Below are 57,671 nucleotides of genomic sequence, written 5' to 3' on the forward strand. Positions count from 1 at the left end.
TGCACCGGCTGCATCAGCGCCCACGGCGTGACCGCGCCGGTGCGGCCGACGTTGACCTCGATCGATTCCAGCACGGTCATCTGTTCCTGCGCCGGGAACTTGTGCGCAATCGCCCAGCGCGGCGCGCGCGAGACGAAACCCATCTCGCGCTGGCCTTCGTAGTCGTCGAGCTTGTAGACCACGCCGTCGATGTCGAACGGCAGCGCGTCGCGCTTGTCGCCGACGCTCCGGTAGTAATCGAGCAGGCCATCCACGCCGTCGACCACGCGGTTCTCCGCGCTGACCGGGAAACCCCACTCGCGCAGGCGCGCCAGGGTCTGCGAATGGCTCGCCGGCAGGTCGCCGCCCTCGACCAGCCCGACCGCGTAGGCGTAGAACGCCAGCGGACGCTGCGCGGTCATGCGCGGATCCAGCTGCCGCAGCGAGCCGGCCGCGCCGTTGCGCGGATTGGCCAGCACCTTGCCGCCCTCCTTCAGCGCGCGCTCGTTGTAGGCGCGGAACGCGGCCAGCGGCATGTACACCTCGCCGCGCACTTCCAGCACCCGCGGCCAGCCCTTGCCGCGCAGGCGCATCGGAATGGCCTTGATGGTGCGCAGGTTGGCGGTGACGTCCTCGCCGGTGGCGCCGTCGCCACGCGTGGCGCCCTGCACGAACGCGCCGTCCTCGTAGCGCAGGCTGATCGCCAGGCCATCGAGCTTGGGCTCGACCGAGAACAACAGGTGCGGCCGCTTCAGCTTTTCGGCGATGCGGCGGACGAAGTCCTGCACTTCCTCGTCGCTGAAGGCATTGCCCAGCGACAGCATCGGGATCGCGTGGCGGACTTCGGCGAACCGGGCCGAGGGCGCGTTGCCGACCCGCTGGGTGGGCGAGTCCGGGGTAATCAGATCCGGGTTCGCCGCTTCCAGTTCGTCCAGTTCGCGCAGCAGCCGGTCGTACTCGGCGTCCGGGATATTGGGTTCGTCGAGGACGTGGTAGCGGTAGTTGGCATCGTCGAGCAGGCGACGCAGCTCGATGGCGCGGTCGGCGGGTGTGGGTGCGGTCATGGCGGGATTGTAGGACGGAGGGCCGCAAAGCCGGCGTGTTCTTATCCGGCGTGTTCTTATCGGGCGCGTTCTTATCAGGCGTGCTCTGATCCGGTGTGCTCTGACCCGGTGTGCTCTGATCCGGGCGATTCGGGAGATATGACCGCCGCGTTGGGGCGGCGCGGCGGAAGCAGCCTGGCGGGCGGATGCAGGACCCGGCCAGGGCGGCCCCGTCACAGGTCCCGGGCGCCCCGGCTTACCAGCGCGGCGGCTTGGTCAGCGGCGGCGCTTCGTGCTGGCGGTCGTAGGCGCGCAGCTCTTCGCGGATGTGCTGGATGCGCTGGCGGCCCAAGGTGTTGCGGCTGTCGTCCAGGACCACGCCGTTGAGCAGTTCGGCCATGCGCTCGACGTTGGGCAGCAGCTTCTCCCAGGCTTCCAGCGCGCTCACCGGCGCCGGCAGGGTCAGGAAGAAGGCGATGGCCGGGGTTTCCATCTCGCGGATGTTGGCCATGTCGAAACTGCCCGGCTGCATGATGTTGGCCATGCTGAAGATCGGACCGCGTTCGGGATGGCCTTCGATCAGCCGGTGGAACACGTTCATGTGGCCGAAGATCAGGCCGGTCTTCTCCGCCGCCACCACGATGTCCTCGCCGCGCAGCACCTGCCCGGCGCGTGCCGCCACGTACAGCGAGACGATCTTGTCGAAGTCCTGGTTGGCGCGTTTGCCCAGGTGGCTGTCGGCGGCGGTCGGGGTGCCGCCGGCCAGGCCGAGTTCGGGCTGGCTGACCTCGTCGCCGGAGTAGTCGCGATCGGTCTCGTAGGCCGTGTCGTCGGTGGCCAGGCTGGGCTCGACGCGGGCGTTGTCGCGTTCCGTCGGTTCCAGCCGCCGGCCCTGGCTGGGCTTCTTGGGGCGGCCGAAGAAGATGATCGCCGCAATCAGGATTGCGCCGGCGATCAGGATGCCGATTCGAAGCATTGCCATGTCGGACACGTCGGATTCTCCGCCAGGGTTTGATCAGGGGTTCAGGCCGCGCCGGCCAGGCGCGCGGCTTCTTCCAGGTCCACCGACACCAGTCGGCTCACACCGGGCTCGCGCATGGTAACGCCACTGAGCTGGTGCGCGGCTTCCATGGTCGCCTTGTTGTGGCTGACGAACAGGAACTGCACCTTCTCGCTCATCTCCTTCACCATGTTGGTGAAGCGGCCGACGTTGGCCTCGTCCAGCGGCGCGTCCACTTCGTCCAGCAGGCAGAATGGCGCCGGATTGAGCTGGAAGATCGCGAACACCAGCGCCACCGCGGTCATCGCCTTTTCGCCACCGGACAGCAGCGAGATGTTGGACACGCGCTTGCCGGGCGGCCGCGCCATGATCGCCACGCCGGTGTCCAGCAGATCCTCGCCGGTCAGTTCAAGGTAGGCGTGGCCGCCGCCGAACAGGCGCGGATACAGCGCCTGCACGCCGGCATTGACCCGGTCGAAGGTGTCCTTGAAGCGGCCGCGGGTTTCGCGGTCGATCTTGCGGATGGCGTCCTCCAGCGTTTCCAGCGCGGTGGTCAGGTCGACGTGCTGCGCTTCCAGGTACTCGGCGCGCTGGGAGGCCTCGCCGTACTCGTGGATGGCGGCCAGGTTGACCGGTTCCAGCCGGCGCATGCGCGAGTCGATCTGGGTGACGGCCTGCTCCCATTCGCGCGCGTCGGCCACTTCCGGCAGGGTGTTGATGACGTCCTCGACGACGAAGCCGGCGGCGACAATCCCCTGCGACAGCTGCTCGGACTTCAGCGCCAGCGCCTGCTGGTCCAGCTTGCGCTGGGAGATCCGTTCGCGCTGGGCCAGTGCCGCCTCGTCGCGCTGGTGGCGGGTCTGCTCGTACTGGCGCAGTTCGTTGTCGATGCCTTCCAGCACCGAGCGCGCCTCGGCCAGCCGGCGATCGGCGTTGACACGCTCTTCCAGCGCCGCCTGGCGCTGGGCGTCCAGTTCCTGCACCGGCGAGTCGCCCTCGCTCAGCTGCAGGGTCAGTTCCTCCAGCCGCGAATCGAGCTGGCCGCGCTGGCCGCCCATCCGATCCAGCGCCTGGCTCAGGGAGATGATCTGGGTGCGCTGCGATTCCAGGGTCAGCGCCAGCGCATGGGTGGCGTCGCGCGATGCGCGCGCCGCCTCGCGGGCCAGATCGCGCGCTTCGACCAGTTGCCGGCGCTCGGATTCCAGGCCCTGCCGGGCCGATTCCAGATCGCCCATCGCGGTGACCGCTTCCTCCAGCCGCAGGCGCGCCTCGCGGGCCTGCTCGCGGCTGCCGTCCAGGGTTTCCACCAACTGGGCGATTTCCTGGTCGATCTTGTCGATGCGGTGGCGGGTGGATTCCACCCGGCCCTGCTGGCTCTGCAACTGGCCGGCCAGTTCGGACACGCCACGATGCGCCAGGTACAGGGCACGCTGCGCGTCCTCGCGCTGCTGCTCGGCGGCCAGCAACTGGTCGCGCAGGTTGGCCAGGCGTTCTTCGAGTTCGGCCTCGCGGGTCTGCAGCGTTTCGATCTCGGCGCGCAGACCCTGGATTTCCCGCTCGCGCAGCAATGCACCCTGCTTGGCCGCGCCGGAACGCAGCACCCGCACCCAGCCGGCGCCGAGGCGCTCGCCGCTGCGGGTGATCACCGAATCGCCGTCGCCCAGCTGCGACTGCAGGCGGCGCGCTTCGGCCAGATCCTCGGCCACGTGCAGGCGCGCCAGCAGACGGCGCACCGCCGCCGGTCCCTGCACCCGCGCCGCCAGCGAGGTCGGCGCGACGTTGAAGTCGGCCTGTTCGTCGGACACCAGCGCGATGCGGCCTTCGCCGAGTTCGCCCAGGGCGTCCACCAGCGATTCCGGCGCATCCACCAGCACGCCTTCGATGAGTTGCCCGAGCGCGCCCTCGACGGCGTTTTCCCAGCCCGGCTCGACGGTCAGGCGCTCGCCCACGCGCGCCGCCGAATCCAGCCCGCGTGCCTTGAGCCAGCTCATCGCCGCGCCCTGCTCCTGGCCCAGCGCGGCATGCTGCAATGTCTCCAGCGAGGACAGCCGGCCACGGGCTTCCTGCGCGCGCTTGCGCACTTCCGACAGTTCGGTCTGCGAAGCACGCTGCTGCTCCTGCACGCCCGCCGCCGACTGCTTGCGCGACTCGACCTGCTCGGTCAGCGACTCCAGCGATTCCTTCTGGGTGTCGTGCTGGATCTGCAATTGCTCGAAGGCTTCGGCCAGCGCGTCCAGATCCAGTCCGGCGCGCTCGGCGGCCAGGTTCTCGCGGCGGCGTTCGGTTTCCAGCGCCTGGCGATCCAGATAATCGACGCGGGTGCGCTCGACCTCGCCGGCGCGCGCGGCCTCGGCCGATTCGCGCGAATGGGTTTCCCAGCGCTGCTGCCAGTCCGACAGGCGCGCTTCGGCGTCGCGCAGGGCGTCCTGCTTGAACAGGTCTTCTTCCTGCAACTGCGCCAGCCGGGGTTCGGCCTCGTCCACGCTCTCGCGCAGGACGTTGAGCTTGGTCTCGTCACCGCTGATGTGCTGGCCCAATTCCTGCAACGCGTTGTGGGCTTCGTCGCGCGCCTTCTTCAGGCGTTCGGCCAGATCACGCTGGTGCTGCATCTGCTGTTCCAGCCGGGCCAGCGTGCTGCCGACCTGGTAGACCTCGCCTTGGGCCTTGTTGAGGCTCTCGGCGGCTTCCTCGCGGCGCAGGCGATCGGTTTCGATGTTGCGCTCGGCCTCGCGCTGCTCGGCGATCAACTGCTGCAGGCGGGTTTCTTCCTGCGACAGCTTCTCGCGCAGGCCCTGCAACTGCACGTCGAGTCCGCGGAACTCCAGCGCCTTCCACTCGGCGTCCTTCACCCGGCGCTCTTCCTGCAGGGCCTGGTACTGCTCGGCCTGCCTGGCCTGGCGCTTGAGGTGTTCCAGCTGCTTGCCGATTTCCTCGCGCAGATCGTTCAGGCGATCCAGGTTTTCGCGGGTATGGCGGATGCGGGTCTCGGTTTCCTTGCGGCGTTCCTTGTACTTGGAGATGCCGGCGGCTTCCTCCAGGTAGACGCGCAGATCCTCGGGCCGGGCCTCGATGATCTGGCTGATCATGCCCTGCTCGATGATCGAGTAGCTGCGCGGCCCCAGGCCGGTGCCGAGGAACAGGTCGGTGATGTCGCGGCGGCGGCACTTGGTGCCGTTGAGGTAGTAGTTGCTCTGGCCGTCGCGGCTGACCTGGCGCTTGACCGATATTTCGTTGAACGCGGCGAATTCGCCGGCGATGGTGTGATCGCTATTGTCGAAGATCAGTTCGACGGTCGCCTGCGACACCGGCTTGCGCGCCGAGCTGCCGGAAAAGATCACGTCGGTCAGCGAGTCGCCGCGCAGACGGCTGGCGGAACTCTCGCCCATCACCCAGCGGACCGCATCGATGATGTTGGATTTGCCGCAACCGTTGGGACCGACCACGCCGGTCATGTTGGTGGGCAGGTGCAACGTGGTCGGATCGACGAAGGACTTGAAACCGGACAGCTTGATGGTCGAAAGGCGCATGCGGCGATGGTTTTCCGGGCATCGCGACCGGCCGGCCGGTGCGCTGCCAAATTGTTGGACTGGATGAGGTTGAATCGCCAAATAATTGATTTATATGACAATCCAATACTGCTCTTGCGGCATTGACCGATGAGTATAACGGGCGCCGGCCCGGCGCGGGACCGCCCGCCCCCGGCTACTCCAGGCCCAGCTCCAGCCGCGCGCCGCCCTCGTGCGCCGCCGGTCCCTTGGCGCCATCGATGAACACCCGGGTGGGATCCACCTCGCCGCCGGCCAGCAACGCATCCTGGACGGCGTTGGCGCGGGCGCGTCCCAGCGCGGCCAGTTCGTCGTCGCCGGGCCGGTACCGGGGCAGCAGCGCCTGGCGCAGCCAGGCCACCTCGGCCGTCTGGCGCGCGGCCTTGCGTGCCTTGCGATCCAGTTCCTCCTGGTCAGCCTCCTGCCCGGCCTCCACGGCCGCCTCCGGGATATCCGGCTTGTGTCCCAGTTGCTGCCGGTACAGCGCCTCCAGCAGATCCCGCTGCTCCCAGGCCTCCAGCGCCGCGACCGCGACCGGCTCGCCCTCGCGCCCGCCCAGCATCGCCGCGTCCAGCCGCTGCCCGGCAATCGCCTCGGCCTCGTCCTCCAGGGCGGTGCCGGCCGGAATGTCCAGCCGCAGCGCCGGGCGTTCCACCAACGCCTTGGCCAACGCGCCCAGGCTGGTGCGCGCGGGTTCGCCCAGTTCGCTGGAGCCGGCGGCGAAATCGACGTAGCGCGCCTGTTCCGCGCCCTTGAACAGCGAGCCGATGAAATCGAACGGCGCGGTCACCGCCTTGACCAGGATGTTCTTCAGGATCTGCCAGACGATCGGCCACACCCGGAAGCTGGGATCGTCCAGCGAGCCGTTCACTGGCAAATCCAGATCGATCACGCCCTGGCGGTTCTTCAGCAGCGAGGTCGCCAACCGGATGGGCAGCGAGACCTTTTCCTGGCTGTCGGTCGCCTCGCCCCACTCCAGCTGATCCAGCACGACATGGTGGGCCGCCTGCAATTTGCGATGGTCGATCTGGTAATGCAGTTCGGTGCTGAGCTTGCCCTTGGCGATGGCGTAGCCGGCGAAGCGTCCGGAGTACGGATTGAAGATGGGCAGATCGATGTTGCGGAAGCTCATCTTCAAATCGGTGCGCTCGTCGTAGGCGAACGGGTTGAGCGTGCCGGAGATCTCCACCGGCGAGTAGCGGTTGACCACCTGCCCGTGCAGATCCACGCGGGCCTGCGCCGAGGGCGCGGTGGACAGCCCGCGGATATGGCCGCGCAGGGCGGCGATGTCGGCGCGGAAGCCGGGATCCATGGAGGCATCGGCGAACGCCATGGTGCCGTTTTCCAATTGCAGATCGTCCAGCTTGACCGCCATCGCCGGTCCCGACGATGACGCCGGCGCCGACGTGGCGGCCGGCGCCGGGCTGGCGAACAGCCGACTGAGGTTGACGGTGCGATCCGGCTCCACCGCCACGATGGCGAACGGCTTGCGCATGACGACCCGGGCGATCTGCAGGCGATCCGGCGCCTGCGCATAGCGCAGGCCGCCGATATCCATCCGCTCCCAGGCCACCACCTGCCGCTTGCTTGCCCGCTCCAGCAGCGAGAAGCCGTCGATGCGGCCTTCGCCATTGAAGGCCAGGGCCGCGCCGCGCTTTCCGTCCCCCGGCAGGGTCAGTTCGCCGTTCGCGCCGAGGGTGCCCGAGCGCAATTCCAGGGCGGGGAAATCCGGCAGGTAGGCCAGCACGTCGCGCAGCGGCAGGCCGGTCAGATCCAGTTGCAGGCGCCCGGCCACGGTGGCGGGTACCACTTCGCCCTGCACGGCCAGCCGGGTCTTGCCGTTGACGGTGGCCGACGCCGCTATCGGCAATGGCTTGTCCAGATCCAGGCTGACCCCGCGGGTGCTGGCGGTCAGCGCCTGCAGGTGGAAGCGGCTGGCCGGCCGGACGGCGCGGTCCTGCACATCGACCTCGGCGTCCTCCAGCGCCACTTCGCCCAGATTGAACCGCCAGGCCGGGCCCGGCGTCGTGGCGGCGGGCGCGGAAGCGGCTTCCGGCATCGACGGGAACAAGCGCATCAGGCTGATCGCGCCGTTGGCCTCGCGGGTCAGCGCGGTCCGCAAGCCGCCCACCCGCAGGCGATCGGCGGCGACCTCGCGCTTGCCGAGCGAGAAACGGGCGCCGGCCAGCGCGATCTCGCCCAGGGTGGCCGCGTTCCTGGTTTCGCCGCGCACGCGCACGTCCACTCCGCTGGCCTGCGCGCGGGACAGCGCCGCTTCCAGCAACGTGCCCGTCGAGGTGCCGGCGGCGAAGCGGTAGCGGCCGGCCACATCGAAGCGGCCGCCATGCAGTTCGAACGGCAGCGCCTCGCTGAGGAAGGCGTAGGCGGTGTCGACCTGGAGATTGGCCGCGTCCAGTTCGCCGTCTGAGGCGAACGGCCGCAACGAGAGTTGCCCGCGCCAGTCGAAGCGTTCGCCCTGATCGCCAGTGGCGGCCAGATGGAATCCACCGCCCTTGCCGTTGCCCTGCGCGGTGCGGAAATCGCGCAGTTCGAACCGGATCGGCGCCAGCCGCTTGCTGGGCTGCAGGCGCCGGCTGTGATCGGCGAAATCGATTGCACCGTCGGCCACCACGAGATGCGCGATCAGCACGTCCGGCGGCGGACCGTCGTCCTTCGAAGGAGGAACCAGGTCGGCCAGGTTGAGCGAACCATCGGCGCGCACCAGCGCCTGTGCGTAGGGCCCGTCCAGGGTCACTTCGCGGAAGGTCCAGGCCCCTTTCCACAGGGAGGAGACCTGGAAATCGATGACCGCCCGGCGCAGTGCGACCAGCGGCTTCTGCCCCGCCGTCGCCGCAGGCTCTTGTATCGCCAGCGCGGTGGCCTCGGCGCGGAAGGTGAAGGGGTTGAATCGCAGTTCGCCCAGGCTCAGCGACTTGCCCAGTTCCTCGCGGACGTAGTCGGTGGCCTCGGCGCGGGCGAAGCGCGGCAGCCACCAGAAGCCCGCCAGCGCGTACAGCCCCGCCACCAGCAACGGCAGGACGATGACCCAAAGCAGTCGACGACGGATCCAGCCCAGCATGACCTGCTCCTTGGAAGGCGCCCGCCTCCGCACGGCCTTGGCCGGTCGGAGCGGAACGAATGGGGCCCGGAGGACCGCCCGATGGTCGGAACAATCACCTTAGCCTGCCCGCCGCCCGGCGCGCCAGCGCCACGCGGGCGCACGTCCGCCGATGGCCTGTTAGGATCGGGGAGTTTGTTCGCGACACCCTTTCCCCCTCACCAACTGGTCACACCGCCGTGTCTCTTTTTGCATCCGTCGAACTGGTTCCGGGCGATCCGATCCTGGGCATGACCGAGGCCTACAACGCCGATTCCCGCCCCGGCAAGGTCAATCTGGGCGTTGGCATCTACTACGACGAACAGGGCCGCATTCCCCTGCTCGATTCGGTCCGCGAGATCGAACAGGCCCTGGCGGCGGAAACCAAACCGCGCGGCTACCTCCCCATCGACGGCCTGCCGGGCTACAACCTGGCGACCCAGAAACTGCTGTTCGGCGCCGGTTCCACCGCGCTGGAGGCCGGCCGCGTGGTCACCGCCCAGACCATCGGCGGCAGTGGCGCCCTGCGCATCGGCGCCGACTTCCTGAAGCGCGCGCTGCCGCAGGCGAAGATCGCCATCAGCAACCCGAGTTGGGAAAACCATCGCGTGGTGTTCGGCACCGCCGGTTTCGAGGTCAGCGACTACCGCTACTACGACCCGGCCACCCACGGCCTGGATTTCGCCGGCATGCTGGCCGACCTGGGCGCGCTGGAGCCTGGCACCGTGGTGCTGCTGCACGCCTGCTGCCACAACCCGACCGGCGTCGACCTGACCGCCGCGCAGTGGGCGCAGGTGGTGGAACTGGTGAAGGAACGCGGCCTGCTGCCCTTCATCGACATCGCCTACCAGGGGTTCGACCAGGGCACCGACGCCGACGCCACCGCGATCCGCCTGTTCGCCGATTCCGGCATCCCGGCGTTCGTGGTCGCCAGTTCGTATTCCAAGTCGTTCTCGCTGTACGGCGAGCGCGTGGGCGCGCTGTCGATCGTCTCGGCCGACCGCGACGAGGCCAAGCGCGTGCAGTCGCACATCAAGCGCACCATCCGTTCCAACTACTCCAGTCCCGCCACCCACGGCGGCGCGCTGGTGTCCGGCGTGCTCGGCAGCGACGAACTGCGCGCGCGCTGGGAGAAGGAACTGGGCGGCATGCGCGAGCGCATCCACACCCTGCGCGCCGGGCTGGTGTCCAAGCTGGCGGCGCTGGGCGCGCCGGAGTTCGGCTTCATCCAGCAGCAGGCCGGCATGTTCTCGTACTCCGGCCTGAGCAAGGCCCAGGTCGATCGCCTGCGCGAGGAATACGCGATCTACGCCATCGGCACCGGCCGCATCTGCGTGGCCGCGCTCAACAGCCAGAACATCGACAAGGTGGCCGAAGCGGTCTATGCGGTGAGCCGCGGCTGAGTCTGGGTTCCTCCGCGGTCTGTCTGGAACCCCCGGCATTGCCGGGGGTTTTCTTTTGGGCTCCGTGCGAAAAGCAAATCCCCCGCCACCCGCTCACGCGGGTGGCCGCCCCCTTTGATCAGCCATTCGGCTGTTGGGAAGCGCTGCAAAGGGGGCATCCCACGCTCCGCCACACCCATCGCATCCCTATCATCCGCACCGAGGCCCGCCGCCTGCGACCTCGCCGTTCCTCCCCCTTTGCAAAAAGGGGGACCGAGGGGGATTTGCCTTTTGCTTTATCCGGAAGCCCTCAATGCCCAGTCCAGATACCGCGCACTCGCATCGATATCGTTCGCGCTGAATCCCGCCGCCTGCGACCTCGCCGTTCCTCCCCCTTTGCAGCGCTTCCCAACAGCCGAATGGCTGGTCAAAAGGGGAACCGAGGGGGATTTGCCTTTGCTTTTTCCGGAGCCCTCAACGCTTGTCCAGATACCCCGCGATCGCATCGATATCGTTCGCGCTGAGCCCCGCCGCCTGCGCGCGCATCGCGCCGTGGGTAAGCGTGTCGACGATGTAGGCGCGGCTGCGGCTTTCCAGCAGCGCGCGCGGGGGGATGTTGCCCTGCGGGTGATCGTGGCAGGCCGCGCAGCGTTGCTTGAACAGGGCCTCCCCATCCAGTCCCGAGTCGGCCGCCGTCGGGGCTTGCGAAACACCCGCGGCATCGGCGACGACCTTCGGCGGCACGCGTGCGGGCGCGCCGGGACCGAATGCCTGGATCCGATCCGTCCCCACCACCACCTCGCCATGGGCGAACACCGGTTCGTTGTACTTGCCCGAGGTGTGCAACTGGCCCGGCGCGCTCTTCCACAACAGATCCAGCGTGTGGCCTTCCAGCGCGTACAGGACCGGTGCGGGCGCGCCAGGGCCTGCCAGCGGCGCGGAGCGGCGGGCGTTCTCGTCGAGGACCCAGACGATCGGATCCCGCGCGCCGTCGCTGCTGATCACCGGCGACCCGGGATTGATGAAGACCAGTTCCATCTGCCGGCGCGCGATCGCCAGGTGCGCGGGCTGTCCGGGCGTGGTCACCACGCGCAGCTTGACCAGCGACGGCGGGACCGCGTCCGCCGAACCTTCGGCACGCCGGGTGTTGCCAGTCATGTAGACATGGATCGCGCCGCTATCGTCCCGGTGATACGCGGGCACCGAACGGCCGCGCGCCTGATCCATCGCCGCGTCCTGCTCCGAGTACGGGCCAAACACGCTCAGCGGTCCGCGCCCGGCGAACTGCGGTTGCCGCTGCGGCGGCAGCAACGAACCGTCGCTGGCCGCGCTTCCGCCGCAGGCCGGGCGTTGGTCCAGTTTTCCGGGCAGATGATCGCGGTCTAGCAGGTACGCGTTGCCCTGCTTGCCGCCGACCACCATCAGGCGCGTCGTCGTGGTCTGCGCGGGCTCCAGATCCGCCAGCAGGCTGGCGCCACCGGATCCCAGATCGATATCCATCTTCGCGCTGCCGCAATGATTGAACGGCGTGTAGGTGCCCCGCAGTCGCAGGCCGACATCGGCGGAGTCGGACAGTTTCAGGACCGATTGGGTCCAGTCATGCGACTGGTCGCGGTAGCCGTTGAACCCGCTGCCGGTGACCACGAACACGTCGCCTGCCGCGTCGATCGCCGGTCCCCCCGCGCCCCAGATGCCGCCGCTGCCACGATGCGGCATCGCCGCCGCGGCGAACGCGCTGGCCACCCGCGGACGCCGCGTATCGACCGCGACCAACCAGCCGGTTTCGGTCTCGCCGAAAGTCACGTACAACCGTGAACCATCCGGGCTCAGGTTGAGCGCGCCACGTTGCACGCGAAAATCGAAACGCCGTTTCGGCGGCACCGGCGACGGGCCGGCATTGGCGTTGACCGCGTTGAAGCGCGTCTCGTCCAGTCGCACCGGCCAGCCCTCGATGACCTTGCCGCTGCCGATGTCCAGCGCGTACGCCTGCCAGCGCTCCTTCGGATCGCAACTGGTGACATAGATCCGCCCCCGTGCCGTGTCGATCACCGGTGTGCTCAACACGCCGGTCGGCACCGCATCCAGCGGCGCGGGTTGCAGGTGACAGGGTGGCGCCAGCCGCGTGCGCCAGAGGATGCGCCCGGGCGCCACGTCGCCGGCCTTGCCGGCGTTGATCGCATACACGTAGCCATGATTGCTGGCGGCGAACACGACCTTGAAGGTCTGGCCGCGGTGCTGGCCTTCGCTCATGCGGACCTGTTCCAGGTACAACGGCGAGGCGTACAGGCGTGGCGCCTGGCCTTCGTAGGCATCCAGCGGCGGCGATTCCCACAGCAGGCCGAACGAGGGATCTTCCAGTTGGGCCCGCGTTGGCGCGGTTCCTTGGCGATGCCAGCCACTGCGCTGACGATCCGCATGGAAGGTGGTGACGTCACGCACCGACGCGGTGACCGCGCGGGAAGTGCCGGTGACCGCGGGCGGCGCCGGCGTGGCGGGAGCCGGCGACTGCGCGCCGTCGTCGGGAACCTCGATGCCGGCGGTCCACAGGATCGCGTTCAACAACACCCGCCGCAACATCGGCTGCTCCAGCGCGGCCAGGAAATGCGCGCCGCTGTAACCGAACGAACGGCCGCCGTCCGGGCGTTCGTAGGCCCAGCCCACGGTGACCGTTTCGGCGCGGTCCTCCACCACGTCCGCGCCATCGCGGTACTGCGCGTGCAGGGTGCTGCGCAGCACCGGCCGCACGCCGCTCGCGGCAAAGCGCAGGGTCGGATAGAACTCGTCGCGGTAGGTAAACGCATCCACCCCACGGATGATCGGGTGCGCAGCATCGGCGGGCGACACCGTTGCGGTCTCGGTGGTGCGATCGAACATGCCCACGCGTTCGGCGCCCAGCCAGGCACGCAGATCCAGCGACGCATCGTCGGCCGGCACGGTGGAGGCCTGGTGCAGTGCGACCAGCCCGACGCCCTGCCGGACCAGTTCGCCCAACTGTTCGCGATGCGCGGCATCACGCAGCGGGTGCCGGTCCAGTCCGTCGAAATACAGCACCACGGTCGAAGCGCCCCGCAACGCGGCGGGATCCGCCGGCCAGCCCCGTTCGTACACGACGATCTCCGCGCCACGCCCCTGCGGCGATTCACCCAGCATCGACGCCAGCCGCTGCACGCCCTCGGCATAGGCATGCCGCCCCGGGCCCTCGCTGCCAACCCCGCCGATCAGCACGATCCTGCGGCCCGCGCCCGGTCCGTCACAGGCGCCGGCCAGCAACACCAGCAGCGCAAGGCCGACGCGCAGCGCGGCGCGGAATCGCGCACGCGCCCATCTCCTGTCCCTCTTCCGCACTGGCCCCTCTCCCGTGACGGACGTTCGCAAACCTTGCTCACGAGGCTAGGACGGGCACGAGGCGGATGGAATCCGCTGCCGCTACGTTCTGAGGCTAGATTTTGTTGCCTGCGGCGGACAGGCAAGCGACGGCGAAGCCGGGCCAGGGCCCGCCTCGCGGGTTCACCGCAGGCGGCGACCGCTTTCCGGGTCGAAGAAATGCAGGTGCGCCGGATCCACCGCCAGGCGCAGGCCGGCACCCGCGCGCGGGAGCTGTCGTGGCGGCAACCGCGAGACCAGCGCATGGGGACCGAGGGTCATGTTCACGAACACCTCGCTGCCGACCGGCTCCACCACTTCCACCAGCGTGTCGAAACCGGCCTCGTCCGGTACGACCGGTCGCAGATGTTCCGGGCGCACGCCCATCGCCACCGTCCTGCCCAGCCAGTCCTCGCCTGCCCGCGCGTCGCCGAGCGGAATCGACAGGCCCGCGTCGAGCACCAGCCGCAGCCCTCCCGCGTGCTCCAGGCGCCCGTGCAGCACGTTCATCGCCGGGCTGCCGAGAAAGCCGGCGACGAACAGGTTGGCCGGATGCTCATACAGCGCCATCGGCGTGTCGATCTGCTGGATCTGGCCGTCCTTGAGCACCACGATGCGCTGGCCGAGGGTCATCGCCTCGACCTGATCGTGGGTCACGTAGATCATGGTCGCGCCCAACTGGCGATGCAGCCGCGCGATTTCGGTGCGCATCGAATGGCGCAGCTTGGCGTCCAGGTTCGACAGCGGTTCGTCGAGCAGGAACACCGCCGGCTCGCGCACCAGTGCCCGTCCCAGCGCGACCCGCTGGCGCTGGCCGCCGGACATCTCGCGCGGCAGCTTGTCCAGCATCTGGCCCAGGCCCAGCGTGTCGGCAGCGGCATTGACCCGTTGTTCGATCACCGCGCGCGGATGCCCGCGCAGCTTCAATCCGAAGGCCAGGTTCTCGGCCACCGTCATGTGCGGATACAACGCGTAGTTCTGGAACACCATGGCGATGTCGCGATCCTTGGGCGCGACCTCGTTGACCACCCGGTCACCGATCGACAACGTGCCACCGGAGATTTCCTCCAGCCCGGCGATCATCCGCAGCAGGGTCGACTTGCCGCAGCCGGACGGGCCGACCAACACCATCAGTTCGCCGTCGGCGACCTCGAAACTCGCCCCGTGCACGGCCACCTGGCCGTTGCCGTAGACCTTGCGGACATTGTCCAGCCGCACACTCGCCATCTGCTCTCCCGGGCGGCCTGCGCCACCGTGTTGTCGGACCTGCCGCCGGGCCCCTCCCGGTGCAGCGGCCTGCATACGAATGCACGCCGTCACTCAATGACCACCTTCCCATTTCCCAACCCGGGAAGTTGGGTTATTCTGCCATGTAATCGTTTTCACAACGCAATCACCCCCACTTTTCTCAAATTTGCCGACACCGCCGGAGGGGCCATGTCGAAGTCTTATCGTTTCCCCGAGAACTTCATCTGGGGCAGCGCCACCGCCGCCTACCAGATCGAGGGTTCCCCGTTGGCCGACGGCGCCGGTCCCAGCATCTGGCAGCGCTTCGCCCACACCCCGGGCCGCATGCTCAACAACGACACCGGCGACGTGGCCTGCGACCACTACAACCGCTGGCGCGAGGACATCGGCCTGATGAAGGAACTGGGCATGCAGGCCTACCGCTTCAGCGTGTCCTGGAGCCGGGTGATGCCCGAGGGCCGCGGCCGCATCAACCAGAAGGGCCTGGACTTCTACGAGCGGCTGGTCGACACGCTCCTGGAGAACGGCATCCAGCCCACCGCGACGCTGTTCCACTGGGATCTGCCGGCGGCGCTGGACGACCGCGGCGGCTGGCTGAACCCGGACATCGCCGACTGGTTCGCCGAATACAGCGAAGTGATGTTCAAGCGCCTGGACGGCCGCATCAAGCGCTGGGCCACGCTCAACGAACCCTGGGTGGTCACCGACGGCGGCTATCTGCACGGCGCGCTGGCGCCCGGCCACCGCAACCGCTTCGAGGCGCCGATCGCCTCGCATCACCTGCTGCGCTCGCACGGCAAGTCGGTGCAGGCCTACCGCGCCATCGGCAAGCATGAGATCGGCCTGGTGGTGAACATCGAGCCCAAGTACCCGGCCAGCGACAGCCCCGAGGACCTGGCCGCGACCCGCCGCGCCGAGGCGTACATGAACCGCCAGTACCTGGACCCGGTGTTCTTCGGCACCTATCCGGAAGAACTGCGCGAAATCTTCGGCGAGGCCTGGCCGGAATGGCCGCAGGCGGACATGGACCTGATCCGCCAGCCGCTGGACTTCATCGGCGTCAACTACTACACCCGCAACGTGTCCCGCCACGACGAGTCGAACTGGCCGCTCAAGGTCTCGCCGGTCCGGCAGACGCAGCATACGTATACGGAGACCGGCTGGGAGGTCTTCCCGCAGGGCCTGACCGATACACTCACCTGGGTCAAGGACCGCTACGGGAATCCCAAGGTGTTCATCACCGAGAACGGCGCCGCCTTCTTCGATCCGCCCAAGGCCGAGCGCGGCCGCGTGCGCGATCCGCTGCGCCTGAGCTACCTGCGCCAGCACCTGCGCGCGGTGCACGCGGCCATCGAGGCCGGCTGCGACATCGGCGGCTATTACGTCTGGTCGCTGCTGGACAACCTGGAATGGTCGCTGGGCTACTCCAAGCGCTTCGGCATCATCCACGTGGACTTCGACAGCCAGACCCGTACACCGAAGGACAGTGCACGCTATTATGCGAAGGTCGTGGCCAGCCATGGCGACGCACTGACCAACGAGGACGACTGAGGCGAATGCGGCGGACTACTTTTTGCGGCCACGACCCCTTCAAGAGTAATCACCCCGCATGAGCACCGATAACCGGGTCCTGCTCGCCGACATCGGCGGCACCAATGCACGCTTCGCGCTGGCCGACGCCAGCGCCGCCGCGCCGCTGCTGGAAGACAGCGTGCGCGGCTTCGCGGTGGCGGATTTCCCGTCGCTGGCCGATGCCGCCCAGCACTATCTGGACGAGGTCGGCGCCGAACAGTCCGGTCTGGAAATCCGCAACGGCGTGTTCGCCGTGGCCGGCCGCGTCGACGGCGACGAGGCGCGCATCACCAACCATCCGTGGGTCATTTCGCTGTCGCGCACCCGCGACGCGCTGGGCTTCGACGACCTGCGCCTGGTCAACGATTTCGCCGCCCAGGCGATGGCGCTGCCGCTGCTGGGCAGCCAGGACGTGGTCGCGATTGGTATTCCCGACTGGACGCCGGATCCGCAGCCGGTCAACCGCAACTACGCGGTGATCGGCCCCGGTACCGGACTGGGCGTGGGCGGCCTGATCATCCGCGACGGCCGCAATTTCCCGCTCGAAACCGAAGGTGGCCACGTCAGCTTCGCGCCGGGCACGCCGCAGGAAATCGAAGTCCTGCAACGCCTGTCGGCGCAGTTCGGCCGCGTCTCGATCGAGCGCCTGATCTGCGGCCCCGGCCTGGTCAACCTGCATCGCGCGCTCAGCGAGATCGCGGGCGAGGATCCGGGCAACCTGCAGCCGGCCGACGTGACCGCGCGCGCGGCCACCGGCGACGCGCGCAGCAACAACACCATCGACGTGTTCTGCGCCGTGTTCGGCGCGGTCGCCGGCGATCTGGTGCTGACCCTCGGCGCGTGGGACGGCGTGTTCCTGACCGGCGGGCTGGTGCCGAAACTGCTGACCTCGCTGCAGCATTCCGGCTTCCGCCAGCGCTTCGAACACAAGGGGCGCTTCTCCGCCAACATGGCGCGCGTGCCGACCCTGGCCATCGTCCATCCGCGTCCGGGCCTGCTCGGCGCGGCGGCGATCGCGGTGGAAGCCTACGGCGCCTCGCGCCGATAACGCCGACCGCCCGCATGGCGGGCTGGTCTGGCTTTGGTCACTTTCTTTGCCGGCGCAAAAGGTAGAAAGTTGAGGGGTTCTCCGTTGTCCGCCACGCATCGGCGGCGACGTCGGCCTGGAACCCGCGTGCAGGCCGGACACATGCTTGCCCTGCCCCGGCAAGGCGCAGTCCGGCACGCGCCGCTGCGTGGACACCGACGACGCCCTGCCCACGGCCAGCGGCGCACACTCGTCCTTTCGCAGTCCAGCCGACGCCAATGAGCCTGCATCCGCGCATCCAAGAAGTCACCGAACGCATCCGCCAACGCAGCCTGCCCTTGCGGCGCGCGTACCTGGCCGGCATCGACGCGGCCAACGCCGCCGGGCCGCACCGCAGCCGCCTGAGCTGCGGCAACCTGGCGCATGCCTTCGCCGCCTGCGGACCGACCGACAAGGATCGCCTGCGCGCCGACGCCACCCCGAACCTGGGCATCGTCAACGCCTACAACGACATGCTGTCGGCGCACCAGCCGTTCGAGACCTATCCGGAATTGATCCGTGACGTCGCGCGTTCGCTCGGCGCCACCGCGCAGGTCGCCGGCGGCGTGCCGGCGATGTGCGACGGCGTCACCCAGGGCCGCCCCGGCATGGAGCTGTCGCTGTTCTCGCGCGACGTGATCGCCCAGGCCACCGCGATATCGCTGAGCCACGACATGTTCGACGCCGCGCTGTACCTGGGCGTGTGCGACAAGATCGTGCCGGGCCTGCTGATCGGCGCGCTCGCGTTCGGCCATCTGCCGGCGGTGTTCGTGCCGGCCGGGCCGATGACGCCGGGCATTCCCAACAAGAAGAAGGCCGAGGTGCGCGAACGTTACGCCGCCGGCGAGGCCAGTCGCGAGGAACTGCTGGAAGCCGAGTCGGCCAGCTACCACGCGCCGGGCACCTGCACCTTCTACGGCACCGCCAATTCCAACCAGGTGCTGCTGGAAGCGATGGGCATGCAGTTGCCCGGCACCTCGTTCGTCAATCCGGACCAGCCGCTGCGCGACGTGCTGACCCGCGCCGCCGCCGAGCACGCCCTGCGCATCACCGCGCTCGGCGACGACTATCGTCCGATCGGCCACCTGATCGACGAACGCGCCATCGTCAACGCGATGGCCGCGCTGATGGCCACCGGCGGCTCCACCAACCACACCATCCACTGGGTCGCGGTGGCGCGCGCGGCCGGCATCGTCCTCACCTGGGACGACATCGATCTGATCTCGCGCACCGTGCCGTTGCTTGCCCGCGTGTATCCCAACGGCGAGGCCGACGTGAACCGCTTCGCCGCCGCCGGCGGCACCCAGTTCGTGTTCCGCGAATTGCTCGACGCCGGGATGATGCACGACCTGCCCACCATCGTCCCCGGCGGCATGCGCGCTTTCTGCGAGGAACCGCGCCTGCAGGACGGCCGGCTGGCCTACGCGCCCGGCATCGCCGAAAGCGCCGACCCCGAAGTGGTGCGCCCGGTCGCCAACGCCTTCGAATCGCAGGGCGGCCTGCGCCTGCTGCGCGGCAACCTCGGCCGTTCGCTGATCAAGACCTCGGCGGTCAAGCCCGAGTACCGCTTCATCGAAGCGCCGGCGGTGGTGGTCGATGATCCGCGCGCGCTCAACAAGCTGCACGCCGCCGGCGTGCTGCCGCACGACTTCGTCGCGGTGGTGCGCTACCAGGGACCGCGCGCCAATGGCATGCCGGAACTGCACTCGCTGGCGCCGCTGCTGGGCCTGCTGCAGAACCAGGGCCGGCGCGTGGCGCTGGTCACCGACGGCCGCCTGTCCGGCGCCTCCGGCAAGATTCCCGCCGCCATCCACCTGACCCCGGAAGCCGCCCGCGGCGGCCCGTTGGCAAAGCTGCGCGAAGGCGATCTCGTCCGCCTCGACGCCGAAGCCGGCGTGCTGGAGGCACTGGTGCCGGCGGAGGAATGGAACGCACGCGAACTGGCGCCGAACACCTCGCCCGCCGCGCTGGACATCGGCCGCAACCTGTTCGCGGTCAGCCGCGACGTGGTGACGCCGGCCGACCAGGGCGCGCTGTCGATTTCCTGCGGGCCGCCGTACCACAACGGCACCTGGGAATACGATTCGGAATACGAACTCGGCGACGTCGAGCACGCCGCCGAAGCCCCGCACGAAGCCAAGGACGCCTGAGCGTCACTCCGCATTCCCGCGACAACGCCTCCACCCGAATACGCCATGACCATCGAAGCCCGCCAACAGAAAGCCGAACAACTCCTCCGCGCCGCCAGCATCCTGCCGGTCGTCACCGTGCACACGCTGGACGAGGCACGCCGGGTTTCCGAGGCACTGCTGGCCGGCGGTCTGCCGGCCATCGAACTGACCCTGCGCACGCCGGTGGCGATGGAAGCGCTGGCGATGCTCAAGCGCGAACTGCCGGACATCGTGATCGGCGCCGGCACGGTGCTGACCGTCGAGCAGATGCAGCGCTCCATCGACGCGGGCGCGGACTTCCTGGTCACGCCGGGCACCACGACCGAGATGGCCGACGCGCTGGCCGATGCGGACGTACCGGTGGTACCGGGCGCGGCCACGCCGACCGAACTGCTGTCACTGATGGCACGCGGCTTCCGGGTATGCAAGCTGTTCCCCGCCTCCGCCGTCGGCGGCCTGGCAATGCTCAAGGGCCTGGCCGGCCCGCTGTCGGAACTGAAGCTGTGCCCCACCGGCGGCATCGGCGAGGACACCGCCGCCGACTACCTGTCGCAACCGAACGTGGTCTGCATCGGCGGCTCCTGGATGGTGCCCAAGAACTGGCTGGAAGCCGGCGAATGGGACAAGGTCCGCGAAAGCTCGGCCAAGGCCGCCGCCATCGTCCGCCGCGTGCGCGGCTGATTCCCCGCTTCCCTTTCCCTGTGGGAGCGACGTAAGTCGCGACCGGAACCTCGAATGCCAGGGGATCGTCAGCACGCCCCTCGGAACGGCAGTCGCGACTTACGTCGCTCCCACACACATCAGTCCTACAACGGCTCCTCTCCCCGATACAGCCGAAGGCCGAATCGCGCGCGCCACCAGCCACGCGCGAGCAGCAGGTGCCAGCCGACCAGCAGCAGGCCCAATTGCCACTCCAGCGCGTTCTCGATGCGGTCGCGCAATGCATCGTCGGCGACCAGCGCACCGGCCACGACATTGCCCACGCCCAGACCGAGCATGGCCAGGCACAGCACGGCCATCGCCTTCAGCGTCGCTGGCGGCATTAGACGCAGCACCCTCGCCCGCCGCATCAGCAGCAATTGGGCGAGGAACCCGAAACCGAAATACACGGTCACGCCGTAGCGCCGCAGGAATCCGTAGACCTCGCCTTCGGTGCCGAGGAAGGTCGCGTAGATCGCCAGCGCGGACGCGGAAAACAGTCCCAGCGCCAGCATCCACCGCCTGGCTGCCTTGCCTCCATCATCCCGCAACCAATGTCCGGCCACCCACCAGGTCGCGCCATGCAGGACCGCGCACGGAATCACCAACAGGCGGAACAGGTGATTGCCGAGCCCGTGCCGCGCCGCCCGGCTGATCGACGTGCATCCCTCCCAGTAAGGCACGCAGGCCGGCACATGTCCGGCCTGGATCGACAGCCACAACGCCAGATGCGTGGCCACCAGCAACAGCAGCGCCGCCGCCAGCGGCAGCGGCCAGAGCGGGATGAAACCGCGTTCGCCCATCGACATGCCGATACTCTACCTCCCCGTCCCCCTTGTAGGAGCGACGTCAGTCGCGACCGTCTTGCTTCAGGCCGGAAAGAAGCAGGCCAGACATCCCGAATCGCGACTTACGTCGCTCCCACAGTCGAAACGATCGCCCACTTGCCTTTGTGGGAGCGACGTAAGTCGCGATGCCTTCCGAACCAGGCAGCCATCCGACATGACGGACATCCCGGTCGCGACTGACGTCGCTCCTACACCGGATTGCGGGCAATGAATCCGTCAGCCCTTCACGCTGCCCAGCAGCAGGCCCTGGATGTAATAGCGCTGCAGCAGCAGGAACAGCAGCAGCACCGGCAGCACGGTGATGACCGCGCCGGCCATCATCATTTCCACGTCCATGATGTGTTCGCGCGAGAGCGAAGCCAGCGCCACCGGCAAGGTGTAATGTGCCTGGTCGGTCAGCACGATCAGCGGCCACATGAAGTCGTTCCAGGCCGCCATGAAGGTGAAGATGGCCAGCGTCACCAGCACCGGCTTGAGCATCGGCAGCACGACCTGGAAAAAAATCCGCAATTCGCTGGCGCCATCGATGCGCGCGGCTTCCAGCAGTTCGTCCGGGATGCTGCGCGCATACTGTCGCACCAGGAAGATGCCAAATACCGTCGCCAGCGCCGGCACGATCACGCCACCGAAACTGTTGACCAACCCCAACTGCTTCATCAGCAGGAACAGCGGAAGCATCGCCACCTGCGCCGGAATCACCAGCGCGGCCAGCAGCAGTTGGAAAATCCGGTCACGGCCGGTGAAGCGCAGCTTGGCGAACGCATAGCCGGCCATGGTGTTGACCAGCAGCGAGCCCACCGTGATGGCGCCCGACACCAGCAGGCTGTTGGCGAAGTTGTGCGCCATGCCGGTGCGCGCGAACAGTTCGTGGTAGTTCGCCAGGGTCGCCCCCGAGGGCAGCAACGGCGGCGGGAACCGGCTGGCTTCGCCGGCCGGCATGAACGAGACCGACACCATCCACAGCAGCGGCGCCAGGCTGATCAGCGCCAGCGCCAGCAGCGCGCCGTTGACCAACCAGCCTTGCCAGCGGGACGCGCCGACCTCGCGCGCAACGGCATGACGACTCATACCAGATCCTTCCTGCGCCCCAGGCGCAGCATCACGGTGGTCACCGCCAGGATGATCAGGAACAACAGGAAGGCCACCGCCGAGGCGCGGCCCAGCCGCCACCACTTGAAGCCTTCCTCGAACATGAAGTACAGGACGCTCACCGTGCTCTGCAGCGGATCGCCGCGGGTCATCACGTAGGGTTCGGCGAACAGTTGGAAGTAGCCGGACACCGTGATCACGCCGACCACCAGCAACACCGGTCCCAGCATCGGCAGGGTGATGTGCAGGAACTGTCGCCACTTGGAGGCGCCGTCGATGCGCGCGGCCTCATAGAGATCCTGCGGGATCGCCTGCAGGCCGGCCAGGAAGATGACCATGTTGTAGCCGAAGTTCTTCCACACCGCGAACAACATGATGGTCGGCATCGCCCAGCGCGGATCGCCCAGCCAGTCGATCGGTGCGATGCCCAAGTGGCCAAGCGCCCAGTTCACCAGCCCGTAGCTGGTGTGGAACAGGTAACGCCAGATCACCGCGACCGCCACCAGCGTGGTCACCACCGGCGCGAACAGCGCGGTGCGGAACAACGCCTTGAAGCGCGCGACCGGCGCGTTGAGCAGCATCGCCGCGCCCAGCGAAACCGCGATCGACAACGGCACGCCGACAACCACGAAGTACGTCGTGTTCCACAGCGACTTCCAGAACATCGGCGAGCGCAGCAGCTCCCAGTAATTGCCCAGGCCGACGAAACGCAGGTTGTCGGCATCGGCCAGCGCGTACAGATCGAAATCGGTCAGGCTCAGCAGCAGCGCCGAGAACACCGGCAGGCCGAAGAACACCGCCAACACGATGAGGGCCGGCCCGGCGAACACCCAGCCGGCCACCGAAGTCCGCCGCATCATGGCTGCGTTCCTTGCGTGGCGGGATGGTCGCGCTCGTACATCCAGCGGCGCTTCTCCAGGATGGCATCCACGCGCGCGTCCAGGTCCTCCACCGCCCGCTCCTGGCTCTGCCCGCCGCGCACCACCTGTTCGGTCACCACCCGCATTTCCTGGGCGATGCGTTCCCACTCCAGCACCTTCGGCGTGGGTTCGACCCGCTCCAGTTGATCCCGGAACGCGCGCGCGTATTCGTCATTGGCGAGCGCCGGATGCGCCCAGGTGCTGCGTCGCGGCGGCAGATCGCCGATCAGCGCGTGGAAACGCTGCTGGATCTCCGGCCGCGACAGGAATTCGATCAGTTTCCACGCCGCCGCCTTGCGCTCGGAACTGCGGAAGATCACCAGGCTGGTGCCACCGGCAATGCCCGCGCCAAGGCCGTCCGGACCGGGCAGCGGCATCGTGCCCCACTGATCGCGCAGATGGGCGGGCTGGCGCTTCTTGAATTCGCGGATGTTCCAGGGACCGGACAGGTAGAAGGCATAGAAGCCATTGAAGAATTCGTCCCAGACGTTGGAAATCTGGGTCTCGGACATCTTCGGCGCCCAGCCCTGCTCGAACATGTTGGCGTAGAAACCCAGCGCACGGCGGAAACCGGGACTGCGGAAATTGCCGCGGTTGTCGTGATCGCGCAATAACGGGTCCGGCATCTGCAAGGCCAGCGAAACCTGCTGCTCGAATTCGTTGACTGGCATCAGGATGGCGTAACGATCCGGGCCGGCGTTGCGCTTGATTGCCGCCATCGCCCGTTCCCATTCGGCCCAGGTGATCGGCGGCTTGTCGAAACCGGCTTGGCGCAACAGATCCTTGCGGTAGTACAGCAAGCGGGTGTCCACGTACCACGGCACGCCCAGCAATTGCCGCTCGACCACGGCGGTGTCCCAGATGCCGGGAAAGTAGTCGGCCTGCTCCACCACCTTCGAGCCGTCGACGTAGGCTTGCAGCGGCTCCAGCGTGCCCAGCGCGGCGAACTCCGGCAGCCAGGTATTGCCCAGCTGGCACAAATCCGGCAAGCCGTCGGCGGCGAATGCGGTCAGCAATTTTTCGTGCGCGGCCGTCCACGGGATGTTCTGCACCTCCACGTCGATGCCGGGGTTCTCGCGTTCGAACTCGGTCACCAGTTCGGCGACCACTTCGGCCTCGCGGCCCATCGCCCAGAAGGTCACTTTCTCGCGGCTGTCCTCGCGCGCGCAGCCGGCGGACAGCAGGACGCCCGCCAGCGCCAGCAGGAAAAGACAGCAGCGCACCAGGCAGCCCCCACCACCCGAGGGATGCCTGATGCCTGCCGGAGAGAACCTTGCCATGCGGACAGCTTACTTATTGCGGGGTCTGGTTGCGCGCCGGCGCCTCGGATTGCTGCTCGGCGGCCTGCGCCGCCCGCGATTCGGCCGTACCCAGGGCACGCGCGGCGGCGGCCTCCGGGTCGGCGTTGGCCGGCACCTGGATGGGCGCGCCCTCGGGCGTCATCCAGCCCCCTTCGAATCCGGCGCGCTCCAGTCCCTTGCGGATGTACGGATTCTTCTTCATCACTTCCCAGACGAAACCGTTCCGGTAGTTGGCGATCATGGTCAGGATCGGTCCCTGGTCGATGCCGATGTAGTCGCTGGCCACCCATCCCTGTCCCGGCACGATGCGCCCGGCCTTCAGCGGGATGTCGAAGTCGAAGCTGGGATTGAACGCATCCAGGAAGCCATAGCTGGAATACAGGTGCTCGCCGTAACGCTTGTGCATCTGCTCGGTCGCCGGGATCACGATCTCGGGAGCGAACGGCAGCGAGGCGATCGCCGCGGTCGGCGCGATGGTGCCGTCGTCGAAGTTCTCGCGGAAACCGACGCCGCGCGCGGAATAGTGGCGGAACTGGCGCTGTTCGCCGCGGTACTCCTGCAGGGTCTGCTGCGGACCATCGCTGGCGGTCAGGCCCCACACGTTCTCGCCATAGTCGCGCCACTTCATCGGGTTTTCCATGGCGTAGCTGCGCTGGGCGTAGGTGGCGCGGCGGCTGTTCTCGAAATAGTCGATGCCGCGCTCGCGCATGTAGGCGTCCTGGATACCACGGAAATCGATCCAGACGTGGCTGTACTGGTGGCCGAAATGCGGACCGAAGGTCAGGTATTCCTGTCCCTGGTAGACGCCCCACGACTCGCCGTAGGTACGTGTCCACACTTCCCAAGCTTCCGGACCAACCGGATGGGTCGGCGAACCCAGCGCCAGCACGTACAGCATCATGGCCTCGTTGTAGCCCTTCCAGTCGTGCGGGATCGTCCCGCTCTCGGGGAACCAGCCCATCGACACCAGCGGCTTGTTCTTCTGCAGCCAGGTCCAGTCCACCCGCTTGTACAGCGCGTCGGCCAAATCGCGGATTTCCTTCTCGCGCGGATCATCGCGGTCGTAATACGACTGCGCGAACAGCACGCCCATCATCAGCAGCGTGGTGTCCACGCTCGACAGCTCCACCCAACTGGCGTAGCGATGGCCGGTCTGCATGTCCAGGAAGTGATAGTAGAAGCCCTTGTAGCCACCCTTGCCTTCCGGCTGCGGTCCCTGCGGCAGCTCGCGGAAGAACTTCAGCGTGGTCAGGGTGCGATCCACCGCCTGGGTGCGGCTGACCCAGCCGTTCTCGATGCCGATCGGATACGCGGTCAAGGCGAAGCCGACCGAGGCGATGCTCGCGAACGGGCGCGACGGAAAACGATCCGGCGTCAGCCCGTTGAGTTCATTGGTGGTGTCCCAGAAGAACTGGAACGTGCGCCGCTCGATGTCGCGGAACAGCGGCGGCAGCTCCGGTTTCTCCGGTTTCTTCACCGCCGCCGGCGCCGGTTTCGCGGCCGTCGCCTTGGGCGCTTCGGCCGGCGCGGGTGCGCGGTTGCAGGCCGCCAGCAGGACCACCAGCAGCCCGGCCAGCCACGTCCAGTTCCGGTTTTCCCTGGCCCCGGTGTGGCCCATTTTGCCCGTAAACGTTTTCATTTCGAATCGGTGCTTGCCCTTCAGGATGCCGCATTCGCGGCTCAGTCGTGGGAATGGGAAAACCGGCGCATCAGAACGACACCGGTTCGGCCTTGCAATGGCGGTCGATGAACCGCTGGTGTTCCGGCATGGCATCGACGCAGGCACTGATCGTGCCGGCCACGCTTTCCATCAGCCGCTTGAGATCCGCGTCCGGGACGCGGTCCACCAAGGGGTGCCATCCGCGCGGTTCGATGCCTTGCCCGATCATCACCTGCACCCAGCTGATCTCGGCGAACATCTCGCTGGCGTTGCGGAAGAACCGCCCGCTGTCGCGGAACAGGTCCAGATTGGCGGTCAGGCTTTCCGGTATCGACATGTCGCGACACTGGCGCCAGAACGGCGAATCGTCGCGCTCGGTGGCGTTGTAATGGAGCACCAGGAAGTCGCGGATGCGCTCGAACTCGAACGCCAGCTGGTCGTTGTAGCGCTGCGCCAGCACTTCGTTGAAACCTTCGCGCGGGAACAGCTCCAGCAGTTTGGAAATGCCGGACTGGATCAGGTGGATGCTGGTCGACTCCAGCGGCTCCATGAAACCGCTGGCCAGGCCAAGCGCGACCACGTTGCGGTTCCAGCATTTCTTGCGGCGGCCGGTGGTGAAACGCAGCGGGCGCGGGTCCGCAAGTACCCGTCCGTCCAGGTTGGCCAGCAACGTGGCTGCCGCCTCGTCGTCGCTGATGTGCGCGCTGGAGTAGACGTAACCGTTGCCGGTGCGGTGCTGCAACGGGATGCGCCATTGCCAGCCGGCGCTGCGCGCGGTCGAACGGGTGAACGGCGTCGGCGGTCCCACCTTCTCGCACGGCACCGCGAGCGCGCGATCGCAGGGCAGCCAATGAGTGTAATCAATGTAGCCGGTATGCAGCGCTTCCTCGATCAACAGGCCACGAAAACCGGAGCAGTCGATGAACAGATCGCCGGCCACTTCCTCGCCCGAACGCAGGCGCAGCGAACGGACGTGTCCGTTCCCGGGATCCAGGATGACCTGATCGACAATGCCTTCGACCCGCTTCACGCCGAGGCGCTCGGAATAGGCGCGCAGGTATTTCGCGTAGAGACCGGCGTCGAAGTGATAGGCGTACGCGATGTTGGCCAGCGGCGAATCCGCCGGCACGTCGCTGGCGCCGGTCATGAACCGGCCACGTCGCGCGGCCAGGCTGTTGAGCGTATAGGCATCCAGCGACTGGGCCATGCCGGCCTTGCGTGCCTTGAACCAGTACTGCTGGAACGGCAGCAGACCGTAGGGATGGCCGATTTCCTGGCCGAAGCCATGGATATAGGTGTGGCCGTTCCGGTACCAGTCGACGAACTCGATGCCGAGCTTGAACGTTCCCTGGGTACTGCGGACGAAGTCGGCCTCGTCGATGCGCAGCAACTGGTTGAACGCCTTGATGTGCGGGACGGTCGCCTCGCCCACCCCGACGATGCCGATCTGTTCGGATTCCACCAGGGTGATGGCGTAATCCGGTCCCAGCACGCGGCCGAACGCGGCGGCGGCCATCCAGCCGGCGGTACCGCCGCCGACAATCACGATGTTGCGCAGGGACTGTGGATTCATGTTGCGGGTTCGTGGAAATGGGAGGAGCCTGCGTGTCCCGCCGCTCCCATTTCCCGGGAGCGGCGGGCTAACGCGGGAAGACCATTGCAAGGCGTTGCCGCGACACCCGGAGAGAGGATGCCGCGGCGCGGCCGTCAGAACTTGTATCCGATTTCGACGTTCACCGTGCGCGGGAAGTAGTAGACATTGCCGCGCTTGGCGATCGAGATATCGGGATCGTAGTTTCCGTTGCTGCCGAAGCTGTTATACGAGTAATCCATGTAGTTCTTGAAGTTGAATGCATTCAGCAGGTTTGCCCGGATGGTCAGCTTGGTGTCGCCCGGCATCGCGAACTCCTTGGTCGCCTGGAAGTCCACCGTGCGGTAGCTGAAGATCTTGCCGCCAATCAGGAACTTGCCATTGGCCGGCGGAGTGAAACCCACCAGTTGGCAGTTCGAGCCGTCCCACGCCGTGTAGCCGAAGCAGGCGATGGTGTTGCGCGGGGTCGGCGTCTCCAGGACGATCTTGGCGCCGAAGGTAATACCCCACGGACCGTCCAACGAACCCGCTGCGGTGAAGCGATGCTTGGGCGCGTTGCCCGACTTGACGAATGGCACGTAGCCCAGCCGGGATTTGTCGAAGTAGGCAAACGGATCTTCCGCATTGGTGCTGTTCTGACGACCCTGCGTGTGGGTATAACCGAAGTTCACGCCCCAGCCCGAGGCCTTGGTGTATGGCTTCTCCAGCGACAGCAGGATCTGGGTGTTGTTGCTCTCCACCCCGTTGTCACCGACGATCGTGCCGCCATAGCCCGGCACGGTGCCGCCCCACGGTGCGCCACCGTTGCTGAAGAACGAACCGTCCGGATGGCGGTTGGCCAGGGTGAAGCCGAACGCATCGCGCGACATGATGCGCTGGATGGTCACGTCCGACAGCCACTCGCCAATCTGGTTGGTGATGCCCAGGCTGAACTGATCGGAGTACGGGGTCTTCAGCTTGTTGTTGAGCATGAAGACTTCCGCGCCGCCGCGGCCGGCGATGGCCTCGCCGAGCACGTCGATGCCGCCCAGATAAGCGGGATCCCACGGCAGGCAGCGTCCCGTACTGGCGGGTTCGCGCACGCACTGGCCGGTGAGCGGGTCCTGGAACTCGAAGCGCACCAGCGACACCGCAGACTTGGTCTTCTCCAGCGCCAGATCCTTGAACAGGTTGCGGTCGTAGGAACGGCCCGCGCCGCCGTGGATCACGTGGCGCTCGTCGCCGAAGATGTCATAGGAGAAGCCGAAGCGCGGCGCCCAGGCGTCCTTGAAACCCTTGCGGTTGTGGCCGTTGCTGATGTAGTCGGCCGGATTCAGCGCATCCTTGCCACCCTTCAGCCAGCGATTGATCCACGGTTCCCCCGGATTGTCCGGATCGGGGCCGTACAGCGCCGCCAGGTAGGCCGGCGAGGTCACGTGATCGGTGTAGGCCGGCACATCTTCGTAATCCCAGCGGATGCCCAGGTTCAACATCAGGTGTTCGTTCACCTGCCAGTCGTCCTGGATGTAGAAGCCGTACTGCTTGGCATCGGTCTTGACCAGCGCCGACTGGCCCGGCTCGTCAAACGGCGCCAGGAACTCCACCCGGTACGGGATATCCGACACCACGCCGGTGACGGGGTCGAAGGCGTAGGTGAATTGCGGGTTGTATGGCTGGCCGTCGCTGGACGTCAGATCGATGGACTTGAAGCTGACGCCCATCTTGATCGTGTGATCGCCATTCCACTGGAAGCTGTTGAAGGTCAAATCATCCTGGATCGACCAGCCCTTCTGGATGGCACTCTTGACACTGAAGCCGTCGGCAGGCCCCAGATTGATCAACGCACGCTCTGCCGGCTCCGGTTGGCCGGTATCCTGCAGCCAGGCGATCTTGCGGCCGTTGCCGAAGCCGAACGGATTCGGGTTGTTCTCGGTCCGCTCGGTGGTGACGATCAACTCGTTGAAGAAGCGATCACCGCTGTGCTGCCAGCGCAAGTTGGAACGCTTGTCCTTGTTGATGCGTTGCTGCCCATGCTCCGGCGTGTCCTGGCCACCGATGTTGCCGGCTTGGGTTTCGTCACGGTACTGGGCGCTCAGTTCCAGCCGATCGCGCTCGTTGAGATCCCAACTCAACTTAGCGAAGTACAGGTCCTCGTCCAGCGGAACATAGGCGGCACCGAATTGGGACCGCAGATCCGCGGGTAGAAGATCGCCGACATTTCCGGATTCGGCCGATGGCTGGACCGTCTGCGCGTAGATATTCTCCTTGTTCTCGTAGGCGAAGAAGAAGTGCATGCGATCCTTCAGGATCGGCCCGCCTACCGCCAGGCCCCACTCCTTGATCTGCGACTTACCCTTGTCCTTGTTCCACTCGTTGGGCAGCTTTTGGCGCATGCCCTCATCGGTGTAGTGATAGAACAGCTCGCCTTCGAACTCGTTGGTGCCAGAACGGGTTGCCGCGGTGATCGCCGCGCCGCTGATCTGGCCGTACTCGGCCTTGTAGTTGGAGGTGATGACCTTGTATTCGCCGATCGCCAACTGCGGGAACGGGTTGCCTGCGCTCTGCTGCTGGCCGGCGATGCCGCCGCGCTCCACATAGCTCTTCTGGCTGACGCCGTCGATGTACAGGTTGGTCGAGCTGGTGTTGGTCACGCCGCTGCGCAGTTCGGCCGTACCCTGGTTGTTGATCTTGAACTGCATGCCCGGAATGGTGTCGGCGAACTCCAGGAAGTTGCGGGTCGCCTGCGGCAGCGTTTCGATCTGGCGTTGGGAAATGGTGTTGCCGACTTCCGAGGTGCGCACGTCGCGCAGCAGCGGCGCGGAGACCGTCACCGTATCCAGGTTGGTGGCATCGCCGGACGGCGCCGCCACCGGCGCGCCCGTATCCAGGTTCAGGGTCGAGCTGGCCGCCACCGCCAGGGTCACGGTCTGGGAAGCGCCCCCTGCCTGCACGGTGTAGGTGCCCGGCGGCAGCCCGACCAGCGTATAGGTGCCACTGGCCGTGGTCTGGGTGCGGCGAACCGCGCCCGTGGCGACATTGGTGGCGACGACTTCGGTGTTCGCCGCCGCACCGGCCACCTGGCCGCGCAGGGTGGCACCGGTGGACTGGGCGAATGCGGGCGTGCTCATCACCAGGCAGCTCGCCAGCGCGCACGCCAGGAGCGTGCGATTGGGTCGGGAAGCGCTTCGATTGCGATGTGTCATGTCATGTTTCCAGATGTGTGGACGTGTTTCACGGCGTGTTGTTTTGGAACAGTGTCAGGTGTTGCGTATGCGTACTCGTCTAGCCGTCAACCGCTGCCCCGGACGCGAAGCCGGAACCGCGGTTCGCCTCCGTCACCGTGCGGTGGTGTGCACTACACGACGGACAGCGCTGTCATTCAGAAGTCTCGGGTTTGCGGCATCGGTGTGGGTGGGCCTCGTTTGAAATCGTTTACATGTCAGGGCAAATTTTTTTTGCTGACCGGCGGCCGGCATCCCCAGGATGCCGGCACCTGGGTTCTCGCCTTACCAGTCCAGTCCGAACGACAGCTTGAAGGTGCGCGTCGGCCACAGGATTTCGTCGCCATTGCGCTTTCCGAACTTCGGATTGCGTGGCTCCCCTGCCGCACCCCGCCAACCCTCGAACTGGTTCCAATTGCGCCAGTTGAATACGTTCAGCAGGTCCGCGCGAATCTTGAAACGCAAATCCGTTCCGGTATTCCAGCGCTTTTCCAGCGCCATATCGAACTGCTTGTAACCGATCGTGCCTTCCGGCTCGAAGGGATCGTAGAAACAGAAATCGGCCGAAGGTGCATCATTGCAATTGGTGGCGTCGCGCGGCGTCGGCGTTGCCAGCACCAGCTTGCCGCTGAGCATGGTGTCCCAACCCAGGTCGTAGATGCCAGACAGGACCAGGCGATGCTTGGGCACGCCGGTGGACATGTAGTAGCGGCTGGTCAGGCGCGGCCCGTCACCATAGAAGGTCTCGCCGTTCGAGGCATTGGTGCGGTTTTCCTTGGCGTCGCTGTAGGTGTAGGCCAGATTGAAACCCCATCCCGACTCTGCGGTATAGGGCTTATCGAGCGATATCAGCAGCGAGTTCAGTTTGTACTCGATGCCGTTGTCGCCCAGGATCAGCGAGCCGTATCCCGGTATTCCGACCGTCCATGGCTGACCTCCCCAGGTCGCGCCTGGATTGCGGAAGAAGGAACCATCCTCCCAGCGGTTGCCCAGCCGGAAATAGATGCCGTCCTTGCTGACGATGTGCGACAGGGTCACGGAGGAATTCCACTCGTGGCCCCACAACTGGAACAGGTTGCGCATGCCCAGGCTGTACTGATCCGAGTACGGCGTCTTCAGATCATTGTTCAGCAGATTGACCTCTCCTCCCTGCCTCGGATTGGCGGCAAGGTAGGCGGCGATTCCAGCTGGCGTCAGCATTGCAGGATCGAAAGGAATGCAGGTCGCCGAAGGATCGCAGGAGTGCAGCGGCGTCGGGAAGTTGACCTCGTATGACGTGAAGGCGCCCGCGTAATACTCACGCGCCATCAAATCGAACAGATTGCGATCATAGGCGCGTCCGGCGCCACCGAAGATCACATGCCGCTGATCGCCGAAGAGGTCATAGGAGAAGCCGATTCGGGGTTGCCAGGCGTCCTTGAAATCCTTGCGTTTCCCGTTGGGAATGAAATCGTTGACGTTGAAATCCGTATTCTGGATGTTCGCCCAGTTCTGCAGCGCAGCGATCAGATCGTCGGAGATCGCATAGTCGGTATAGCTGGGATTTTTTTCGTAGTCCCAGCGCAGGCCGATGTTGAGGGTCAGCTTGTCGTTGACCTCCCAATCGTCCTGAATATAGATGCCAAATTGCTTGTTCTTGGACTCGACGAACGGCGCCCGACCAGCCAGCGGCGCGGTGAACTCGACGCGATAGGGTTGGGTCAGGCTTTCGTTGACGTCGAAGTAGTACTGCGGATAGGGCGGGTTCTGCTGGAATGCGTTGAGCTCGACGTCCTTGTACTTCACGCCCATTTTCAGGGTGTGGCCTTCGAAGCCGAAATAGGTCAGATCATCCTGGAATCCGAAACCCTTTTGGCCCTTGTCCTGGAACGTGGCTCCGCCTCCAAGGTTGAGTACGCCCAGCCGCGGATTGCCGGTCGGATTGTTGGGATCCACGATCGTGTAGCGGAAGCCCGGCCCCGCGGTCACCGGACTGGGGTTGTACGCGGCTTCCTCGAAGGTGATGTGGGCGTCATTGAGCCAGTTGGTCGAGCTGAACTGGTAGCGCAGGTCGCCACGCTTCTCGTCGTTGACGAAGTTGGTCGAGAACGAGGGCGCGCTGATGTCGCTGCCCGGGCTGATGGAGTCTTCCTTGCGGTAGCGCAAGGTCAATTCGAACAGGTGCGCGTCACTGGGCTGGAAGCTCAGCTTGCCGAAGTACAGATCCTGGTTAAAGGGAACACTGTATCCGCCGTATATCGAGGCAAGCTCCGGAGGCAGCACGCTGGGATCGAACACGGCCGGCGGCGTCACGTTGCGCGGGACGATGAACTCCTTGGCCTCGTAGGACAGGAAGAAGTGCAGCATGTCCTTGATGATCGGCCCACCAAAGGTCACGCCGTACTGTTCGGTAACCTCCGGCGATTTGTAGCCGCGCTTTTCTTCCACCACGTTTGGCTTGCGCCAGCTGTCCGAGGTACGGTCCCAGAAGAAGCTCCCGGAGAACTCGTTGGTACCCGACTTGGTGACTGCAGTGACCGCGGCACTGCTGATCTGGTCGTACTCGGCCTTGTAGTTGGACGTGATGACCTTGTACTCGCCAATCGCCGACTGGGGAAACGGATTGCCGCGGCTGTCGTCTTGGCTGGTGATGCCGCCCGGGGTGACGTAGTTCTTCTGGCCGACGCCATCGATGAAGACATTGATGTTGCTCGAGCCCTGCGCACCACTGCGCAATTGGCTTTCCGAACCATTCGGGCTGCTGATGAACTGCATGCCGGGAACGGTATCGGCGAAGGCGAGGAAATTGCGCGAATTCTGCGGCAGCGCCTCGATCTGCTTGCTGCTCACGTAGGTCGCGATTTCCGAGGTCTTGGTTTCGACGATCACCGGCGGCGCGGTCACGCTCACCGTGTCCAGCGTCGTCGCCTCGCCCGCGATTGGCGGAGTCGCGGCGGCGGTCGCCAGGTTGAGAGTGGCGGTCTGGCCCACCGCCAGAGTCAGGTTGCGGCTGGTGCTCTGCCCGCCGGAAACCACGTCGATGCGATAGCTGCCCGGCGGCAGGCCTGCAATGTTGTAGTTGCCGTTGGATGCCTTCACCGAGCGGGTAAGGCCGGTGCCCAGGTTGGTCACGGTGACCGTGGACTCGGCTTGGACCGACCCGCGCAAGGTGGCGCTGGTCGATTGCGCGAACACCACCGGTGCGCTCATCGCCAGGCCACTGGCGAGCGCGCAGGACAGGATCCTGCGGGCGAAACGGCGGTTGCGAGTTTCCGGGTGCCTCATGACTCTCCCTCCCAAGGCAGTGGACTTGCAGTCAGTTGACTCGATTGCTTCTGAAATCGATTACAAAATCGGCTTAAAAAAAACCGGGCTATGGCTGCGCCTGGGGCCTCCCGTCCTGGGTACGTCCTCCACTCGATTCCCGGACAATCAGGTCCGGCACCAGGGTCTGCGCTTCATTCGACATGCTGTTCTCCGCATCGATGCCATCCAGCAGGCGGGTCATCGCGTGACCGCCCAGTTCGGCAATGCTGACCCGCATCGTCGTCAAGGGCGGGTGAACGAAGCGCGCGAGCGGAATGTCGTCGAAGCCGGCCAATGCGATTTCACCGGGCACGTTCACGCCCGCTTCGTTCAATGCGTACAGGCATCCCAGCGCCATCATGTCGTTGGCGGCGAACACCGCATCCGGGCGCTGTTTCGAAGAAACGATCTGCTTGCCGGCTTCGTAACCGGTCGCTTCGCTGAAGTCGCCAGGCAGTTCCCACGCCTCGCCCTTGCCGGCGATCGCATCGCGATAGCCACGCAGGCGTTCGCGCGCGTCGAAGTTGTCGTCGGGCCCGCCGATGAAGGCGATGCGGCGATGTCCGGCCTGCAACAGATGCTCGGTCATCGCGCGGGCGCCGCCGTAGTTGTCGATGCTCAGCACCGGATACGGCGCGCCGTCGAGTTGGGTGTTGATCAGCACCACCGGCAGCGCCGATGGCAGGTTGTCGGTGAGGAAGCCGGGTCGATCCGCATACGGCGACAGCACCAGCAGGCCGTCGACGCGGCCACGCATCGCGCGCAGCGCCTCGCCCTGCTCTTCCGGATGGCCGTGGTAGCTGGACACCAGCAGATGCTGGCGGCGTGCGCGGGCGACCTGGTCGATGCCGCGGATCAATTCGGAGAAGAATTCGCCGTACAGGTCCGGCAGGACCACGCCGATGGTCTGGGTACGGCGGCTGCTGAGGCTGCGGGCGGCGGCATGCGGCTGGTAACGCAGGCGGTCGGCGGTTTCCACGACGTGGCGACGCACCGTCTCGGCCACGTTGTCGTGTCCGTTCAGCGCGCGCGACACCGTGGCGACGGATACCTTCGCCTCGCGTGCCACATCTTTGATGGTGACGGCCGTTCGCGCCATTGCACCGCCCCTCCGCGGTCATGACTGCAATTGAAGTGGACTGTAAACGTTTTCAAAACGAGATGTAAAGCCCAGGTTAGATACTCATGACAGCGCAGTCATTTCAACTACTTAACGGCTTCTTTCCATTCTTTTTTTGCTGCGCCGCAATAGAAATGCGCTGACATGACGCGTTCCTGACCTCCCCGGGACAGTGCCCGGACAAATCGGGACTTGGATTGGCCGGGATGCCTTTCCCAGCTTGGACATCATCATCCCGGCAAACGCCAGGGTCCGTGCCGCTGGTCGCGCTGGCCGGCCAGTCCCTGCCCCAGGACTGGATGGATTCCAGTGTCCGCCGGAATCACGGTAAACCTCCCCGAGGCCTTGCCAGAAAGGCGGCACGGCGGGACATGACGGGGCGGGCCAAAGCCCATCCCTGCCATAAAAAACGCGCGCAGCCGATGGGCAGCGCGCGTCTCCGGTAACGCGGAAATGGCGGCGAGCTTTAGCTCACTTCGCGGTCACCTCGAACTTCGCTTCCAGCGTGTCCACCGAATTGCCGCCGGCGAACACGGTGAAACTGCCGGGTTCCACCACCCGCTTCATCGCCGCGTCGTACATCGCCAGATCCTCGAAGCCCAGCTTGAAGGTCAGCGTCTTCGACTGTCCCGGCGCCAGCTCGACGCGCTCGAAACCGCGCAGCAGCTTGACCGGACGGGTCACCGAGGCGACATCGTCGCGCACGTACAGTTGTACCACCTCGGCACCAGCGCGCTTGCCGGTGTTGGTCACGGTCACGCTGACTTCCTGGCTGCCGTCGGCGGCGATGCGTGGATGCTTCACCGCCAGGCCGCCGTACTGGAACGTCGTATAGCTCAAGCCATGGCCGAAGGCGTACAGCGGGGTCCACGGCACGTCGATGTACTTGGAGGTGTAGCGCTCGGTCTCGCTCGGCGGGCGGCCGGTGTTCTTGTGCGCGTAGTAGATCGGCACCTGGCCGACGGTGCGCGGGAAGGTCACCGGCAGCTTGCCGGCCGGATTGAAGTCGCCGAACACCACGTCGGCGATGGCGTTGCCGCCCTCCACGCCCGGGAACCACGCTTCCAGGATCGCCGGCACGCGTTCGCGCAGCGGACCGATCGACAGCGGACGACCGTTGAGCAGCACCGCCGCGGTCGGCTTGCCGACCTTGGCCACCGCATCGGCCAGCGCCTGCTGGGCACCCGGCAGATCCAGCGAGGTGCGGTTGCGCGCTTCGGCGCTCATGTCCGGGTGCTCGCCCAGGAACAGCAGCACCGCGTCGGCCTGTTGGGCCGCCTTCACCGCCTCGGCAATGCCGGTGGTCTCGCCGCCTTCCAGCGTGGTGCCTTCGACGTACACGACTTGGGTGCCCGACCCCACCGCCGCGCGGATGCCCGCCAGCGGTGTGATCGCGTCCTCGTCGCGGCCGGCGCCGGCCCAGTTGCCCAGCATCGCCCGGCGCAGGTCCGCCAGCGGGCCGATGACCGCCAGCGTCTTCACCTTCTGCTTGTCCAGCGGCAACACGCCGCCGGTGTTGTCCAGCAGTACCATCGACTTGCGCGCCATCTCGCGCGCGGCCTTGCGGCTGTCGGCGGTCAGGGTGCGCGCCTTCTCGCGCTCGACATCGCAGTAGCGGTACGGATCCTCGAACAGGCCCATCCGGTACTTGGCGCGCAGCACCCGGCGCACCGACTCGTCCACGGTGGCGATCGGCAGCTTGCCGGCCTTCACCGCCGCCGGCAGATCCTTCACGTAGATGCGGCTGACCATGTCGATGTCCACGCCCGCGCGCAGGCCCAGCACGCCCGCGTCGGTGCGATTCCCGGCCACGCCGTGCTTGATCAGTTCCTCGACGCCGGTGTAATCGCTGACCAGCAGACCGTCCCAGCCCCATTCCTTGCGCAGGACGTCGTTGATCAGATCGCCGTTGGCATGCATCGGCACGCCGCCGACTTCGTTGAACGAAGCCATCACCGACTCCGCGCCCGCGTCCACCGCGGCCTTGAACGGCGGCAGGTACACCTCACGCAGGGTGCGTTCGGAGATGTCGGCGATGTTGTAGTCGCGGCCACCCTCGGCCGCGCCGTAGGCGACGAAATGCTTGGCGGTCGCCAGCAGGGTGTCGCCATTGCCCAGTTGCTTGCCCTGGAAGCCGCGCACGCGCGCCGCCGCCAGCACCGAGCCCAGGTAGGGATCCTCGCCCGCGCCCTCGACGATGCGGCCCCAGCGCGGATCCCGCGCCACGTCCACCATCGGTGCGTAGGTCCAGTGGATGCCGTAACCGGCGGCCTCCCAGGCGGCCACGCGCGCGGCATTCTCGACTTCGACCGGATCGAAGCTGGCCGATTCGCCCAGCGGCACCGGGAAGATGGTGCGGTAACCGTGGATGACGTCGTAGCCGAACATCAGCGGGATGCCCAGGCGCGATTCCTCGACCGCGATGCGCTGCAGGCGGCAGGTCAGCTCGGCGCCCTGGGTACCCAGGAAGGTACCGATCTCGCCGTTGCGGATCTGGTCCTCGCCGCCGGCCATCGCCTGCGGGCCGGTGTCGTTGCCCAGTCCGGGCGGCTGGTTGAGCTGGCCCAGCTTCTCCTCCACGGTCATCTTCGCCAGCAGGGCCTCGACGAAGGCCGCCTCGCCGGCGGGAGCCTGCGGGGTGCGGGCACCGACGGCCGGGGCGATCAGCGCCGTGGCGATCGCCGCCGCCAGCCACCCGTGGCGGCGCGCGCGCGGTCGGGCGCCAGCGGACTGGCCGGCGCGGGTACGACTGTTCATGTGTTTCCACCTCCCATGGACAAGGGGCGGAATGTAAACGTTTTCAGCCTACCCTGCAAAACCGCCCGCCGGCTCCGGATCGGGGAACCGGCGATGGATGCTTCGCGAGGCTCAGCGGGCTTCGCCGGGGGCCGAGGCGTGGATGGACAGGGCGTGGATGTCGGTGGTCATCATCTCCCCCAGCGCGGCGTAGATCGCCCGGTGGCGGGCCAGCGGCGCGCGTCCGGCGAAGGCGGCGCTGACGATGGTGACATCGAAGTGCCCCCGCCCGTCGCGGGCGCCGGCATGGCCGACGTGGCGATGGCTGTCGTCCGCCACCTCCAGCCGCTCGGGCTGGAACGCCTGTTCCAGCGCCTGGCGGATGCGCTCGACCCGCTCGGCGGTCACGGCAGCACCTTGCGGAACGGGCGCACGTCGACCCGCGCGTACACCCCGGCTTCCATATAAGGATCGGCCTGCGCCCAGGCCTGGGCCGCGGCCAGCGACTCGAACTCGGCGATGACGATGCTGCCGCTGAAACCGGCCTCGCCCGGATCCTCGGCGTCGATGGCCGGGCACGGGCCGGCGAGCAGCAGGCGGCCCTCGTCGCGCAGCGCGGTCAGCCGGGCCAGGTGGGCGGGACGGGCGGCCATGCGCCGGGGCAGCGCGCCTTCGGTGTCATGGCCTTCTATGGCATACCACATGGGTTCACTCGCTCGGGTCGGGAATGAACGGATTGTACGGGCCACCCGCCCGGTGGTGCTGGACAGCGCCGGGCGCAGCGCTTACTCTTGCCTCCACTGCACGGCCGGAAGCAGCGGCCCGTCAGGGGATTTCCCAGGCACTGCGCCGGACCGGCCGGCCAGCCGCCCAACGACGATCGATTCGCTGCCACCACCCGCCCGCGCCGACGACCTCCTCGCTGTCGGCCGCCGCCTCTTTCGCGGCGAGCTCCTCTACGGCGTGATGACATGTTTGCTGTACGGAAGCGTTCGCCCGCAAGCCCCTGGTCGGCAATGAAGACCATGGCGTCCCTGCGGCGGCGCGTGCAATCGAAGGCATTGTGACCCGCACTACGGCTGTTTCTTGATGAGCTCCGAACTCGCGCAAGACGCGACCCCGACAAGCCAGTCCACGCACCCGCAGCAGCAGGAAATGCCGCTGGCCGTCGTGCATGGGCAGCCGGTGCTGCAGATTCCCCAGGATCTGTACATCCCGCCGGACGCGCTGGAAGTCATCCTGGATGCCTTCGAGGGTCCGCTGGATCTGCTGCTGTACCTGATCCGCCGGCAGAACCTGGACATCCTGGACATCCCGGTGGCGGAAATCACCCGCCAGTACGTGGACTACATCAACGTCATGCAGGAGCTGCGCTTCGAGCTGGCGGCGGAATACCTGGTGATGGCCGCCATCCTGGCCGAGATCAAGTCGCGGATGCTGCTGCCGCGGCCGGTCAACGAGGAGGGCGACGAAACCGACCCGCGCGCCGAGCTGGTGCGCCGGCTGCAGGAGTACGAACGCTTCAAGCAGGCCGCCGAGGATCTGGACACCCTGCCCCGCCAGGATCGCGACACCACCCCGGTGCAGGCGCACGTGCCGGACCGCGCCGCGGTCAAGCTGCCGCCGCCGGTGGAGCTGAAGGAAATGCTGCTGGCGCTGCACGACGTGCTCAAGCGCGCCGAGTTGTTCACCGGCCATGCCATCAAGCGCGAAGCCCTGAGCGTGCGCCAGCGCATGGGCGACGTGCTGGCGCGGCTGGACGACGGCAGGTTCCACCGCTTCGAGTCCATGTTCACCGCCGAGGAAGGCAAGCTGGGCGTGCTGGTGACCTTCCTGGCCATGCTGGAGCTGGCCAAGGAGCAGTTGCTGGACATCGTGCAGGAAGCCCCGCTGGCGCCGATTTACGTCAAGTCGCTGGCGCTGAACAACACCAACGAACCGCTGCAGTTCTCCAGCGAGTTCGACGACAGCGACGCCGCCGCCAACGACGCCTGACCGGCGCGTCCCCTTTCCATCCGCCCGAACCCACGCAAGCGCTCGAATGGATCAATCGCTCATCAACCGCATCGTCGAGGCCGCCCTGCTGGCGGCCAACCAGCCGCTGGCGCTGGCCCAGCTGCACGGCCTGTTCCCGGAAGAGGAACCGGCGCCGGCCGGCAGCGTCGAACGCGCGCTGGAGGAACTGCGCGACGGCTGCGCCGAACGCGGCGTGGAACTGGTCGAGGTGGCCTCCGGCTTCCGCTTCCAGGTCAAGGCCGACGTGCATGCCTGGGTCGCCCGCCTGTGGACCGAGCGCAAGACCAAGTACACCCGCGCCACCCTGGAAACCCTCGCGCTGATCGCCTACCGCCAGCCGATCACCCGCGGCGAGATCGAACAGGTCCGTGGCGTGGCGGTCAGCAGCAACATCATCCAGGCGCTGGAAGAGCGCGAGTGGATCCGCGTGGTCGGCCACCGCGACGTGCCCGGCCGGCCGGCGCTGTTCGGCACCACCAAGGGCTTCCTGGATTACTTCGGCCTCAAGCGCCTGGATGAGCTGCCGCCGCTGTCGGAACTGAAGGACATCGGCGAACTGGAACCGCAGCTGCCGCTGGATGGCGCGCCGGTTCCGGCCGGCGTCGCCCTCGATGCGGAAGACGGCGCCGACGACGCGGATGCCGCCCCGCTCGACACCGAAGCCGGTGACGAGAACGAAGACAACCCGACAACAGCGGATGCCCTGGGCGAAGACGCCCCGGCGCAGCCGCAGGAAGACGCCACGGAAGGCGCACGCACAGACATCGAAACCGCGCAGGACGACGACGCGGAGACACACGAACCGGCCGCCGCAAACGAAAACGAAGGCGACGCCGATATTTCCCCGGAAACCCAGGATGACGACGCGGAAGCCTCGTCGGAGCAGAAATCATGAGCAATACCCCCCGCAACAAACTGTCGCTCAAGCGCGACGCCGCCGCCGAAGCCCCCGCCAACAAGCTGGAGGAGCGCCTGCACAAGGTGCTGGCGCAGGCCGGACTGGGCTCGCGCCGCGCGCTGGAGCAACGCATCGCCGACGGCCTGGTCAAGGTCAACGGCGAGACCGCCCAGGTCGGCATGAGCGTCAAGAGCGGCGACAAGATCGAACTCGATGGTCGCCAGTTCGTCGCCAGCGCGCTGACCGAACCGGCGCGCGTGCTGATGTACAACAAGCCCGAAGGCGAAGTGACCACCCGCGAGGATCCCGAAGGCCGTCCGACCGTGTTCGAGGCGCTGCCGGTCCTCAAGGGCGCGCGCTGGATCGCCATCGGCCGCCTGGACATCAACACCACCGGCCTGCTGCTGCTGACGACCGACGGTGAACTCGCCAACGCGATGATGCATCCGTCCTACGAGGTCGAGCGCGAATACGTGGTGCGCGTGCGCGCCCCGGAAGGCCAGGAAACCGTGCCGGACAACATCGTCGATCGCCTGCATCGCGGCGTCGCGCTGGAAGACGGTCCGGCCAAGTTCGATGAAATCGAACGCATCGGCGGCACCGATTCGCACGACTGGTTCCGCGTTGTGGTCAAGGAAGGCCGCAACCGCGAAGTGCGCCGCCTGTGGGAATCGCAGGGCTGCCAGGTCAGCCGGCTCAAGCGCACCCGCTACGGCCGCATCTCGCTGCCGCAGCCCCTGCTGCGCGGCCAGTCGCAGGAACTGTCCGACGCCCAGGTCGAAGCACTGCGCAAGGAACTGGGCCTGGAAGACGGCGCCCCCGCCGCGCTGACGCTGCAACCGGTGATCGGCCAGCGCCGCGCCGCCAAGTCCACCGTGCACGTCTCGCGCGAAGGCCGCAGCCAGGGTTACGTCAACGGCCACAACACCGCCGACGAAGGCCGCGAGCTGCGTCGCTTCGATCACGTGCGCGAGGATCGCGGCCGTGGTCGCGGCAAGAAGCCGCACGGCGGCCTGACGGTCAGCGGCGAAGCCGCCGCCAAGCAGGCGCAGAAGCCGTTCAAGCAGCGCAAGATGAAGGGTCCCAAGCCGTTGCCGGATGGCAATCCGGCCGCGTTCCGCAGCTGGTACGTGCCGGAAGGCGTCGATACCGGTCCGACCGGGCACCGCAACGCCGGTCCCGGCCGCAAGGGTCCGGGCGGCGGTGGCGCCGGCAAGCGTGGCGGCAACCGTCCGCAGGGCGGCGCCGGCTTCGGCAACGAATACGGCGGCTTCGGCGGTGAATCGCGTGGCCCGCGCGGTCCGCGTGGTCCTGGCGGCGGCGGTGCGGGCGGTGGTGCCGGCAAGCCGCAGCGTGCGGCACGTCCGTACGGCCACCCCGGCAATGCACCGAGCTTCCCCTCCGATCACGCCACGCCCGGTGGCTTCAGCCCGTACGGGCAGCCGCGTGGTCCGCGCCCGCAGGGTGGTCGTCCCGGCGGCGGCGGCAACCGTCCGCAGAACGCCGGCCCGCGTCCGGGTGGCCGTCCCGGCGGTGGTCGTCCGGCCGGTGGCCGCGGTCCGGGCGGTCGTCCCGGCGGCGGTGGCAATCGCCCGCGCGGCGGCGGCGGCGGCGGTCATCACGGCTGATGCGAATCGAGAAGGCGCCCAAGGGCGCCTTTTCTTTTTCCCGTTCGCATAACCGGTTTCGCACGCCACACTCGATGATGGCGCGGGCCGTCGCAAGCGACGACGGCTCGCTTCACCGCCACTTCATCGTCCTCCCGCGCGCCTCGCGGATGCTCGCCGTCCCCCTCATGCGGACGGCCATACGTGCACAACGGAAACCATGACGTCATCGTGGTCGGCGCCGGTTTTGCCGGCCTGGCCTGCGCCCGCGAAATCGCGGCGGCCGGATTCCGCGTCTGCGTGATCGATCGCAAGCGCGATCTGGGCGAACGCCTGCACACCACCGGCATCCTGGTGCCGGAAGCGCTGGAGTGCGAACTGTTCGCCGGCATTCCCGCCGGACTGCTGCACGCGGTACCGAAAGTCCGCCTGTATGCGCCATCCCTGGAGAGCGTGGATCTGTCCGCCCCGGGCTATCGCTTCTTCACCACCGATACGCCCGCGTTGATGCGCTGGCTGGGACAGCGCAGCGTGGCTGCCGGCGTGGAACTGCGGCTGGCCTGCAGCTTCCGCGATGCCACTCCCACGCCGGACGGCTGGCATCTGCCCGGCATCGGCGACTGCCGCTATCTGGTCGGCGCCGATGGCGCGCGCTCACGCGTGGCCGAGCACCTCGGCCTGGGCCGGGTTCGCGATTTCCTGTACGGCATCGAATACGAGTTCGACGGCGGCGCCCTGCGCACGCCCGATGCGCTGCACTGTTTCATCAGCCGACGCTGGGCGCCGGGCTACATCGGCTGGATCGCGCAGACCCCGACCGGCGTGCAGGCCGGCCTGGCGCATCGCCAGCGCCGTGGCAGGACCGCGCCACCGGATCTGCGCGGCTTCCTGGCCCAGGTCGCATCGCTCAGCGGGCTGGCCGCCGACCGCCGGCCGGACAGCATCCGCGCGGGACTGATTCCCTGCGGCGGCCCGGTCCGCGCCCGCCAGCGCGACAACGTGCTGCTTGCCGGCCTGCGCCACGGCGCCGAGGTCGGCCGCGCGCTGGTGCGGTCCCTTCGCTCCGGAGTGCCACCGCAGGCCTCGGCCATCCGCGCGATTCCGGCTTGGCGGCGCAAGCGCGCCCTGCGCTGGGCCTTCGACCACGCACAGTGGGACTGGCCGTTCGACCTGCTACTGAAGTCACCGCCGCTGCGCCGCGTCGCCGAGCAGCTCTACTTCCACCGGCGCGGCCGACGCGCGAAGGCCGACTGACGGGCCCGCCGTCACCGCCTCCGCCCCGCTTCCCGGTTGCGCTGGATCAAGGTCGCGCCGGGGCGGTCGGCTACAATGGGCCGGTTCGAATCAAGCGCCCCACACCCCATGTCCTCCGCTTTTGGCACCGAGACGGTGCTGGACGTCCGTCACTGGACCGACGACTACTTCAGCTTCACCACCACCCGCGACGACGGTTTCCGCTTCGACAACGGCCAGTTCGTGATGATTGGCCTGCAGACCGAAGGCAAGCCGCTGCTGCGCGCCTATTCCATCGCCAGCGCCAACTGGGAAGAACAGCTCGAATTCTTCAGCATCAAGGTGCCCAACGGTCCGTTGACCTCGCGGCTGAAGGACATCCAGCCTGGCGACACCGTGGTGATTGGCCGCAAGCCGACCGGCACCCTGCTGATCAGCGACTTGCACCCCGGCCGCAACCTGTACCTGCTGGGCACCGGCACCGGCCTGGCGCCGTGGCTGTCGATCATCAAGGATCCGGAAACCTACGAGCGCTTTGACCGCGTAATCCTCACCCACGGCGTCCGCCACGTGCAGGATCTGGCCTACCGCGATTACTTCGAGAAGGAACTGCCGCAGCACGAATTCCTCGGCGAGATCATCCGCGAGAAGCTGCTGTACTACCCGGCGGTCAGCCGCGAGGCATTCCCCAACCATGGCCGCCTGACCGACCTGATGGCCAGTGGCGAAATGATGGCAACGCTGGGACTGGAACCACTGGATCCGGAAAAGGATCGCGCGATGATCTGCGGCAGCCCGCAGATGCTGGCCGACTTCCGCGCCCTGCTCGACGGTCGCGGCTTCACTGCCGCCCCGCGCATCGGCACGCCCGGCCAATACGTGTTCGAGCGCGCCTTCGTCGAGAAGTGATGCCGGGTGGGCCGATGGCCCGCCCTAGCGTTCCCCGTAGCGCAGCCAGATGACCGCACTGCGTTCGTTGTCGAACACGTGGCCCTGGAAGCCGTGCTCGTTGGCCAGGATGCTGGCCAGTTCCACCTGCGGAATCTGCTCCAGGTGCTTTTCCACGTAGGCCACCCGCACCGCTTCCAGGCCCTCGCCCAGCATCGCCTGCACGAACTGCACCAGCTGTTCCGGCGGCGGCGGCTCGCCTTCCATGTCGTCGACCACCAGCAGGCCCGCCGGCCGCACGCGCCGCACCTCCACCGCAATCCGGCGCCAGTACGCCAGCGTGGTTTCCAGCGTGCCGTTGACGCCCTTCACGTGCGCCTTCAGTCCGTAGTCGGCGGGACTGAACTCGATGCGGAACGGCGGTGAAGCCTCGTGCGCGTCCATCTATCCGGCCAGCGCGGCCTCGATGTCGCCGGCCAGCGATTCCGGCGTGTCGGTCGGCGCATAGCGCTTGATCACCTTGCCATCGCGCCCCACCAGGAACTTGCTGAAGTTCCATTTGATTGCCGAAATGCCGAGCAGGCCACTCTTCTCCTGCTTCAGCCACTTCCACAGCGGATGCGCATCGTCGCCGTTGACGTCGATCTTGGCGAACATCGGGAAGCTCACGTCGTAGTTGAGCGAACAGAAATTGCGGATCTCGGCTTCGTCGCCCGGCTCCTGATGGCCGAACTGATCACAAGGGAATCCCAGCACTACCAATCCCTGATCCCGGTAGTCGCGCCACAGCTTTTCCAGCCCGGTGTACTGCGGGGTGAAGCCGCATTTCGACGCCACGTTGACGATCAGCAACGGCCTGCCACGGTACTCGGCCAGCGAGCGGGACTGGCCATCGATGTCGGTGGCGGAAAAATCGTAGGCGGTGGTCATGGCGGGTCTCCGGAAACACGGATATGAGACACCCGGGGCCAGTCGGGGGCAAGCGTTTTCGCCGGTGGCGGCGCCTTGTGCAGGGCCGGCGCAGATGCGCTAGCCTTGGCCGTCGCTTCCGCCGGGGAACACGGAATGCAGCTTTCGCCCCATGCACCCGACGCCGCCTCGATGGCCACCGTCTACCTGCACGTGCGCGTGCTGCTGGGCATGGTGGTCGGCCTGGGCCTGACCCACCTGCTGCGCCACTTCGCCCGCATCATCGAGCGCCCGCGCCATTGCCAGATCTACTGGGTGCACCTGTGCTGGGCCACGTTCGTGTTCTCCTACCTGCTGCTGTTCTGGTGGTGGGAGTTCCGCCTCTCCCATCTGGTGCACTGGAGCTTCAACCTCTATTTCTTCGTGGCCCTGTACGCGCTGATGCAATACCTGCTGTGCGCGCTGATCTTCCCGGAGAACCTGGACGGCTACGCCAGCTACCGCGATTACTTCTACGACCGGCGGAAATGGTTCTTCGGCCTGCTGGCGCTGGTGTTCGCGGTCGACTTCCTCGACACCTGGATCAAGGGCGAGGCCTACTTCCGCAGCTTCGGGCCCGAATACGTGTTCCGCAACCTCACCTACATCACCGGCAGCCTGATCGCCATGTGGACCCGCAATCCGCGCTATCACGCCGCCTTCGCGGTGCTGGGCCTGCTCTACCACGTGAGCTGGATCGCACGCGAGTTCGAGACGCTGTAGCCAGCACAGAACCGCCCCGCCCGGCACATGCCTTTCGTCACGAGCCCCCGCCCCGGGGCTTGGGTTACCCTGCCAAAAGCCCTATCTGTCAGGAAGCTGCACCCCAATGACCACCCGCCTCGCCCTCGCGCTTGCCGCGACCCTTGGACTCGCCATGCCCGCCTACAGCCAGACCGCGGCCCCCACCGCCGAAGCCGCCAAGGCCGCCAATCCCTTCTTCGCCGACAGTCCGCTGCCGCTGCACTACCCGCAGTTCGACAAGATCAAGGACGCCGACTTCGCTCCCGCCTTCGACGCCGGCATGGCCGAGCAACTGAAGGAAATCGACGCCATCGCCAACAACGGCGCCGCGCCGAGCTTCGACAACACCATCCTGGCGATGGAAAAGAGTGGGCGCGTGCTCGACCGCGCCCAGACCGTGTTCTACAACCTGGTCGGCGCCGACACCAACGACGCCCGCGAGAAGCTGCAGGCCGACTATTCCGGCAAGTTCGCCGCCCACCGCGATGCCATCTACCTCAACGGCAAGCTGTTCGCGCGCATCCAGAAGCTGTACGACCAGCGCGCCGGCCTGGGCCTGGACGCCGAGGGCGTGCGCCTGGTGGAGAAGTACCACACCGATTTCGTCCGCGCCGGCGCCAAGCTGTCCGACGCCGACAAAGCCACCCTGAAGGGCATGAATGGCCAGTTGGCCAAGCTGGGCACCCAGTTCAGCCAGAACGTGCTGGCCGAGGTCAACGATTCGGCCGTGGTGGTCGATGACGTCAAACAGCTGGACGGTCTGACCGATCAGCAGATCGCCACCGCCGCCGATGTCGCCAAGGCGCGCGGCCTGGCCGGCAAGTACGTGCTGACCCTTCTCAACACCACCGGCCAACCCGCCGAGTCGCAGCTGACCGATCGCGCCCTGCGCCAGCGCCTGCACGAGGCGTCCGTTTCGCGCGGCAGTCGCGGCGGCAAGTACGACAACCGCGAACTCATCGCCACCATCATGAAGCTGCGCGCCGATCGCGCCAAGCTGCTGGGCTATCCGGACCACGCCACCTACGTGCTGGAAGACGAAACCGCCAAGACCCCGCAGGCGGTCAACGCCATGCTCGGCAAGCTGGCGCCGGCCGCGGTCGCCAACGCCCAGCGCGAAGCCGCCGATCTGCAGGCGATGATCGATCAGGAGCAGAAGGCCAAGGGCCAGCCGACGTTCCAACTGGCGCCGTGGGACTGGTCGTTCTATACCGAGAAGGTCCGCACCGCCAAGTACAACTTCGACGAGTCGCAGCTCAAGCCCTACTTCGAACTGACCAACGTGCTGGAAAACGGCGTGTTCTACGCCGCCAACCAGCTCTACGGCCTGACCTTCAAGAAGCGCACCGATCTGCCGCTGTACCACCCGGACACCACCGTGTACGACGTGTACAACGCCGATGGCACCCAGTTGGCGATCTTCATCGCCGACATGTACGCGCGCGATTCCAAGCGCGGCGGCGCGTGGATGAACTCCTACGTCTCGCAGTCCGGCATGACCGGCTTCAAGCCGGTGGTCGCCAACCACCTCAACATCCCCAAGCCGCCGGCCGGCCAGCCGACCCTGCTGACCTGGGATGAAGTGACCACCGCGTTCCACGAATTCGGCCACGCGCTGCACGGCATGTTCTCCAACGTGCAGTACCCCTACTTCAGCGGCACCAGCGTGCCGCGCGACTTCGTCGAGTACCCCTCGCAGGTCAACGAAATGTGGGCGGACTGGCCGTCGGTGCTGAAGAACTACGCCAAGCACTACCAGACCGGCGAAGCGATGCCGCAGGCGCTGCTGGACAAGGTCATCGCCGCGTCCAAGTTCAACCAGGGCTTCGCCACCACCGAATACCTCGGCGCGGCCATGCTGGACCAGCGCTGGCACCAGATCGGCGCGGACAAGGTGCCCGCCGCCGACGGCGTGATGAAGTTCGAGGCCGACGCGCTGGCCGCCGACAAGATCGACTACAAGCCGGTCCCGCCGCGTTACCGCACGCCCTACTTCAGCCACATCATGGGCGGCTACTCGGCCGGCTACTACGCCTACATCTGGTCCGAAGTGCTGGACGCCAACAGCGTGGAATGGTTCAAGCAGCACGGCGGCCTGACCCGCGAGAACGGCGATCACTTCCGCAAGACCCTGCTCTCGCGCGGCGGCAGCGTGGACGCGATGAAGTTGTTCCACGACTTCGCCGGCCACGACCCGAAGATCGAACCCCTGCTGGAAAAGCGCGGCCTCACCGCCCCTTCCAAGTAAGCGCAACCGGCCTCGTCGCAACAGCCATCACGCCACCTTCGGGTGGCGTGATGGTTTGTGGTTTCCGATACGACGCATTCCGATCCTGCTCCCTCCGGATGACTGCTCTAGCCTCCCCCTTTTCAAAAGGGGGACCGAGGGGGATTTGCTCTTGTCGTTTGACTGTTGGGAAGCGTCTGCCCCCAGCACCAACAACCATCGCTACTCACTACCCCACACACCAACGCACCACGCTTCCACCAAACCAAAAAAGTGACCCCAGAAACACTGAAGCCAAAACGCTCAAAGTTAGTCGACACCGCGCAACCACATCGGCAGACTCCGGCATCAGGAGTTCAGAACCTCCCATACAGCAACACCACCTCAGTCATTCCGGTGGTTTTATTTTGTCCCATCATCGGAGGACAACCGGCAAACACCTTTGCCGGGAGGGCGGCGAATACAACACCCGAAAGGGGAATAAGCCCGCCGACTGTATGCGGTTTCTGACCTCCCGGCACCCGGCCGCACTCACGCGCGCCGGGATTCTTCAACGAAGAAATGGAGGTCCCATGACCAATGTTCGAATGGTCTATCTGTTGGAAGAACAAACCCAGCTGAATCTCATCCAGCTGCGTGATCACCTCAAACTGCTGTCCCTGCTCATCAGTCCCCGCTTCCGCCAGGACGAGCACCACAGCCTGCCCATCCCGCTGCAACCCCTGAGCGACTGCTTCGCCGGCCTCGCCCACGACGCCAGCCACATCCTCGACCAGCTCCGCTGGCACGCCGGCAAACCCAACGTCGAATCGGCCAACGACGCGTAACAAAAACGCGGGCTGCTAGCGCCCGCGTTCTGTTGATTCCTGTTGCGCCATTTGCTCGCAGGACCTCATCCGCGTTTTGACCTAGCCCTGTCGCGGCACCATCGCAATCCAAGCACGCCCAGGAGCAAGACGGCCATCACCATGAATGCCAGAACCTGTATGCCCGTTGGAAGCTCGCCATCACCGCGCCATGCAAGCACGAAGTAACGCCCCACCTGTGAGTAATCCAGCCCCATTACCACGGAATAGGCCAGCAACCAGATCAGCAGATAACTCGCGACAGCAAGCATCAACAGATGGATCGTCCTACGCAACCTGTTTCTCATTGAATCCCCCGGGACCGGACAGGAAAAATACTGCTGGTTTTCACACCAGCAAGCTTGAACATCCGGCGAAGCGATTCTGCGTGATGCACGCCTTATTGTACGTTCTACTCATTCACCAGACGTAATCAGATCTGGATTTACCCATTTCACGATGCCTCTACCTATTCCAAGAAGGCGAAGAAGTCTGTCCAGTGTGGCCTCTGTGGCATGGTGCGAGTCGACTCGGACAGCGAAACCTGCCGTAGGACTCGCGTCGTGGAATATCAGTTCCACCATGGCCCCGTCTGCCATCATGAATCCTATTGCACTCCAGGTACCCAGACCTTCTTCATCGCCCTCGACAAGATTCGCGCAAAGCACTGCTCGAACATGCTCAGGTGTCAGTTCAAGAAGCGCCAGTTCCCTGTAACCGGGGTCCGGCCATCGACTTCCTGCCTCCAGGATTCTAAAGGGTTCGTTGCTCATCACCGCACCGACACATATCCACCAAGCGCCCCCTTCGGCGACAGCACCACCTGCCACAGCTGCGAGCGCCGGCTGCGAAAAGTCGCCATCGACGCGGCGAGGTAGAAACGCCACATGCGGCGGAAACGTTCGTCGTAGCGGGCATCCAGATTTGGCCAGGCGCGTTCGACGTTGGTGCGCCACGCCTGGAGGGTGCGATCGTAGTCGGTGCCGAAGCTGTGCCAGTCCTCCAGCACGAACAGGCCTTCGCTGGCCTGCGCGATCTGCGCGGCGGACGGCAGCATGGAATTGGGGAATATGTATTTTCCAATCCACGGATCGGTGTGGTTGACCGAGCGATTGGTGCCAATGGTGTGCAGCAGGAACAGGCCGTGCTCCGGCAGGACGCGGCGGGCGGTTTCGAAATAGGTGCGGTAGTTCTTGACGCCGACGTGTTCGAACATGCCCAGCGAGAACGCGGCGTCGAAGGGTTCGTGCAGGTCGCGATAATCCTGCAGGCGGATCTCGATGGGCAGGCCCTTGCACAACTCGCGGGCGTATTCGGCCTGCTCCTTCGAGATGGTCACGCCGACGCCGGAGATGCCGTAGCGCTCGGCGGCGAATTTCAATGCCTCGCCCCAGCCGCAGCCGATGTCCAGCACGCGCATGCCGGGTTTCAGTTGCAGCTTGCGGCAGACCAGATCCAGCTTGGCGGCCTGCGCGTCGTCGAGGTTGTCGGCCTGGCGCCAGTAGCCGCAGCTGTAGACCAGACGCGCGCCGAGCATCGCGTGGTAGAGATCGTTGCCCAGATCGTAATGGCGCTCGCCGACTTCGCGGCTGCGGCGGCGGGTCTGCGGGTTGAACAGGCGCGCGAACAAGGCGTCGCGGATTTCGCCGGTGCCGTGCACGCGCTCGTCCAGACGCGCGTTCAATACGTGGTACAGGAAACCATCCAGCGATTCGGCATCCCAGTCGCCATCCATGTAGCCTTCGCCCAGGCCCAGCGAGCCCTGCGCCAGCATCCGCGCGTAGGTGCGCGGATCGTGTACCTGGATATCCCAGGGCCGGTCGCCGCCAATCCGCACATCCGCTTCCGCCAGCAGTCGTTCGACCCGTTGCGCGAAGCGTGACGTGCTCATGGCAGGCCCTGTTGTGCGAAGCCTATTGGGCGAACAGCCCGCTGTAGGCGGGCGCCAGGTGCGGACGCAGCACCGAGGCCGGGACGTCCACGGTCTGGGTGCCGTCGGCGTACGGCCCCACCTGGTATGGCGGGAACACGAAACGCAGCGCGCTGATGTGGCCGGTGGTGTCGAGGACCGGCACGAACTGGGCGAAGTTCTCCGCCTTGGGCTCGGTGCCGTCGTCGATCATGCGCGAGGCGTTTTTCAGTACTTCACTGCGTTCGGCCGGCTCCAGTTCGTCCGCATCCGCGCGCAGGGTGACGCCGGTGAGCAGTTGTTCGCGCACGTAATCGCTGATTGCCTGCCAGCCGGCGGGTTTGGCGATCAGATCATTGGCCGACAGCAGGTGGTTCTGCTGCGGCAACCAGACGAAGCGCGCGATCAGCGGCTGGCCGTGGGCGCCGCCGGTATAGCGGCTGCCGTCGGCGGCGACCGCGACGACCTGCGGGGTTTCCAGCAGCTTTTCGAAGCTGAGCGAGAGTTCGTAGGGCGCGGTCGGCTTGTCGTTGCCGAAGCCGTCCACCGCTTCCATCAGCTCACCGCGAGCGGCGTGCGCGTAATCCGACAGCGCCTTGGCAAGGCCGGGGTAACGATCGATGCCCGGCGGATAGGTGATGCCGACGACGTAGCGCTCGTTGGTCTCGATGACGTCCTTGAGTTCGACCGGCGCTTCCGGCGCGACGGGGCTGGTGGCAGGTGCGCCGGCTTCGGGCGTGGCGGCGGTCGGCGGCTGGGCGGCGTCGGGTTCGCGCTTGCACGCGGTCAATGCCAGCACCAGGGTCGCGGCCAGCAGGGAAATGCGATGGACCTGTTTCACGTCAGGGGCTCCTTCCACTCAACGAGGCGACAGTTTATGCCGCGTCGCAGCAGCGCTCCAGCCCCGGCCGCGGGAATACAGTGTTCACGCCAGCAGGGTCACGCCCGGAAAATCACGCCAGCAGGTCGGCGTACTCGGGGTGGCGCTGGACGTAGACCGCCGAGTACGAGCAGGCCGGCACCACCTTCCAGCCGGCGGCCCGCGCGTGGTCGAGCGCGGCCTTGACCAGTTGCGCGGCGATGCCGCGTCCGCCGATGGCCTCCGGCACGCCCGTGTGCTCGATGACCATGCGGCCGTCGCGCAGGCGGTAGATCAGTTCGGCCTCGTGCCCGTCCACCGAGGTGGAAAAGCGCTGGCCATCGGGGTCGTGCTGAATCGTGATGTCCATCACTATCTCATTGAATATTCGGAGGTTCCATTCTGCCCGCGTGGCCGGGAATGCGACAGAAGCCGACGCGGCGCGTCACTCTTGGTCACGTCAAAAAGCTGACGGACAGCGCTATTTCACAGTGTTTTCACTCGGGCACCGGGTTGGCACGGTCTGTGCGTAATCCCCGGCAAGCAATCCGGTAGGGAACACCCATGAGCGCCAACGATCATCCGTCCGAGACCGCATCCGTCGCCAGCGATTTCACCCTGCTGGAAGGCCTGTTCCAGTTGACCGTCACCGGGCATACCGAGGACTGGGAATTCGAGCGCCTCAACAATGCCGTGTACGAGCGCCTGCTGTCCAACTACGCGCAGGAAGAAGTCGGCACCATCAAGCTGTCCAAGACGATGATGGCGGGCTGAGGCGCCGCCTCGCCCATCTCCGCATCGCGCGGCTTCCCGGTTCGCCTGCGCAACCGGGAAGCCCCGCCGGAAAGCCCGTTCCGGGCCCGGCCTCCGGCTTACCTACTCTTCTCCACGATGATCGCGCTTGCCCTGGTTGCGGCGATCACGGGCACTCATGCTGCCCTGGATGGCCTTCATCCGGCTCTCGGCGGCATGCAGATCCACCTGCTTGGCAGCGGCGCCGGATGACTGGAAACCATCGGCCTGCGGCGGGATGCCGCCGTGGGCCTGATCCAGCTGCTGCCAGGGTGCGGGTTCGCGATCCTGCTGCTGTTTCTCGGCCAACAGTTCGCGGGTGCGCGCCAATGCCTGCTCGGGACTGATCCGGCGCTTGCGGGCGGTCGCGCGCTTGCGGGGCGCGGAAGTCGCGGTGCGCTTGCGCGTCACCTTGCTGGCCGGCGCCTTCTTCGCGGCGGTTTTCCGGGTCGCTGTCTTCTTCACCGCGACCTTCCCGACCGCGGCTTTCTTCGCGGCGGCTTTCTTGGCGACGGCCTTCTTGGCCGCGACCTTCTTCCGCGTGACCTTGCTGGCCACCGTCTTCTTCGCGGGCGCCTTGGCCCGCTGGCTGGCGGTTGCCTTGCGCGTGGCGGTCTTCTTCGCGGCTTTCGTGGTCTTCCGCGCGGTCTTGCCGGCCGTTCCGGCGCCGGTCTTGCGGACGCGGGCGCCCGCCTTTTTCGCCGTGGCCTTGCCGGCGGTCTTTGCCACGGTCTTCCGGGTGGCCTTCTTCGCGGTCTTCTTTGCCGCTTTCTTCGCGGCCTTGCGGGGCGTGCTGCGTGTACGTGTTGCCATATTGCCTCCACGGGTGTGGTTCACCCGTGGGATAACACAGCGGATCTTCAGATCAGGTGATTGGCGCCGCCGCGTTCAGCTGCCGAAACGGCTCAGCTGGGCAAGGAAATGGTTCAGCACCTTGGGCTGCATGGCAATCATGAAGAGCACGCCATAGGCGGCGCCAGCCAGGTGCGCGCCGTGATTGACGTTGTCACCGCCGCGCTTGTCCATCCAGATGCTGTAGGCCACGTAGAGGACGGCGAACACGATGGCCGGCATCGGGATGAAGAACACGCCGATCATCGCCCACGGATTGATCAGGATGAACGCGAACAGCACCGCCGACACCGCGCCCGACGCGCCCAGGCTGCGGTAGTTGGGATCCTTCTGGTGCTTGAGGTAGGTCGGAAGGATCGAGACCACCAGCGCCGACAGGTAGAAGCCGATGTAGACCAGCACGCTGCCGGTCAGCTCGGTGACCACGCCTTCCATGATCCGGCCGAAGAAGAACAGCGTGACCATGTTGAACAGCAGGTGCCAGATGTCGGCGTGGATGAAGCCGTAGGTCACCAGCCGGTCGTACTGCTTGTTGCGGTCGATGGCCGGCGGCCAAAGGATCAGGCGGCCGGCCAGCGCGGGCGTGCGGAACGCCAGCAGCGAAACCACCGAGGTGATCAGGATCAGAATCAGGGTAATGGGGGCTTGCATGGGGGATTCTCAGACCGCGCGGTAGTTGTCCTGCATCGGATAGCTCCGCGCGTAAAGGGCGAACACGAGCGCCGCCAGGAAGGCGAAGCCGGCGAAGAAGAACATCAGGAACGCATTCTCGCTCAATCCGGTGCTGGCGATGTGGGCGGTGACGGTGTCGTTGCGGACGCCGGCGTTGGTCAGCAGGACCCACAGGCTGCCGAAGGTGCTGGTCAGGTACCAGAACGCCATGATCACGCCCTTCATGGCCTGGGTCGCCTGGCTGTAGGCGAATTCCAGCGCGGTCGCCGAGACCAGGATCTCGCCGAAGGTCAGCAGCGCGTACGGCAGGATCTGCCAGGCCAGCGAGACGGGGTCGCCGCCGTCCATCCACAGCTGCAGGGTGCCGGCGACCACCCAGGCCAGACCGGAGAACGCGATGCCCCAGCCCATCCGGCGCAACGGCGTGGGCTCGAAGCCGAGCTTGCGCAGGGCCGGGTACAGCACCAGGTTGTTGAACGGAATGAGCAGCATGACCATCGCCGGGTTCAGCGCCTGCAACTGGCCGGCGTCCTTGATCAGCCAGCCCGGCCACCACCAGGCACCCTCGGGCATCACCATTTCCTTGCCCTGCAGGACCCAGGTGGAGGCCTTCTGGTCGAACAGCGACCAGAACGGAGTGACCAGCGCGAACACGATCAGGATGCGCAGCACCGCGCGCACGCTGTCCACCGCCGCATCGGGATGCCGGCCGCGCGCGCGTTCCAGTTGCATCGAAGCGCCCCAGCCGCCGAAGGCGATCAGCACGCCCAGCGCCAGGCACGCGGAAATGACGAATCCGAAGTCGTCCGGCCACCAGCCCGGCGCCAGGCCGAGCATTGACAGCGCCCACAGCACCAGCAGCGCCACCGCGATGACCACGCCCGCCATCGCCACCAGATATCCCCAGCGCCCCTCGCCTTCGCGGCGCGCGGCCAGCGCGGTGCGCACCACCCGCAGGAACGAATCCGGATCCTCGCCCGAGGGCGGCACGTTGACGTACTGCTTGCGCCCCAGCCAGAAGATGAAGGTGGCGATGAACATCAGGATGCCGGGGATGCCGAACGCCACCGCCGGTCCGTAACTGCGCAGGAACAGCGGCATCAGCAGCGAGGCGAAGAACGAACCAAAGTTGATGGTCCAGTAAAACGCATCAAAGACGATCTTGGCCTTGTTCTTGTTGCTCTGATCGAACTGGTCGCCGACGAAGGACACCACCAGCGGCTTGATGCCGCCCGAGCCCAGCGCGATCAGGAACAGGCCAGTGTAGAAACCGGTGCGATGACTCTCGAACAAGGCCAGGCATGCATGGCCGGCACAGTAGATCAGCGAGAACCACAACACCGTGTTGTACTTGCCGAAGTAGCGATCCGACAGCCAGCCGCCCAGCAGCGGGAAGAAGTACACGCCGATGACGAAGCTGTGGAAGACGTCCTTGGCCACGCCCTGGCGCTCGGCCTCGGGCAGGTAGGCCAGCAGGATGCTGCTGGCCAGGAACTGCACCAGGATGTTGCGCATCCCGTAGAAGCTGAACCGCTCGCAGGCCTCGTTGCCGATGATGTAGGGAATCTGCCGAGGCAGTCGGCCGGCGGTGGCTTCGCTGGAAGTGGTCATCCGGTGTTCCGTTGGCAAATTGCGGGAAGGTTACCGTATCCGGTCCAGGGGGTCGAACCTCCTTGGTCATGCTGGGCGCGGCCGTTTCAGCCCGGCATCATGCGGGGCTTTCGCCCCTCCGGATACCGCCCATGATCCGTCCGCTCCACGCCGCCATCCTGCTCGCCCTCGCCCTACCCTCCCTGCCGGCGGCCTCCGCATCCGCCGCCACGGCGGATCTGGCCACCGTGTCCGAGCAGTCCGGATTCGTCCGCACCGGCCGCTACGAGGAAGTCATCACGCTGTGCGATCGCTTCGCCAAGGCGTATCCGAAGGCGGTGCGCTGCATCGAGTTCGGCACCACCCCGGAAGGCCGGCCGATGAAGGCGCTGGTCGCCTCGACCCGCGGCGCGTTCACCCCGGATCAGGCGCGCCGGCAGAACCTGCCGGTGGTGTTGATCCAGGGCGGCATCCACGCCGGCGAAATCGACGGCAAGGACGCCGGTTTCCTGGCACTGCGCGAGGTGCTGGAAGGCAAGGCCGCCGCCGGATCGCTGGACAAGCTGGTGTGGGTGTTCGTGCCGGTGTTCAACGTCGACGGCCATGAGCGCTTCGGCGCCTGGAACCGCCCCAACCAGCGCGGCCCGGTGGAAATGGGCTGGCGCGTGACCGCGCAGAACTACAACCTCAACCGCGACTACGTGAAGGCCGACGCGCCGGAAATGCAGGCGATGCTGCGGCTGGTGCAGCAGTGGGATCCGCTGGCCTACGTGGATCTGCACGCCACCGACGGCGCCCAGTTCGAGCACGACATCTCGGTGCAGGTGGAACCGGTGCACGCCGGCGACGAGGGACTGCGCGTGGCCGGTCGCGCGCTGCGCGACGGCGTGCTGGCGGATCTGGCCAAGCAGGGCTCGCTGCCGCTGCCCTACTATCCGTCCTTCGTGGTCGGCGACGATCCGAGTTCCGGCTTCGAGGACAGCGTGGCTCCGCCGCGTTTCTCGCACGGCTATTTCCTGCTGCGCAATCGCATCGGCGTGCTGGTGGAAACGCATTCCTGGAAGGAATATCCGGTGCGCGTGAAGATCACCCGCAACACCATCGTCGCGACCCTGGACCAGATCGCCGCGCACGGCGCCGACTGGCTGAAGGCCGCGCAGCAGGCCGACGCGGCGGCGGCGAAGCTGGCCGGCCAGCCGGTGCCGCTGGAATGGGCGGCCAGCAAGCAAAGCCACACCGTCGAGTTCCGCGGCTACGAGTACACCCGCACACCGTCGGACGTGTCCGGCGCGCTGATGACCCGCTACGACGAAACCAGGCCGCAGATCTGGAAAGTGCCGATGCGCGACGATCTGCATCCCTCGCTCAGCATCCCCGCGCCGGGTGCCGGTTATCTGGTGCCGGCGGCCTACGCCGGCTGGGTCGGCGAAAAGCTGAAGCAGCACGGTATCGAGTTCCGTCGCGTACCGGCGCTGGCGAAGGAAAATGTGGAGGCGTTCCGCGCCACCCGCACCCGTTTCGGCGCGCAGCCGGTGGAAACCCACCAGCGCCTGACCGTGGAAGGCGCATGGGCGCCGGAAGCGCGCGACGTGCCGGCCGGTTCGCTGTTCGTACCGATTGCCCAGCCCAGGTCGCGCCTGCTGATGGCGCTGCTGGAACCGCAGGGGCCCGACTCG

Annotated in this window: 41 protein-coding genes and 1 pseudogene (2 of these 42 running past the window's edge); 15 read left to right on the forward strand and 27 right to left on the reverse strand. The window is 66.5% G+C overall.

Annotation, left to right across the window (positions count from 1 at the left end):
• From ligA to FHW78_RS14085, 4 genes are all read right to left on the reverse strand, one after another.
• Nucleotides 1-1,043, reverse strand: the 5' portion of a protein-coding gene (gene ligA / locus FHW78_RS14070; RefSeq protein ID WP_183641855.1) for an NAD-dependent DNA ligase LigA. 1,303 nt of this gene lie to the left of the window's left edge; the window shows 1,043 of its 2,346 coding nt (coding positions 1-1,043); its start codon is at nucleotides 1,041-1,043; its stop codon lies beyond the left edge, outside the window.
• 235 nt (nucleotides 1,044-1,278) lie between these two features.
• Nucleotides 1,279-2,013 (reverse strand): cell division protein ZipA, encoded by a 735-nt coding sequence (gene zipA / locus FHW78_RS14075; RefSeq protein ID WP_183641858.1) that lies wholly within the window; start codon nucleotides 2,011-2,013, stop codon nucleotides 1,279-1,281.
• A gap of 32 nt (nucleotides 2,014-2,045) precedes the next feature.
• Complete coding sequence (gene smc / locus FHW78_RS14080; RefSeq protein WP_183641862.1) at nucleotides 2,046-5,549, reverse strand: chromosome segregation protein SMC; 3,504 nt, start codon at nucleotides 5,547-5,549, stop codon at nucleotides 2,046-2,048.
• Nucleotides 5,550-5,724: 175 nt separating this feature from the next.
• Entirely contained in the window at nucleotides 5,725-8,646 is a 2,922-nt protein-coding gene (locus FHW78_RS14085) for a DUF748 domain-containing protein (RefSeq protein WP_183641865.1), read from the reverse strand.
• Nucleotides 8,647-8,864: 218 nt separating this feature from the next.
• Between FHW78_RS14085 and FHW78_RS14090 the strand changes: the two genes are divergently transcribed.
• Nucleotides 8,865-10,067, forward strand: coding sequence for an amino acid aminotransferase (locus FHW78_RS14090; protein ID WP_183641868.1), 1,203 nt, complete (start codon nucleotides 8,865-8,867; stop codon nucleotides 10,065-10,067).
• A gap of 453 nt (nucleotides 10,068-10,520) precedes the next feature.
• On the opposite strand, the gene FHW78_RS14095 is transcribed toward FHW78_RS14090, so the two are convergent.
• Together FHW78_RS14095 and ugpC are read right to left on the reverse strand one after the other, a co-directional pair.
• Nucleotides 10,521-13,391, reverse strand: coding sequence for a ThuA domain-containing protein (locus FHW78_RS14095; RefSeq protein ID WP_183641871.1), 2,871 nt, complete (start codon nucleotides 13,389-13,391; stop codon nucleotides 10,521-10,523).
• A gap of 162 nt (nucleotides 13,392-13,553) precedes the next feature.
• Nucleotides 13,554-14,636 (reverse strand): sn-glycerol-3-phosphate ABC transporter ATP-binding protein UgpC, encoded by a 1,083-nt coding sequence (ugpC, locus tag FHW78_RS14100; RefSeq protein ID WP_183641875.1) that lies wholly within the window; start codon nucleotides 14,634-14,636, stop codon nucleotides 13,554-13,556.
• Between the two features lie 210 nt (nucleotides 14,637-14,846).
• On the opposite strand from ugpC, the gene FHW78_RS14105 reads away from it, so the two are divergent.
• From FHW78_RS14105 to FHW78_RS14120, 4 genes are all read left to right on the forward strand, one after another.
• Nucleotides 14,847-16,208, forward strand: coding sequence for a GH1 family beta-glucosidase (locus FHW78_RS14105; protein WP_141453107.1), 1,362 nt, complete (start codon nucleotides 14,847-14,849; stop codon nucleotides 16,206-16,208).
• A 58-nt stretch (nucleotides 16,209-16,266) separates the two neighbouring features.
• Entirely contained in the window at nucleotides 16,267-17,277 is a 1,011-nt protein-coding gene (gene glk / locus FHW78_RS14110; RefSeq protein ID WP_183641878.1) for a glucokinase, read from the forward strand.
• 257 nt (nucleotides 17,278-17,534) lie between these two features.
• On the forward strand, nucleotides 17,535-19,445 hold the full coding sequence (gene edd / locus FHW78_RS14115) for a phosphogluconate dehydratase (RefSeq protein ID WP_183641881.1): 1,911 nt from the start codon (nucleotides 17,535-17,537) through the stop codon (nucleotides 19,443-19,445).
• 45 nt (nucleotides 19,446-19,490) lie between these two features.
• The gene (locus FHW78_RS14120; RefSeq protein ID WP_183641884.1) at nucleotides 19,491-20,147 is read left to right on the forward strand and encodes a bifunctional 4-hydroxy-2-oxoglutarate aldolase/2-dehydro-3-deoxy-phosphogluconate aldolase; all 657 of its coding nucleotides are present in this window, start codon (nucleotides 19,491-19,493) and stop codon (nucleotides 20,145-20,147) included.
• A gap of 125 nt (nucleotides 20,148-20,272) precedes the next feature.
• Here the strand turns inward: FHW78_RS14120 and FHW78_RS14125 are convergent, their stop codons facing one another.
• The 12 genes from FHW78_RS14125 to FHW78_RS14180 form a co-directional block, all read right to left on the reverse strand.
• Nucleotides 20,273-20,974 (reverse strand): hypothetical protein, encoded by a 702-nt coding sequence (locus tag FHW78_RS14125; RefSeq protein ID WP_183641887.1) that lies wholly within the window; start codon nucleotides 20,972-20,974, stop codon nucleotides 20,273-20,275.
• Nucleotides 20,975-21,229: 255 nt separating this feature from the next.
• Nucleotides 21,230-22,081 (reverse strand): carbohydrate ABC transporter permease, encoded by an 852-nt coding sequence (locus FHW78_RS14130; RefSeq protein WP_183641890.1) that lies wholly within the window; start codon nucleotides 22,079-22,081, stop codon nucleotides 21,230-21,232.
• Nucleotides 22,078-22,962: a sugar ABC transporter permease gene (locus FHW78_RS14135; RefSeq protein ID WP_183641894.1), complete on the reverse strand. Its 885-nt coding sequence runs from the start codon at nucleotides 22,960-22,962 to the stop codon at nucleotides 22,078-22,080. Before FHW78_RS14135 ends, FHW78_RS14130 begins: the two co-directional genes overlap by 4 nt.
• On the reverse strand, nucleotides 22,959-24,302 hold the full coding sequence (locus FHW78_RS14140; protein WP_183641898.1) for a sugar ABC transporter substrate-binding protein: 1,344 nt from the start codon (nucleotides 24,300-24,302) through the stop codon (nucleotides 22,959-22,961). The genes FHW78_RS14135 and FHW78_RS14140 overlap by 4 nt, the downstream gene beginning before the upstream one ends.
• A gap of 13 nt (nucleotides 24,303-24,315) precedes the next feature.
• Nucleotides 24,316-25,941 carry a glucoamylase family protein gene (locus FHW78_RS14145; RefSeq protein WP_183641901.1) on the reverse strand — a complete coding sequence of 542 codons (1,626 nt, stop codon included), beginning with the start codon at nucleotides 25,939-25,941 and terminating at the stop codon, nucleotides 24,316-24,318.
• A gap of 91 nt (nucleotides 25,942-26,032) precedes the next feature.
• Nucleotides 26,033-27,556, reverse strand: a complete 1,524-nt coding sequence (locus FHW78_RS14150; RefSeq protein WP_183641905.1) for a tryptophan halogenase family protein — start codon at nucleotides 27,554-27,556, stop codon at nucleotides 26,033-26,035.
• 134 nt (nucleotides 27,557-27,690) lie between these two features.
• Nucleotides 27,691-30,756, reverse strand: a complete 3,066-nt coding sequence (locus FHW78_RS14155) for a TonB-dependent receptor (RefSeq protein WP_183641909.1) — start codon at nucleotides 30,754-30,756, stop codon at nucleotides 27,691-27,693.
• Between the two features lie 303 nt (nucleotides 30,757-31,059).
• Entirely contained in the window at nucleotides 31,060-34,038 is a 2,979-nt protein-coding gene (locus tag FHW78_RS14160; protein ID WP_183641914.1) for a TonB-dependent receptor, read from the reverse strand.
• A gap of 88 nt (nucleotides 34,039-34,126) precedes the next feature.
• On the reverse strand, nucleotides 34,127-35,158 hold the full coding sequence (locus FHW78_RS14165) for a LacI family DNA-binding transcriptional regulator (RefSeq protein ID WP_183641919.1): 1,032 nt from the start codon (nucleotides 35,156-35,158) through the stop codon (nucleotides 34,127-34,129).
• A 492-nt stretch (nucleotides 35,159-35,650) separates the two neighbouring features.
• A complete protein-coding gene (locus FHW78_RS14170) occupies nucleotides 35,651-37,936 on the reverse strand; it encodes a glycoside hydrolase family 3 N-terminal domain-containing protein (protein ID WP_183641923.1) in 2,286 nt (761 codons plus the stop codon).
• Nucleotides 37,937-38,047: 111 nt separating this feature from the next.
• Complete coding sequence (locus tag FHW78_RS14175; RefSeq protein ID WP_183641928.1) at nucleotides 38,048-38,323, reverse strand: BolA family protein; 276 nt, start codon at nucleotides 38,321-38,323, stop codon at nucleotides 38,048-38,050.
• Nucleotides 38,320-38,619, reverse strand: a complete 300-nt coding sequence (locus FHW78_RS14180) for a YciI family protein (protein WP_141453122.1) — start codon at nucleotides 38,617-38,619, stop codon at nucleotides 38,320-38,322. The genes FHW78_RS14175 and FHW78_RS14180 overlap by 4 nt, the downstream gene beginning before the upstream one ends.
• Nucleotides 38,620-39,004: 385 nt before the next feature.
• Here FHW78_RS14180 and FHW78_RS14185 point away from each other — a divergent pair, with 385 nt between their 5' ends.
• From FHW78_RS14185 to FHW78_RS14205, 5 genes and pseudogenes are all read left to right on the forward strand, one after another.
• On the forward strand, nucleotides 39,005-39,910 hold the full coding sequence (locus tag FHW78_RS14185) for a ScpA family protein (protein ID WP_183641932.1): 906 nt from the start codon (nucleotides 39,005-39,007) through the stop codon (nucleotides 39,908-39,910).
• Nucleotides 39,911-39,956: 46 nt separating this feature from the next.
• Nucleotides 39,957-40,646 (forward strand): annotated as a pseudogene (scpB, locus tag FHW78_RS14190) (SMC-Scp complex subunit ScpB); the annotation flags it as partial.
• Between the two features lie 176 nt (nucleotides 40,647-40,822).
• Nucleotides 40,823-42,457, forward strand: coding sequence for a pseudouridine synthase (locus FHW78_RS14195; RefSeq protein WP_183641937.1), 1,635 nt, complete (start codon nucleotides 40,823-40,825; stop codon nucleotides 42,455-42,457).
• Nucleotides 42,458-42,640: 183 nt separating this feature from the next.
• A complete protein-coding gene (locus tag FHW78_RS14200) occupies nucleotides 42,641-43,690 on the forward strand; it encodes an NAD(P)/FAD-dependent oxidoreductase (protein ID WP_183641940.1) in 1,050 nt (349 codons plus the stop codon).
• 108 nt (nucleotides 43,691-43,798) lie between these two features.
• Nucleotides 43,799-44,578, forward strand: coding sequence for a ferredoxin--NADP reductase (locus FHW78_RS14205; RefSeq protein WP_183641943.1), 780 nt, complete (start codon nucleotides 43,799-43,801; stop codon nucleotides 44,576-44,578).
• Nucleotides 44,579-44,602: 24 nt separating this feature from the next.
• Here the strand turns inward: FHW78_RS14205 and FHW78_RS14210 are convergent, their stop codons facing one another.
• On the reverse strand, nucleotides 44,603-45,001 hold the full coding sequence (locus tag FHW78_RS14210) for a hypothetical protein (protein ID WP_183641948.1): 399 nt from the start codon (nucleotides 44,999-45,001) through the stop codon (nucleotides 44,603-44,605).
• Nucleotides 45,002-45,487 (reverse strand): glutathione peroxidase, encoded by a 486-nt coding sequence (locus FHW78_RS14215; RefSeq protein WP_183641951.1) that lies wholly within the window; start codon nucleotides 45,485-45,487, stop codon nucleotides 45,002-45,004. It lies immediately after the preceding gene.
• 135 nt (nucleotides 45,488-45,622) lie between these two features.
• On the opposite strand from FHW78_RS14215, the gene FHW78_RS14220 reads away from it, so the two are divergent.
• The 3 genes from FHW78_RS14220 (at nucleotide 45,623) to FHW78_RS14230 (ending at nucleotide 49,303) form a co-directional block, all read left to right on the forward strand.
• Entirely contained in the window at nucleotides 45,623-46,228 is a 606-nt protein-coding gene (locus FHW78_RS14220; RefSeq protein WP_183641955.1) for a hypothetical protein, read from the forward strand.
• Nucleotides 46,229-46,334: 106 nt separating this feature from the next.
• The gene (locus FHW78_RS14225) at nucleotides 46,335-48,497 is read left to right on the forward strand and encodes a M3 family metallopeptidase (RefSeq protein ID WP_183641959.1); all 2,163 of its coding nucleotides are present in this window, start codon (nucleotides 46,335-46,337) and stop codon (nucleotides 48,495-48,497) included.
• Nucleotides 48,498-49,048: 551 nt separating this feature from the next.
• On the forward strand, nucleotides 49,049-49,303 hold the full coding sequence (locus tag FHW78_RS14230) for a hypothetical protein (protein WP_183641964.1): 255 nt from the start codon (nucleotides 49,049-49,051) through the stop codon (nucleotides 49,301-49,303).
• A gap of 65 nt (nucleotides 49,304-49,368) precedes the next feature.
• On the opposite strand, the gene FHW78_RS14235 is transcribed toward FHW78_RS14230, so the two are convergent.
• The 4 genes from FHW78_RS14235 to FHW78_RS14250 form a co-directional block, all read right to left on the reverse strand.
• On the reverse strand, nucleotides 49,369-49,593 hold the full coding sequence (locus tag FHW78_RS14235; RefSeq protein ID WP_183641969.1) for a hypothetical protein: 225 nt from the start codon (nucleotides 49,591-49,593) through the stop codon (nucleotides 49,369-49,371).
• A gap of 500 nt (nucleotides 49,594-50,093) precedes the next feature.
• The gene (gene cfa, locus FHW78_RS14240) at nucleotides 50,094-51,212 is read right to left on the reverse strand and encodes a cyclopropane fatty acyl phospholipid synthase (protein WP_183641971.1); all 1,119 of its coding nucleotides are present in this window, start codon (nucleotides 51,210-51,212) and stop codon (nucleotides 50,094-50,096) included.
• Nucleotides 51,213-51,234: 22 nt separating this feature from the next.
• On the reverse strand, nucleotides 51,235-52,071 hold the full coding sequence (locus tag FHW78_RS14245; RefSeq protein WP_183641974.1) for a DUF3298 and DUF4163 domain-containing protein: 837 nt from the start codon (nucleotides 52,069-52,071) through the stop codon (nucleotides 51,235-51,237).
• Nucleotides 52,072-52,183: 112 nt separating this feature from the next.
• Nucleotides 52,184-52,459: a GNAT family N-acetyltransferase gene (locus FHW78_RS14250; RefSeq protein WP_183641977.1), complete on the reverse strand. Its 276-nt coding sequence runs from the start codon at nucleotides 52,457-52,459 to the stop codon at nucleotides 52,184-52,186.
• A gap of 194 nt (nucleotides 52,460-52,653) precedes the next feature.
• On the opposite strand from FHW78_RS14250, the gene FHW78_RS14255 reads away from it, so the two are divergent.
• On the forward strand, nucleotides 52,654-52,863 hold the full coding sequence (locus tag FHW78_RS14255; protein ID WP_183641980.1) for a hypothetical protein: 210 nt from the start codon (nucleotides 52,654-52,656) through the stop codon (nucleotides 52,861-52,863).
• 102 nt (nucleotides 52,864-52,965) lie between these two features.
• On the opposite strand, the gene FHW78_RS14260 is transcribed toward FHW78_RS14255, so the two are convergent.
• The 3 genes from FHW78_RS14260 to FHW78_RS14270 form a co-directional block, all read right to left on the reverse strand.
• Nucleotides 52,966-53,694: a hypothetical protein gene (locus FHW78_RS14260; protein WP_183641983.1), complete on the reverse strand. Its 729-nt coding sequence runs from the start codon at nucleotides 53,692-53,694 to the stop codon at nucleotides 52,966-52,968.
• A 75-nt stretch (nucleotides 53,695-53,769) separates the two neighbouring features.
• Nucleotides 53,770-54,384 (reverse strand): rhomboid family intramembrane serine protease, encoded by a 615-nt coding sequence (locus FHW78_RS14265; protein ID WP_183641986.1) that lies wholly within the window; start codon nucleotides 54,382-54,384, stop codon nucleotides 53,770-53,772.
• 9 nt (nucleotides 54,385-54,393) lie between these two features.
• The gene (locus FHW78_RS14270) at nucleotides 54,394-56,016 is read right to left on the reverse strand and encodes an oligopeptide:H+ symporter (RefSeq protein WP_183641989.1); all 1,623 of its coding nucleotides are present in this window, start codon (nucleotides 56,014-56,016) and stop codon (nucleotides 54,394-54,396) included.
• 131 nt (nucleotides 56,017-56,147) lie between these two features.
• On the opposite strand from FHW78_RS14270, the gene FHW78_RS14275 reads away from it, so the two are divergent.
• On the forward strand, nucleotides 56,148-57,671 hold the 5' portion of the coding sequence (locus tag FHW78_RS14275; protein WP_183641992.1) for a M14 family metallopeptidase. The gene runs 252 nt beyond the window's last position; the window shows 1,524 of its 1,776 coding nt (coding positions 1-1,524); it begins with the start codon at nucleotides 56,148-56,150; its stop codon lies beyond the right edge, outside the window.

Source organism: Pseudoxanthomonas sp. OG2, assembly GCF_014192765.1.
Lineage (GTDB): Bacteria > Pseudomonadota > Gammaproteobacteria > Xanthomonadales > Xanthomonadaceae > Pseudoxanthomonas_A > Pseudoxanthomonas_A beigongshangi.

Excerpts from the sequence above, each read along its gene's own strand:
- FHW78_RS14230 (WP_183641964.1), top strand. The coding sequence starts at position 49,049 with ATGACCAATGTTCGAATGGTCTATCTGTTGGAAGAACAAACCCAGCTG.
- FHW78_RS14235 (WP_183641969.1), bottom strand. The coding sequence starts at position 49,593 with ATGCTTGCTGTCGCGAGTTATCTGCTGATCTGGTTGCTGGCCTATTCC.
- FHW78_RS14155 (WP_183641909.1), bottom strand. The coding sequence starts at position 30,756 with ATGACACATCGCAATCGAAGCGCTTCCCGACCCAATCGCACGCTCCTG.
- smc (WP_183641862.1), bottom strand. The coding sequence starts at position 5,549 with ATGCGCCTTTCGACCATCAAGCTGTCCGGTTTCAAGTCCTTCGTCGAT.
- FHW78_RS14170 (WP_183641923.1), bottom strand. The coding sequence starts at position 37,936 with ATGAACAGTCGTACCCGCGCCGGCCAGTCCGCTGGCGCCCGACCGCGC.
- FHW78_RS14135 (WP_183641894.1), bottom strand. The coding sequence starts at position 22,962 with ATGATGCGGCGGACTTCGGTGGCCGGCTGGGTGTTCGCCGGGCCGGCC.
- edd (WP_183641881.1), top strand. The coding sequence starts at position 17,535 with ATGAGCCTGCATCCGCGCATCCAAGAAGTCACCGAACGCATCCGCCAA.
- FHW78_RS14195 (WP_183641937.1), top strand. The coding sequence starts at position 40,823 with ATGAGCAATACCCCCCGCAACAAACTGTCGCTCAAGCGCGACGCCGCC.
- FHW78_RS14185 (WP_183641932.1), top strand. The coding sequence starts at position 39,005 with ATGAGCTCCGAACTCGCGCAAGACGCGACCCCGACAAGCCAGTCCACG.
- FHW78_RS14255 (WP_183641980.1), top strand. The coding sequence starts at position 52,654 with ATGAGCGCCAACGATCATCCGTCCGAGACCGCATCCGTCGCCAGCGAT.
- FHW78_RS14225 (WP_183641959.1), top strand. The coding sequence starts at position 46,335 with ATGACCACCCGCCTCGCCCTCGCGCTTGCCGCGACCCTTGGACTCGCC.
- FHW78_RS14165 (WP_183641919.1), bottom strand. The coding sequence starts at position 35,158 with ATGGCGCGAACGGCCGTCACCATCAAAGATGTGGCACGCGAGGCGAAG.
- FHW78_RS14250 (WP_183641977.1), bottom strand. The coding sequence starts at position 52,459 with ATGGACATCACGATTCAGCACGACCCCGATGGCCAGCGCTTTTCCACC.
- FHW78_RS14205 (WP_183641943.1), top strand. The coding sequence starts at position 43,799 with ATGTCCTCCGCTTTTGGCACCGAGACGGTGCTGGACGTCCGTCACTGG.
- FHW78_RS14120 (WP_183641884.1), top strand. The coding sequence starts at position 19,491 with ATGACCATCGAAGCCCGCCAACAGAAAGCCGAACAACTCCTCCGCGCC.
- FHW78_RS14265 (WP_183641986.1), bottom strand. The coding sequence starts at position 54,384 with ATGCAAGCCCCCATTACCCTGATTCTGATCCTGATCACCTCGGTGGTT.
- FHW78_RS14260 (WP_183641983.1), bottom strand. The coding sequence starts at position 53,694 with ATGGCAACACGTACACGCAGCACGCCCCGCAAGGCCGCGAAGAAAGCG.
- FHW78_RS14150 (WP_183641905.1), bottom strand. The coding sequence starts at position 27,556 with ATGAATCCACAGTCCCTGCGCAACATCGTGATTGTCGGCGGCGGTACC.
- FHW78_RS14085 (WP_183641865.1), bottom strand. The coding sequence starts at position 8,646 with ATGCTGGGCTGGATCCGTCGTCGACTGCTTTGGGTCATCGTCCTGCCG.
- glk (WP_183641878.1), top strand. The coding sequence starts at position 16,267 with ATGAGCACCGATAACCGGGTCCTGCTCGCCGACATCGGCGGCACCAAT.
- cfa (WP_183641971.1), bottom strand. The coding sequence starts at position 51,212 with ATGAGCACGTCACGCTTCGCGCAACGGGTCGAACGACTGCTGGCGGAA.
- FHW78_RS14270 (WP_183641989.1), bottom strand. The coding sequence starts at position 56,016 with ATGACCACTTCCAGCGAAGCCACCGCCGGCCGACTGCCTCGGCAGATT.
- FHW78_RS14105 (WP_141453107.1), top strand. The coding sequence starts at position 14,847 with ATGTCGAAGTCTTATCGTTTCCCCGAGAACTTCATCTGGGGCAGCGCC.
- FHW78_RS14180 (WP_141453122.1), bottom strand. The coding sequence starts at position 38,619 with ATGTGGTATGCCATAGAAGGCCATGACACCGAAGGCGCGCTGCCCCGG.
- FHW78_RS14215 (WP_183641951.1), bottom strand. The coding sequence starts at position 45,487 with ATGACCACCGCCTACGATTTTTCCGCCACCGACATCGATGGCCAGTCC.
- FHW78_RS14220 (WP_183641955.1), top strand. The coding sequence starts at position 45,623 with ATGCAGCTTTCGCCCCATGCACCCGACGCCGCCTCGATGGCCACCGTC.
- FHW78_RS14160 (WP_183641914.1), bottom strand. The coding sequence starts at position 34,038 with ATGAGGCACCCGGAAACTCGCAACCGCCGTTTCGCCCGCAGGATCCTG.
- FHW78_RS14130 (WP_183641890.1), bottom strand. The coding sequence starts at position 22,081 with ATGAGTCGTCATGCCGTTGCGCGCGAGGTCGGCGCGTCCCGCTGGCAA.
- FHW78_RS14140 (WP_183641898.1), bottom strand. The coding sequence starts at position 24,302 with ATGGCAAGGTTCTCTCCGGCAGGCATCAGGCATCCCTCGGGTGGTGGG.
- FHW78_RS14145 (WP_183641901.1), bottom strand. The coding sequence starts at position 25,941 with ATGGGCCACACCGGGGCCAGGGAAAACCGGAACTGGACGTGGCTGGCC.
- ugpC (WP_183641875.1), bottom strand. The coding sequence starts at position 14,636 with ATGGCGAGTGTGCGGCTGGACAATGTCCGCAAGGTCTACGGCAACGGC.
- FHW78_RS14125 (WP_183641887.1), bottom strand. The coding sequence starts at position 20,974 with ATGTCGATGGGCGAACGCGGTTTCATCCCGCTCTGGCCGCTGCCGCTG.
- FHW78_RS14210 (WP_183641948.1), bottom strand. The coding sequence starts at position 45,001 with ATGGACGCGCACGAGGCTTCACCGCCGTTCCGCATCGAGTTCAGTCCC.